The 57,262-nt window shown below is 69.0% G+C and carries 53 protein-coding genes, 2 tRNA genes and 1 other RNA gene (1 of these 56 cut by a window edge); 12 read left to right on the top strand and 44 right to left on the bottom strand.

Translation table 11 applies throughout. The features are described 5' to 3' along the window. The 3 genes in view from E0W80_RS04070 to E0W80_RS04060 are tightly spaced (at most 57 nt apart) and all read right to left on the bottom strand, a layout consistent with a single transcriptional unit that may run on beyond the window. On the bottom strand, window positions 1-22 hold the start of the coding sequence (locus E0W80_RS04070) for a DUF4244 domain-containing protein (RefSeq protein WP_047521780.1). 176 nt of this gene lie to the left of the window's left edge; 22 of the gene's 198 nt are visible here — the first part of the coding sequence; its start codon is at window positions 20-22; its stop codon lies off the left edge, out of view. Between the two features lie 57 nt (window positions 23-79). Next, the gene (locus E0W80_RS04065) at window positions 80-982 is read right to left on the bottom strand and encodes a type II secretion system F family protein (RefSeq protein WP_205802297.1); all 903 of its coding nucleotides are present in this window, start codon (window positions 980-982) and stop codon (window positions 80-82) included. After that, window positions 976-1,977, bottom strand: a complete 1,002-nt coding sequence (locus E0W80_RS04060; protein WP_131491407.1) for a TadA family conjugal transfer-associated ATPase — start codon at window positions 1,975-1,977, stop codon at window positions 976-978. Before E0W80_RS04060 ends, E0W80_RS04065 begins: the two co-directional genes overlap by 7 nt. 402 nt (window positions 1,978-2,379) lie before the next feature. On the opposite strand from E0W80_RS04060, the gene acs reads away from it, so the two are divergent. Further along, window positions 2,380-4,347 carry an acetate--CoA ligase gene (acs, locus tag E0W80_RS04055; RefSeq protein WP_131491406.1) on the top strand — a complete coding sequence of 656 codons (1,968 nt, stop codon included), beginning with the start codon at window positions 2,380-2,382 and terminating at the stop codon, window positions 4,345-4,347. Window positions 4,348-4,426: 79 nt separating this feature from the next. On the opposite strand, the gene E0W80_RS04050 is transcribed toward acs, so the two are convergent. Together E0W80_RS04050 and E0W80_RS04045 are read right to left on the bottom strand one after the other, a co-directional pair. Continuing rightward, window positions 4,427-4,885, bottom strand: coding sequence for a RidA family protein (locus E0W80_RS04050; protein WP_131491405.1), 459 nt, complete (start codon window positions 4,883-4,885; stop codon window positions 4,427-4,429). Then, window positions 4,882-5,106, bottom strand: a complete 225-nt coding sequence (locus E0W80_RS04045; RefSeq protein ID WP_131491404.1) for a hypothetical protein — start codon at window positions 5,104-5,106, stop codon at window positions 4,882-4,884. Before E0W80_RS04045 ends, E0W80_RS04050 begins: the two co-directional genes overlap by 4 nt. Before the next feature lie 89 nt (window positions 5,107-5,195). Here E0W80_RS04045 and E0W80_RS04040 point away from each other — a divergent pair, with 89 nt between their 5' ends. The 6 genes from E0W80_RS04040 to E0W80_RS04015 all read left to right on the top strand — a co-directional run bounded on the left by E0W80_RS04040 (window position 5,196) and on the right by E0W80_RS04015 (window position 11,013). Continuing rightward, complete coding sequence (locus E0W80_RS04040; RefSeq protein WP_227991768.1) at window positions 5,196-7,757, top strand: transglycosylase domain-containing protein; 2,562 nt, start codon at window positions 5,196-5,198, stop codon at window positions 7,755-7,757. After that, window positions 7,748-8,689 carry a metallophosphoesterase gene (locus tag E0W80_RS04035; protein WP_131491403.1) on the top strand — a complete coding sequence of 314 codons (942 nt, stop codon included), beginning with the start codon at window positions 7,748-7,750 and terminating at the stop codon, window positions 8,687-8,689. The genes E0W80_RS04040 and E0W80_RS04035 overlap by 10 nt, the downstream gene beginning before the upstream one ends. A 56-nt stretch (window positions 8,690-8,745) precedes the next feature. Further along, window positions 8,746-8,822, top strand: a tRNA-Pro gene (locus E0W80_RS04030). A gap of 66 nt (window positions 8,823-8,888) precedes the next feature. Continuing rightward, the gene (locus E0W80_RS04025) at window positions 8,889-9,365 is read left to right on the top strand and encodes a VanZ family protein (protein WP_131491402.1); all 477 of its coding nucleotides are present in this window, start codon (window positions 8,889-8,891) and stop codon (window positions 9,363-9,365) included. Then, entirely contained in the window at window positions 9,362-10,117 is a 756-nt protein-coding gene (locus tag E0W80_RS04020; RefSeq protein WP_131491401.1) for an HAD-IIB family hydrolase, read from the top strand. The genes E0W80_RS04025 and E0W80_RS04020 overlap by 4 nt, the downstream gene beginning before the upstream one ends. Window positions 10,118-10,170: 53 nt before the next feature. After that, window positions 10,171-11,013 (top strand): DUF1295 domain-containing protein, encoded by an 843-nt coding sequence (locus E0W80_RS04015; protein WP_131491400.1) that lies wholly within the window; start codon window positions 10,171-10,173, stop codon window positions 11,011-11,013. Between the two features lie 31 nt (window positions 11,014-11,044). On the opposite strand, the gene E0W80_RS04010 is transcribed toward E0W80_RS04015, so the two are convergent. The 16 genes from E0W80_RS04010 to ffs all read right to left on the bottom strand — a co-directional run bounded on the left by E0W80_RS04010 (window position 11,045) and on the right by ffs (window position 30,290). After that, window positions 11,045-12,310 carry an alpha-hydroxy acid oxidase gene (locus E0W80_RS04010; RefSeq protein WP_131491399.1) on the bottom strand — a complete coding sequence of 422 codons (1,266 nt, stop codon included), beginning with the start codon at window positions 12,308-12,310 and terminating at the stop codon, window positions 11,045-11,047. 10 nt (window positions 12,311-12,320) lie between these two features. After that, on the bottom strand, window positions 12,321-13,043 hold the full coding sequence (locus tag E0W80_RS04005) for an FCD domain-containing protein (RefSeq protein ID WP_131491398.1): 723 nt from the start codon (window positions 13,041-13,043) through the stop codon (window positions 12,321-12,323). 210 nt (window positions 13,044-13,253) lie between these two features. Further along, window positions 13,254-13,907 carry a thymidine kinase gene (locus E0W80_RS04000; protein WP_131491397.1) on the bottom strand — a complete coding sequence of 218 codons (654 nt, stop codon included), beginning with the start codon at window positions 13,905-13,907 and terminating at the stop codon, window positions 13,254-13,256. 9 nt (window positions 13,908-13,916) lie between these two features. Further along, complete coding sequence (locus E0W80_RS03995; protein ID WP_131491396.1) at window positions 13,917-15,389, bottom strand: malate:quinone oxidoreductase; 1,473 nt, start codon at window positions 15,387-15,389, stop codon at window positions 13,917-13,919. 63 nt (window positions 15,390-15,452) lie between these two features. Beyond that, a complete protein-coding gene (locus E0W80_RS03990) occupies window positions 15,453-16,523 on the bottom strand; it encodes an aspartate-semialdehyde dehydrogenase (RefSeq protein ID WP_047521803.1) in 1,071 nt (356 codons plus the stop codon). 180 nt (window positions 16,524-16,703) lie between these two features. Continuing rightward, window positions 16,704-17,984: an aspartate kinase gene (locus E0W80_RS03985; protein ID WP_047521813.1), complete on the bottom strand. Its 1,281-nt coding sequence runs from the start codon at window positions 17,982-17,984 to the stop codon at window positions 16,704-16,706. Between the two features lie 113 nt (window positions 17,985-18,097). Then, window positions 18,098-19,015, bottom strand: a complete 918-nt coding sequence (locus E0W80_RS03980) for a DMT family transporter (protein WP_131491395.1) — start codon at window positions 19,013-19,015, stop codon at window positions 18,098-18,100. Next, a complete protein-coding gene (recR, locus tag E0W80_RS03975) occupies window positions 19,012-19,605 on the bottom strand; it encodes a recombination mediator RecR (RefSeq protein ID WP_047521806.1) in 594 nt (197 codons plus the stop codon). The genes E0W80_RS03980 and recR overlap by 4 nt, the downstream gene beginning before the upstream one ends. Then, the gene (locus E0W80_RS03970) at window positions 19,605-21,878 is read right to left on the bottom strand and encodes a DNA polymerase III subunit gamma and tau (protein WP_131491394.1); all 2,274 of its coding nucleotides are present in this window, start codon (window positions 21,876-21,878) and stop codon (window positions 19,605-19,607) included. Before E0W80_RS03970 ends, recR begins: the two co-directional genes overlap by 1 nt. Window positions 21,879-22,065: 187 nt before the next feature. Continuing rightward, window positions 22,066-24,573: a glycosyl hydrolase family 65 protein gene (locus E0W80_RS03965; protein ID WP_131491393.1), complete on the bottom strand. Its 2,508-nt coding sequence runs from the start codon at window positions 24,571-24,573 to the stop codon at window positions 22,066-22,068. Beyond that, a complete protein-coding gene (locus tag E0W80_RS03960; protein WP_131491392.1) occupies window positions 24,570-25,328 on the bottom strand; it encodes a beta-phosphoglucomutase family hydrolase in 759 nt (252 codons plus the stop codon). Before E0W80_RS03960 ends, E0W80_RS03965 begins: the two co-directional genes overlap by 4 nt. A gap of 100 nt (window positions 25,329-25,428) precedes the next feature. Then, on the bottom strand, window positions 25,429-26,649 hold the full coding sequence (locus E0W80_RS03955; RefSeq protein WP_131491391.1) for an acetate kinase: 1,221 nt from the start codon (window positions 26,647-26,649) through the stop codon (window positions 25,429-25,431). Then, window positions 26,646-28,763 carry a phosphate acetyltransferase gene (gene pta / locus E0W80_RS03950; RefSeq protein WP_131491390.1) on the bottom strand — a complete coding sequence of 706 codons (2,118 nt, stop codon included), beginning with the start codon at window positions 28,761-28,763 and terminating at the stop codon, window positions 26,646-26,648. The genes E0W80_RS03955 and pta overlap by 4 nt, the downstream gene beginning before the upstream one ends. 64 nt (window positions 28,764-28,827) lie before the next feature. Continuing rightward, window positions 28,828-29,526: a hypothetical protein gene (locus tag E0W80_RS03945; protein WP_165875385.1), complete on the bottom strand. Its 699-nt coding sequence runs from the start codon at window positions 29,524-29,526 to the stop codon at window positions 28,828-28,830. Next, window positions 29,523-30,131, bottom strand: coding sequence for a rhomboid family intramembrane serine protease (locus E0W80_RS03940; protein ID WP_047522167.1), 609 nt, complete (start codon window positions 30,129-30,131; stop codon window positions 29,523-29,525). The genes E0W80_RS03945 and E0W80_RS03940 overlap by 4 nt, the downstream gene beginning before the upstream one ends. A gap of 62 nt (window positions 30,132-30,193) precedes the next feature. Beyond that, window positions 30,194-30,290, bottom strand: an RNA gene (gene ffs / locus E0W80_RS03935) — signal recognition particle sRNA small type. Window positions 30,291-30,493: 203 nt separating this feature from the next. On the opposite strand from ffs, the gene E0W80_RS03930 reads away from it, so the two are divergent. From E0W80_RS03930 to E0W80_RS03920, 3 genes are read left to right on the top strand one after another with little or no spacing between them, the layout of a single operon-like run. After that, entirely contained in the window at window positions 30,494-31,453 is a 960-nt protein-coding gene (locus E0W80_RS03930) for a MoxR family ATPase (RefSeq protein ID WP_227992028.1), read from the top strand. An 11-nt stretch (window positions 31,454-31,464) separates the two neighbouring features. Further along, on the top strand, window positions 31,465-32,655 hold the full coding sequence (locus tag E0W80_RS03925; RefSeq protein WP_131491389.1) for a DUF58 domain-containing protein: 1,191 nt from the start codon (window positions 31,465-31,467) through the stop codon (window positions 32,653-32,655). Further along, window positions 32,642-34,909 carry a DUF3488 and transglutaminase-like domain-containing protein gene (locus E0W80_RS03920; RefSeq protein WP_131491388.1) on the top strand — a complete coding sequence of 756 codons (2,268 nt, stop codon included), beginning with the start codon at window positions 32,642-32,644 and terminating at the stop codon, window positions 34,907-34,909. Before E0W80_RS03925 ends, E0W80_RS03920 begins: the two co-directional genes overlap by 14 nt. Window positions 34,910-34,942: 33 nt before the next feature. Here the strand turns inward: E0W80_RS03920 and E0W80_RS03915 are convergent, their stop codons facing one another. The 13 genes from E0W80_RS03915 to E0W80_RS03870 form a co-directional block, all read right to left on the bottom strand. Beyond that, entirely contained in the window at window positions 34,943-35,833 is an 891-nt protein-coding gene (locus E0W80_RS03915) for a rhodanese-related sulfurtransferase (RefSeq protein ID WP_131491387.1), read from the bottom strand. Window positions 35,834-35,891: 58 nt separating this feature from the next. Next, window positions 35,892-36,620 (bottom strand): hypothetical protein, encoded by a 729-nt coding sequence (locus E0W80_RS03910; protein ID WP_131491386.1) that lies wholly within the window; start codon window positions 36,618-36,620, stop codon window positions 35,892-35,894. Beyond that, window positions 36,617-37,345 (bottom strand): ABC transporter permease, encoded by a 729-nt coding sequence (locus tag E0W80_RS03905; protein ID WP_131491385.1) that lies wholly within the window; start codon window positions 37,343-37,345, stop codon window positions 36,617-36,619. The genes E0W80_RS03910 and E0W80_RS03905 overlap by 4 nt, the downstream gene beginning before the upstream one ends. After that, complete coding sequence (locus E0W80_RS03900; RefSeq protein ID WP_131491384.1) at window positions 37,342-38,058, bottom strand: ATP-binding cassette domain-containing protein; 717 nt, start codon at window positions 38,056-38,058, stop codon at window positions 37,342-37,344. The genes E0W80_RS03905 and E0W80_RS03900 overlap by 4 nt, the downstream gene beginning before the upstream one ends. Continuing rightward, the gene (gene mpaP / locus E0W80_RS03895) at window positions 38,051-39,700 is read right to left on the bottom strand and encodes a daptide biosynthesis intramembrane metalloprotease (RefSeq protein ID WP_131491383.1); all 1,650 of its coding nucleotides are present in this window, start codon (window positions 39,698-39,700) and stop codon (window positions 38,051-38,053) included. The genes E0W80_RS03900 and mpaP overlap by 8 nt, the downstream gene beginning before the upstream one ends. A 31-nt stretch (window positions 39,701-39,731) precedes the next feature. Beyond that, window positions 39,732-40,571 (bottom strand): daptide-type RiPP biosynthesis methyltransferase, encoded by an 840-nt coding sequence (gene mpaM / locus E0W80_RS03890; protein ID WP_131491382.1) that lies wholly within the window; start codon window positions 40,569-40,571, stop codon window positions 39,732-39,734. A 64-nt stretch (window positions 40,572-40,635) separates the two neighbouring features. Continuing rightward, on the bottom strand, window positions 40,636-40,755 hold the full coding sequence (gene mpaA3, locus E0W80_RS19535) for an MpaA3 family daptide-type RiPP (protein ID WP_308191516.1): 120 nt from the start codon (window positions 40,753-40,755) through the stop codon (window positions 40,636-40,638). Window positions 40,756-40,789: 34 nt separating this feature from the next. Next, entirely contained in the window at window positions 40,790-40,915 is a 126-nt protein-coding gene (mpaA2, locus tag E0W80_RS19475; RefSeq protein WP_261812218.1) for an MpaA2 family daptide-type RiPP, read from the bottom strand. A gap of 42 nt (window positions 40,916-40,957) precedes the next feature. Beyond that, window positions 40,958-41,092 carry an MpaA1 family daptide-type RiPP gene (gene mpaA1, locus E0W80_RS19470; RefSeq protein WP_261812217.1) on the bottom strand — a complete coding sequence of 45 codons (135 nt, stop codon included), beginning with the start codon at window positions 41,090-41,092 and terminating at the stop codon, window positions 40,958-40,960. Between the two features lie 4 nt (window positions 41,093-41,096). Beyond that, complete coding sequence (mpaC, locus tag E0W80_RS03885) at window positions 41,097-42,281, bottom strand: daptide-type RiPP biosynthesis dehydogenase (protein WP_131491381.1); 1,185 nt, start codon at window positions 42,279-42,281, stop codon at window positions 41,097-41,099. Further along, window positions 42,278-43,531 carry a daptide-type RiPP biosynthesis aminotransferase gene (gene mpaD / locus E0W80_RS03880; RefSeq protein WP_240740457.1) on the bottom strand — a complete coding sequence of 418 codons (1,254 nt, stop codon included), beginning with the start codon at window positions 43,529-43,531 and terminating at the stop codon, window positions 42,278-42,280. The genes mpaC and mpaD overlap by 4 nt, the downstream gene beginning before the upstream one ends. A 2-nt stretch (window positions 43,532-43,533) precedes the next feature. Continuing rightward, on the bottom strand, window positions 43,534-44,583 hold the full coding sequence (gene mpaB, locus E0W80_RS03875; protein ID WP_131491581.1) for a daptide biosynthesis RiPP recognition protein: 1,050 nt from the start codon (window positions 44,581-44,583) through the stop codon (window positions 43,534-43,536). Further along, entirely contained in the window at window positions 44,583-45,305 is a 723-nt protein-coding gene (locus E0W80_RS03870) for a hypothetical protein (RefSeq protein WP_131491379.1), read from the bottom strand. The genes mpaB and E0W80_RS03870 overlap by 1 nt, the downstream gene beginning before the upstream one ends. Window positions 45,306-45,497: 192 nt before the next feature. Between E0W80_RS03870 and E0W80_RS03865 the strand changes: the two genes are divergently transcribed. Further along, window positions 45,498-45,585: transfer RNA gene (locus tag E0W80_RS03865), tRNA-Ser, on the top strand. Window positions 45,586-45,703: 118 nt separating this feature from the next. On the opposite strand, the gene E0W80_RS03860 is transcribed toward E0W80_RS03865, so the two are convergent. From E0W80_RS03860 to E0W80_RS03825, 8 genes are all read right to left on the bottom strand, one after another. Then, the gene (locus E0W80_RS03860) at window positions 45,704-46,306 is read right to left on the bottom strand and encodes a GNAT family N-acetyltransferase (protein ID WP_131491378.1); all 603 of its coding nucleotides are present in this window, start codon (window positions 46,304-46,306) and stop codon (window positions 45,704-45,706) included. A 28-nt stretch (window positions 46,307-46,334) separates the two neighbouring features. Continuing rightward, the gene (locus E0W80_RS03855) at window positions 46,335-46,964 is read right to left on the bottom strand and encodes a phosphatase PAP2 family protein (RefSeq protein WP_240740452.1); all 630 of its coding nucleotides are present in this window, start codon (window positions 46,962-46,964) and stop codon (window positions 46,335-46,337) included. Between the two features lie 31 nt (window positions 46,965-46,995). Then, window positions 46,996-48,384 carry a multidrug effflux MFS transporter gene (locus tag E0W80_RS03850; protein ID WP_194239283.1) on the bottom strand — a complete coding sequence of 463 codons (1,389 nt, stop codon included), beginning with the start codon at window positions 48,382-48,384 and terminating at the stop codon, window positions 46,996-46,998. A gap of 130 nt (window positions 48,385-48,514) precedes the next feature. After that, window positions 48,515-49,681, bottom strand: coding sequence for a cystathionine gamma-synthase (locus E0W80_RS03845; RefSeq protein WP_131491377.1), 1,167 nt, complete (start codon window positions 49,679-49,681; stop codon window positions 48,515-48,517). A gap of 73 nt (window positions 49,682-49,754) precedes the next feature. Next, window positions 49,755-51,131, bottom strand: coding sequence for a cystathionine beta-synthase (locus E0W80_RS03840; RefSeq protein WP_131491376.1), 1,377 nt, complete (start codon window positions 51,129-51,131; stop codon window positions 49,755-49,757). Between the two features lie 98 nt (window positions 51,132-51,229). Continuing rightward, entirely contained in the window at window positions 51,230-52,192 is a 963-nt protein-coding gene (locus tag E0W80_RS03835; protein WP_047522133.1) for a carbohydrate ABC transporter permease, read from the bottom strand. After that, window positions 52,189-53,328, bottom strand: a complete 1,140-nt coding sequence (locus E0W80_RS03830) for a sugar ABC transporter permease (protein ID WP_131491375.1) — start codon at window positions 53,326-53,328, stop codon at window positions 52,189-52,191. Before E0W80_RS03830 ends, E0W80_RS03835 begins: the two co-directional genes overlap by 4 nt. Window positions 53,329-53,430: 102 nt before the next feature. After that, on the bottom strand, window positions 53,431-54,747 hold the full coding sequence (locus E0W80_RS03825) for an extracellular solute-binding protein (protein WP_047522129.1): 1,317 nt from the start codon (window positions 54,745-54,747) through the stop codon (window positions 53,431-53,433). A 285-nt stretch (window positions 54,748-55,032) separates the two neighbouring features. Between E0W80_RS03825 and E0W80_RS03820 the strand changes: the two genes are divergently transcribed. Further along, window positions 55,033-56,037, top strand: a complete 1,005-nt coding sequence (locus E0W80_RS03820) for a LacI family DNA-binding transcriptional regulator (protein ID WP_131491374.1) — start codon at window positions 55,033-55,035, stop codon at window positions 56,035-56,037. Between the two features lie 79 nt (window positions 56,038-56,116). Here the strand turns inward: E0W80_RS03820 and rplL are convergent, their stop codons facing one another. Continuing rightward, window positions 56,117-56,500, bottom strand: a complete 384-nt coding sequence (gene rplL, locus E0W80_RS03815; protein ID WP_017829128.1) for a 50S ribosomal protein L7/L12 — start codon at window positions 56,498-56,500, stop codon at window positions 56,117-56,119. A 48-nt stretch (window positions 56,501-56,548) separates the two neighbouring features. Further along, window positions 56,549-57,037 carry a 50S ribosomal protein L10 gene (rplJ, locus tag E0W80_RS03810; protein ID WP_017829129.1) on the bottom strand — a complete coding sequence of 163 codons (489 nt, stop codon included), beginning with the start codon at window positions 57,035-57,037 and terminating at the stop codon, window positions 56,549-56,551. Between the last annotated feature and the right edge of the window lie 225 nt (window positions 57,038-57,262).

Here is a 57,262-nt window from a genome sequence, read left to right as displayed (position 1 = left end):
CGAGTCGGGGAATGGTCGTCATGGTGTTCCTTCTTTCTCTGAGATGTTTCGCATGGAGGAGGGACCGCCACGCGGGCGATCACAACGGCAAGGGTGTCGATGACAGGACGCTCAGGAGCATCGGGGCCACACCGAGCAGGAGGAACGCGGGCAGGGTGCACACTCCGAGAGGGATCAGGAGTCGTGTCGAGAGCTTCGCCGCGCGGAGACGGCCTCCGACCCGAGCGGCATGGCGGTCCTGCGCCGCGGACGCACGGAGCAGTTCCACCGCGGGCACCCCTGCCGCTCGGGACAGATCGAGCACGGCGCGGATCCGCTCGTCACTCCCTCCGGAGGCAGAGCTGTCGTCCACGAGTGCAAGCGCTCGGTCGATGGACGCTCCTCCGGCGAGCGCGACGGCCACGAGTTCCGCGCGCATCCCTGGCGTGCCCGGCGCTGGCTTCGCCCGCCGCAGAAGTCCCTTCGTCCACTGTCGCGCCGCCAGCACCAGGAGCAGGCCCACGACCACGCTCCCGGCGCCGAGGGGGGTGCCGACGATGACGCCGAGGGTGTCGAAGCCGAGCGCGAATCCGAGAAGGAGCCCCGCGAGCGGCATCCAGAGCAGCAGACGGGCTGTTCCGGCGGGTTCCGCGAGGGCGATGCGGACGTCGTCGGCTGCCGAGGCGGCATCGCGCAGCGACTCCGCGATGATCCGGAGCACCTCCGCGAGAGGTGCGCCGACGGTCGTCGCGATCTCCCACGCGGCTGCGAGATCGGTCCACGCCCCCCGCTCGGCTTCGATCGCTGAGAGGAGAGGGACGCCCTCGTCGACCCGCCCGACCACGGCCACCGCATGCGGGTCGCCGGTGCCTGCGAGATGTCGCCACGCAGTGAGAGGAACCGCGCCCGCCTGCAACAGCACCGCCAGCGTCTGCACCGATGTCGCGGCTTCCGCGGCGCCTGCCGACTCATTGCGGTGCGCCTGCCTGAGTCGGATCACCACGGGGACACCTCCTCGATATCCAGGCGATCGGCCACGAGCACGAGGCGACCGGCCTGGCGTATCCGACGGACACCATCCGGGGTTCGATCGAGATGGAGAACCACGGAGAACGCGCTCACCGCCTGCCGTGCGAGCGCGGTGGCATCCATTCCCGAGAGCGCACCGAGCGCCTCGAGTCGGGCGGGCACGTCGCGCAGACCGCTGGCGTGCATCGTGCCCGCTCCCCCGTCGTGCCCGGTGTTGAGCGCGCTGAGCAACTCACGCACCTCCTCCCCTCGACACTCCCCGACCACCAGCCGATCGGGCCGCATACGCAGGGACTCCCGCACCAGGCGAGCAAGGGTGATCCCGCCCGCCCCCTCCAGATTCGCCTGGCGGGCTTCGAGCGCGACGTGGTGCGGGTGCCGGGGACGCAACTCCGCCACATCCTCGATCGTGACGATGCGCTCGGTCGGCGGGACCTCGGAGAGCAGCGCGGACAGCAACGTCGTCTTTCCCGTTCCGGTGCCCCCGGTGATGAGGATGTTCGCCCGGTCGGCGACGAGCCCGAGCAGCCAGGCCTGCTGGCGCGCGTCGAAGGCGCCGAGGGCGGCGAGCGCCGCGAGATCCGCCGCGCGCACCCTCGGGATGCGGATCGAGAGCGCCGTTCCCGTCGTCGAGACCGGCGCGAGCACGGCATGCACGCGGATGCCGGAAGCGAGACGGACGTCCACGCACGGCGCTTGATCATCGAGGTGTCGTCCGCCGAGACCGACGAGAGCGACCGCCAGATCCCTGACCTCTCGCTCGGAGGCCCGCCACTGCGTCGCCGGTTCCGCGCCGCTGCCGCGGTCGACGAACAGCCCGGCCGTGCCATTCACGAAGACATCGGTCACGGTGTCGTCGATGTGGGCGAGAAGGGGACCGAACGCGGGATCGAGGTGCAAAGGGTCGAGGAGGGAGTCCGTCCGGGCGGAGGCCGCTCCCCGGGGCTGGATGACGAACGAATCGGGCATACAGCGACGCTAGGCGGCACCCCCGGCACGAGAACGTGGTCGAGTACGGGCGGAGCGGGGCCTGTGTAGAAGTGCCATCCGGCAACGCCCGTGCAGGAGTCGATCGGGCATCGCGGGAGCCGTCACGCGGGAGCGCTCCCAAACGAAATGGGCGGCACCTCACGGGGGGAATGAGATGCCGCCCACGGTGGGCCACGATCGGGGGAATCGGGCGCACCAAGGCCGGAATGAGATCTCGGCTGTCGTCGAGTGTACGCAAGGCAACCGTCCTCACAAAACCGAAACCACTACCGACTTTCGGCAGTATTCGAGGGGAGTCCGCGGGGATAGATTCACCCTGACCTGGTCGTCCACCCCACGACCATGCTCGAACGACCGAATGCCGCAAAGGAGCGCCTGCCGATGAGCAGCCAGATCGACCACCTTCTCGATGAGACCCGGCGATTCCCGCCGTCGGAGGAATTCATCGCCCAGACCATCTCCTCGCCAGAGCTGTACGAGCGCGCCGCGGCTGATCGCGAGGCCTTCTGGGGAGAGCAGTCCCGCGAACTCGTGCACTGGCACAAGCCGTTCACGCAGGTGCTCGATTGGACGAATCCGCCGTTCGCGAAGTGGTTCGACGACGGCGAGCTGAATGTGGCGTACAACTGCCTCGACCGTCACGTCGAGGCCGGCAACGGCGACCGCGTCGCGCTGCACTGGGAAGGAGAGCCCGGCGACTCCCGCCGCATCACCTACGCCGAGCTGACCGACGAGGTCAAGCGTGTCGCCAACGTGCTCGAAGGGTTGGGAGTGGGGCAGGGCGACCGCGTCGCGATCTACCTGCCCATGATCCCCGAGGCGATCGCCTCGATGCTCGCGGTCGCGCGTCTCGGCGCCATCCACTCGGTCGTCTTCGGCGGATTCAGCGCCGACAGCCTGCGCTCACGCATCGACGACGCCGGAGCGAAGCTGGTGATCACGGCAGACGGCGGATACCGCAAGGGCCGTGTCTCGGCGCTCAAGCCCGCGGTCGACCAGGCACTGGCCGATCGGGGCGACGGTGAGCAGCAGACCGTCGAGCACGTGCTGGTCGTCAAGCGCGGCGAGAACGACGTCGACTGGGTCGAGGGCCGCGACGTCTGGTGGCACGACGTCGTCCCCGCAGCGTCGTCCGAGCACACCGCATCGGCGTTCCCGGCGGAGAACCCCCTCTTCATCCTGTACACCTCGGGGACCACCGGGAAGCCGAAGGGCATCCTGCACACCTCCGGCGGCTACCTCACCCAGGCGGCGTACTCGCACAAATACGTGTTCGACCTGCACCCCGAGACCGATGTCTTCTGGTGCACGGCTGACATCGGCTGGATCACCGGGCACAGCTACGTGGCCTACGGCCCGCTCGCGAACGGTGCGACCCAGGTGCTCTACGAAGGCACGCCGGACACCCCGCACCCCGGCCGCTGGTGGGAGATCATCGAGAAGTACAAGGTCTCCATCTTCTACACCGCGCCGACCGCGATCCGCTCCTTCATGAAGATCGGCCGCAGCGTCCCGCAGAAGTTCGACCTGTCGTCGCTGCGCCTGCTCGGCTCGGTCGGCGAACCCATCAACCCCGAGGCGTGGATGTGGTACCGCGACGTCATCGGCGCAGGCAAGACCCCGATCGTCGACACCTGGTGGCAGACCGAGACCGGAGCGATCATGGTCTCCGCCCTCCCCGGCGTCACCGAGACCAAGCCCGGGTCCGCCCAGGTGCCGCTGCCCGGGATCTCGATCGATGTGGTCGACGAGAGCGGTGTCGAAGTCGGCAACGGCAACGGCGGCCTGCTCGTCATCACGGAGCCCTGGCCGAGCATGCTGCGCGGAATCTGGGGCGACCCGGAGCGCTACCGCGAAACCTACTGGGAGAAGTTCGAGGACCAGGGCTACTACTTCGCCGGAGACGGGGCCCGCCTCGACGAGGACGGCGACCTGTGGCTGCTGGGGCGCGTCGACGACGTCATGAACGTGTCGGGCCACCGCCTGTCCACCGCCGAGATCGAATCGTCGCTGGTGGCGCACGAAGCCACCGCCGAGGCCGCCGTGGTCGGGGCATCGGATGAGACCACCGGGCAGGCCGTCGTGGCGTTCGTCATCATCAAGGAGAGCTACCTCGCGGCGCATGAGCCCGCCGGACTCGCCCAGCTGCTGCGGCTGTGGGTCGGCGAGCAGATCGGCGCCATCGCGCGTCCGCGTGACGTCTACATCGTCGGCGAACTCCCCAAGACGCGATCCGGCAAGATCATGCGCCGTCTGCTGCGCGATGTGGCCGAAGGCCGCGAGGTCGGTGACACGACGACCCTCGCCGACACCGCAGTGATGAGCATCATCTCGGCCCAGGTGAAGTAAGCCCCTGAAAGATCGAAAACGCGCCTCCCGGGCTTCCGGGAGGCGCGTTTTCGATCCCGCACGCGGGCGGGGCGGCGGGTCAAGCGAGGCGGAAGGCCACCTCGACCTCGACCGGACTGCCGAGGGGAAGCTCCGCGACGCCGACGGCTGCGCGGGCGTGGCGTCCGGCGTCCCCGAAGATCTCGCCGAGCACATCGCTGGCACCGTTGATGACCCCGGGCTGCCCGGTGAAGCCTTCGGCGGAGGCGACGAATCCGCCCACGCGCAGCACACCGGCGATGCGGTCGAGTCCACCCGCGGCATCCGCTGCCGCGGCGAGGGCGTTCAGCGCACAGGTCCGCGCGTAGGTCTTCGCATCCTCGGCGGAGACCTCCGCACCGACCTTGCCCACGGCGGGGAGCGCGCCTTCGACGAACGGCAGCTGGCCCGAGGTGTACACGAGCCCGCCGTGCACGACCGCGGGCACGTAGGCGGCCACCGGTGCGGCGACCGCGGGCAGCTCGATGCCGAGCTCGGCCAGGCGGGAAGCGACGGTCATGCCTGCTCCCCCTCGAACTGGCGGGCGGCCTGTTGCGCCGCAGCGAGGCCGGCGTTGGCAGAAGCCTCGGCTGTGACAGGGCGCTTGAGGTAGGCGACGAGCCCACCCTCGGGGCCCTGCACGACCTGGACGAGCTCCCAGCCCTGCTTGCCCCAGTTGTTGAGGATCGCGGCGGTGTTGTGGATGAGCAGCGGCGTGGTGAGGTACTCCCACGTGGTCATGGCACTCCTGTCGATCGGGGCGCGACGCCGTGATTCCGCGTCGGGCTCGTCAAAGGCGGTATTCAGGGAACTCCCCTACGATCAAGCGTATGCCCCAAAAGAATCGCACGGTGAGAGGCGTGCTCGGCGGACTCGTCGGGCTCGTCGGGCTGAGTGCCGTCGCCGGACTCCTGGTCGCAGCGAGCGTCACGCCCGTCCTCACGATGACCGGCCTCGCCGGCACCCAGGCCCTCACGCTCTTCGACCAGCTCCCCGAGAACCTCAACCCGGGCACGCCGATGGAGCAGTCCACGATCTACGCCACGACGCCCGACGGCAAGAACGTCGCCCTCGCGTCGTTCTACGAGCAGAATCGTGTGCCCGTGACCTACGAGCAGGTCTCCCCGGTGCTCTACGACGCGATCCTGTCCAGTGAGGACAAGAGCTTCTACAGCCACGGCGGCGTCAACGTCGGCGCGACGGTGAAGGCGCTGATCGACAACGTCCGCGGCACCTCCAGCCGCGGTGCATCGACCATCAGCCAGCAGTACGTGAAGAACGTGCTGATCCAGGAGTGCGAGCAGAAGGTCGACACGACCTCGGAGACGCACAACGAGGATCTGCAGCAGTGCTGGAAGGACGCGACGAACGCGACGGGCGCCGACGGCATCGAGCGCAAGCTCCAGGAGATGCGCTACGCGATCCAGATCGAGAAGGAGTTCTCGAAGAACGATATCCTCCTCGGCTACCTGAACATCGCGAACTTCGGCGGAACGGTCTACGGCATCGAGGCCGCGGCCAACTACTACTTCAACACGACCTCGGCGAAGCTCACGGTCGCGCAGGCGGCGACGCTGGCGGGCATCGTGCAGAACCCCAACACGTACCGCATCGACAAGCCCGAGGGCACCATCACGAATTCGAAGGGTGAGGCGCTCAACACCGCCGAGAGCGGCTACGCCCTCACGAAGGATCGGCGTCACTACGTGCTCGGCCGCATGCTCGCGGACGGCAAGATCACCCAAGCGCAGTACGACGAGGCCGACGCCTCCGAGATCACTCCCTCGCTCAACCCGCCCACGCAGGGTTGTGCCTCCGCGGGCGCCAACGCCTACTTCTGCCAGTACGTGAAGTCGATCGTGCTGAACGACGAGGCATTCGGCAAGGAGCCGCAGGACCGGGCGGACCTGCTCCGTCGCGGGGGCCTCAAGATCTACACCTCGCTGGACTACCGCATCCAGGACCCCGCCGCGCAGGCGATGAAGGACATCGTGCCGGCCAACTACGACAACGACTACTTCGGTGCTGCCGGAGTATCGATCGAGGTGGGCACCGGACGCATCCTGTCGATCACGCAGAACACGCAGTTCGATGAGACCACGACGGACGACCTGGCGAAGAGCTCGCTGGTCTTCGCCGGAGACACGACGCACGGCAACTCGGGCGGGTTCCAGGTCGGATCGGTCTACAAGCTCTTCACCCTGATCGACTGGCTCGAGAAGGGCCACTCCGTCAACGAGGTCCTCAACGGCCGGGTGCAGACGAACCTGAAGATCCCCGTGTGCGAGAGCCCACAGACCACCAACACCAAGGAGATCGGCAACTTCGGCGGCGGCGGCGGCTACACCGCGAGCGTCATGGACTTCACCCGACAGTCCCTGAACAGCGGCTACTTCGCGATGGCCTCGAAGCTGGACATCTGCGAGATCAACCAGGTCGCCGACCGCATGGGCGTCACCCTCGCGAGCGGCAAGAAGGTCACGGACGAGAACGTGCCGTACGACGTGCTCGGCCCGAAGAACATCTCCCCGATCGCCATGGCCAACGCCTACGCCACGGTCGCCAGCGGCGGCAAGTACTGCACACCGCGTGCGATCGACCGCGTGGTCGGCCCCGACGGCAAGGACCGCGAGCTCCCGAAGTCGTCCTGCACCGACGGCGTCATCTCGAAGGAGGTCGCGGCGACCGCCGCCTACGCGCTTCAGGGTGTGATGTCCGGCGGCGGCACCGGTGCCCGCGCCAACCCGTTCGACGGAACCCCGCTCATCGGCAAGACCGGAACCCACGACCGTTGGTCGACCATGATGATCGAGTCCAGCACCAAGGTCACGACCGCGGTGTGGGCCGGGCGCTGGAAGGGCCAGTCCGACATCTACCAGAAGCGAGCCGGTGACCACCTGCTCAACAACATGCGGTACCCGCTGGCGAAGGCAGCGCAGGCTGCGGCCAACGGCGCCTACGGCGGAGACGCTTTCCCCCGCCCCGACAACAACCTGACCCGTCGGGTGCTCACCGAGGTGCCGAACGTCGTCGGGATGACGATGGACGAAGCGCGGTCGACGCTGGAGAGCCGGGGCTTCTCGGTCGCCGACGGGCCGGCTGTCGATAGCGACCAGCCGACGAACATCGTCGTCGCCCAGGATCCCTCCGGGCAGGCTGCAGGAGGCACGACCGTGACGATCTCCCCCAGCAACGGGCAGGGGACCACGGTTCCGGGGAACCTGGCCGGGATGTCCCGTGCGGACGCGGCGGCCGCGCTGGGTGCCGCCGGCTTCACGTCGATCGACTTCGACAACTCGTGCAACCCGCCGAACGCTGTCGTGAGCTCCACGGATCCGGCACCCGGCACCGCCACGAGCAAGTCCACCGCCGTGCGAGTGACGTGCGAGTAGCCTCGCGGCGCACGGCCCACCCGGCCCTCATCGCGCTCGGCGCGGTGGGGGTCGTCGGTGCTGCTGCCGCCGTCTGGGGCATCGGCATCGAGCGCTACCTGTTCACGGTGCGCGAGGTCACCGCCCCCGCCCTCCCCGCCGGTTCAGCTCCGATCCGCATCCTGCACCTTTCGGATGCGCACATGGCGCCGTGGCAGCATCGGAAGCAGGATTGGCTGGCATCGCTCGCGGAGTTGAAGCCCGATCTGATCGTCAACACCGGCGACAACCTCGGCCACCTCGACGGCCTCGCCGGCATCCGCCGGGCGTTCGATCCGCTCGCCGGTATCCCCGGCGTCTTCGTGCACGGGTCGAACGACGTCACCGCTCCCTCCCCGCGCAACCCGCTGCGTTACTTCCTCGGTCCGTCGAAGAAGCATCATGAGCCGACGCCGCTGGACACTGCGGCGATGGACCGGTACTTCACCGACGAGCTGGGGTGGACCGACCTCAACAACTCCGCAGCGCGCCTCACGGTCGCCGGCACGGTGGTCGACGCCTTCGGCGTGAATGACGCGCACCGGGACTGGGACCGCCTCGATGTGCTCCCCGACGCGATCGGTGCCCTCGGTCCGCGCGACGCATCGACACCGTTGCTGGGCGTCACCCACGCCCCCTACCAGCGCGTGCTCAACGGATTCACCGACCTCGGCGCGGATGCGATCCTCGGCGGCCACACACACGGCGGTCAGGTCTGCCTGCCCGGATACGGTGCGCTCGTTGCGAACTGCGATATCCCGCTCAAACAGGCCAAGGGCCTCAGCACCTGGTCGCACGGCGGGCGCACGGTCCCGCTCAACGTCAGCGCGGGGTGCGGTCACTCGATCTACGCCCCGGTCCGCTTCGCGTGCCGCCCCGAGGCGACGCTGCTCACCCTCACGGCCCGGAACTGATCCCGGTCTCGATTCGGCGCACGGAGCTTTTCCCTGTAGACTCGGAGGGTTGCAAACGGGGTGTGGCGCAGCTTGGTAGCGCGCTTCGTTCGGGACGAAGAGGTCGCAGGTTCAAATCCTGTCACCCCGACCAGTGACACCGGAAGGCCGCCCTCAGGGGCGGCCTTCTCTGTATCGGCTTCGCGCACGAAGGGAACGCATGGGGTCTCTGCTCCCGCCGCCGCGCCGGTTCACCCGCGCCTGGGCTCTCGCCCTCGGCATCCCGTTCCTCCTCGTCCTCGCGGCGCTCACGCTGACGCCCTCCCGCGTCGAACACACGATGCCCAATCTGCTCGACGTGATCCTCGGCATGGCCCATCGCCTCGGCTGGGTGTCGCTCGACTTCACCCGCCTCGAGGTCCTGGCGAACATCCTCGTCTTCATCCCGGTCGGCATCCTCGCCTTCGTGCTGCTCCCCCGCCGTGTCTGGCCTCTCGCACTGCTGGTCGGACCGGCACTCTCCCTGGCGATCGAGACAGTTCAGCGCCTCGCACTCCCTCATCGTGCAGCGACCCTCACCGATGTCCTGGCGAACTCCACGGGCGCCGTGTTCGGCGTGGCCCTCGCCGTCATGTGCACACTGCTGTTCGCCCCGCGCGCCTCCCCGCGCCCATCTTCTAGGCTGGAGACACCATGACCACGCCTGTCCTCGTCGCCTTCGATCTCGACGACACGCTCGCGCCGTCCAAGGGAGTGATCGACCCGCGCATCGCCGAACAGCTGCGGGCTCTGCTGCGCACCGTGGACGTCGCGATCATCTCGGGCGGCAACGAGGCGCAGTTCCGCTCGCAGGTCGTCGCCCGCCTCGGTGACGCGGACCCTGCTGCGCTCGCACGACTCCATCTGCTGCCCACCTGCGGCACGCGGTATCTGCGCCACGACGGGGCGGACTTCGTGCCCGTCTACGCGCACGACCTCAGCGACGAGGAGAAGCAGGCGGCCCTGACCGCTCTGCGCGAAGAGGCCGAGCGTCTCGGGCTCTGGGAAGCGGACCCCTGGGGCGAGATCCTCGAGGACCGCGGATCGCAGATCACCTTCTCCGCGCTGGGCCAGCGCGCCCCGCGCGAAGCCAAGCACGACTGGGATCCGACCGGGGCGAAGCGTGCGGATCTGCGGGATGCGGTCGCCGCTCGCCTCCCCGGCCTCGAGGTGCGCTCCGGCGGATCGACCTCGATCGACATCACCCGCGCCGGCATCGACAAGGCCTTCGGGATGACGCAGCTCGCCGCTCACACCGGGATCCCGCTCACGGACATGCTGTTCTACGGCGACCGGCTCGACGAGGGCGGGAACGACTACCCGGTGCTGGCCATCGGCGTGCCGTCGGTCGCCGTCGACGGCTGGGAAGACACCGCCGACAAGCTCGACGAGCTCCTGCGCTCGCTCTGAGCCGCCGCGGTGTCGCACGGCACGACGTCACCGCGTGGCCCTAGCATGGCGACATGGACGCCTTGCTGATCGTGATCATCGTCGCCGCGGCCACCAGCGCGGCCTGCTGGATCCTGTCCCTGGCCACCCGCGACACCTCGTGGGTCGACCGTGCCTGGTCGATCGTGCCCGTGGCCTACGTGTGGATCTTCGTCGCCGGTGCCTTCGCGCAGGGCGAAGGATCGGCGCGCGTCGTGCTGATGGGGGTGCTCGTGACCGCCTGGGGAGCCCGCCTGACCTTCAACTTCGCGCGCAAGGGCGGCTACACGGGCATGGAGGACTACCGCTGGGCGATTCTTCGCGCACGCATGCGGCCCTGGCAGTTCCAGATCTTCAACCTGCTGTTCATCATCGGCTATCAGATGACACTGCTCGTCCTCATCACCTTGCCGGCCCTCGTCGCCGCGCAGAACCCCTCGGCGCTCACGGGGTGGGACGCGCTCTTCATCGCGGCGTTCCTGGCCTTCCTGGTCGGCGAGACCATCGCCGACCAGCAGCAGTGGGCCTTCCATCAGCGCAAGAAGCAGGCGGGCGGCTCCCTCTCCCCCGGCTTCGCGACCACCGGGCTGTTCCGCTACAGCCGACACCCGAACTTCTTCTTCGAGCAGGCACAGTGGTGGGCCCTCTACGCGATCGGTGCGACGGCCGCCACTGCGGCGGGCGCGGGTGTGCTCGGTGGCGTCCTGAATCCGACGATCATCGGCCCTGCCCTGCTGACGGTGCTCTTCATCGGCTCGACGGTCTTCACCGAGTCGATCACCGCGTCGAAGTATCCGGCCTACGCCGAGTATCGCCGGACGACGTCGATGCTGGTGCCGTGGCCGCCGCGCCGCAGGGCCGTCGCCCCGCAGGCCTGAGCCTGTCCGGGGGTCGCCCCGCCACTCCCGCTCAGCGCGTGCGCGTGCGCGCGTCCGCAGCCGCCCTCGCCACGGGCACCAGGCGCGTGAGCTGAGTGACGTGTCCCGGTTCGAGCTCCGCAAGTGAGGAGACCCCCAGCAGACGCATCGTGCGCTCGATCTCACTGCGCAGGATCGCGATCGTCCGGTCGACCCCCTGGCGCCCGCCGGCCATCAAGCCGTAGAGGTACGCGCGCCCGATCAGGGTGAAGTCCGCCCCGAGCGCCACGGCGGCGACGATGTCGGCACCGTTCATGATGCCGGTGTCGATCATGACCGTGAAGTCGTCGCCGACGGCCCGTCGCACCTCGGGCAGGAGATGGAACGGAATCGGCGCACGATCGAGCTGTCGTCCGCCGTGGTTCGAGAGCACGATGCCGTCGACTCCCGCATCACGCAGGCGCACCGAGTCCTCGACGTTCTGCACGCCCTTGATCACGATCTTCCCTGGCCAGATGTCACGGATCACGTCGAGATCGTCGTAGCTGATCGTCGGGTCCATCGCGGCGTCCAGCAGCTCACCGACCGTTCCGCCCGTGGTGCTCAAGGAGGCGAACTCCAGCTTCGGAGTCGTCAGGAAGTCGAACCACCACCACGGCCGCGGGATCGCGTTGATGATCGTGCCGAGCGTGAGCTGCGGCGGGATGCTGAAGCCGTTCCGCTTGTCCCGCAGACGGGCACCCGCGACCGGGGTGTCCACTGTGAACTGGAGGGTGTCGAAGCCGGACGCGGCGGCGCGGCGGGTGAGCTCGTACGAGATCTCCCGGTCGCGCATGACGTAGAGCTGGAACCAGTTGCGCCCATGCGGGTTGGCGGCCGTGACGCCCTCGATCGACGTGGTGCCGAGGGTGGACAGCGTGAACGGGATGCCCGCAGCGCCGGCGGCTCCGGCACCGGCGACCTCGCCCTCGGTCTGCATCAACCGGGTGAAGCCCGTGGGCGCGATCCCGAAGGGCAGCGCGGAGGGGCCGCCGAGGATCTCGACGCTCGTGTCGACGTCGGGAGCGGGCCGCAGGATGCCCGGGTGGAACTCCACGTCCTGGAACGCCTGCCGGGCGCGCGAGAGCGAGAGTTCGCCCTCGGCGGCGCCATCGGTGTAGTCGAAAGCCGCCTTGGGCGTGCGGCGCTTGGCGATCAGACGAAGATCGTCGATCGTGAGTGCGGCATCAAGACGGCGCTTGCGACCGTCGAGCTCCGGCTTCTTGAACTTCATGAGGTCGAGGAGTTCGACGGGATTCGGGAGCTGGCGCTGCACCATGGTGTGCCTCTCAGTTCAGGGGATGGAGGTCGCGGGTCAGCCCCGCGGACGTGTAGTAGCCGGTGATGTGCGAATGGACGAGAGTGCGAGCGGCATCGCCATCGCCCTCGTCGATCGCGGTGACCAGGGCCCGGTGTTCGGTGCGCAGCCGCTCCGCCATCGCGTCCCAGTCGGGGATCGCGGCGACGCCCGCCTGCACGTAGGACTCGATGGATGAACGCAGGCCCGCCATCATCGCGGCGATGACCGTGTTGCCACTGGCTTCGGCGAGGGAGAGATGCAATTGGGCGTCGAGGGCGAGGAACTCCGTGGGAGCGAGACCTGACGCGTCCATCGCCTCGAGCAGCTGGTGCGCGCGTGTCGTGTCGCGATCTGCGGATGCGGCGAGAGCCGTCACCACCGCGTCTTCGAGCACCAGGCGCGTGCGCACCACGTCGTCCAACGGGAAGCCCTGCGCGGCGACCTGCAGCCGGAGGAGCACGGACATCCCTCCGGTCGGGGTCGCGATGACGATGGCGCCGGACTGCGGACCCGAGCCTGTCGCGGTGCGGATGAGACCCATCACCTCGAGCACACGGAACGCCTCACGGACGCTGGAGCGCCCGACACCGAGCTCGTTCGCGAGGTCACGCTCCGAAGGGAGCCTGTCCCCCGGGCCCAGACGAGCGTCGAGGAGGTCGCGCTCGATGTGTTCGAGCACGAGCTGCCAGGCGCGCGCCGGCTGTTCACTCATCGATCCTCCTGTGGTCTGACCACAGCGTATCTTCCTGTGGTCAGACCACGCAACACAGGCAGCCTCGGGTTCGTTCAGGCGCACAACTCCGCAAAGAATTCACGGAGCACCCTGCGGAGCGGCGTCACCGCAGGATCCGGTCGAGGATCTGCGGAGTTGTGAACGCAAAGGGGCGGCGAAACCACCGCGGGAGCAGGCCCGGGGAGGGGCTCAGCCCAGGCGCCCACCGGATTCGTCGAGGTAGCACGTCCCGCACAGCGACTCGTAGGTCGTCAGCTCGGGGGAAGCCGTTCCGACCGCGCCCTCGTCGATCGCGACCTGATCGCCGTCGAAGACGAAGCGCCCGCCGACCACCCGACCGTTGAACACGGCCTTCCGCCCGCACCGGCAGATGGTCTTGAGCTCCTCGAGCGAGTGCGCGATCGCGAGCAGCCGCGCGGATCCGGGGAAAGCGTGCGTGAGGAAGTCGTTCCGGATGCCGTATGCCATCACCGGCACCCCGTCCTCCACAGCGATCCGGAAGAGATCGTCGACCTGCGTCGGAGTGAGGAACTGCGCCTCGTCGACGAGGAGGCATGCCACATCCACGGGCCCGCCGGGGAGCAGTTCTTCATCTGTGGAACGACGGAGGCGGTCACGATGCTGGGTGAACAGCTCGCGGGCGTCGTCAGCCTGCCCGACGAGGAAGTCGACCTGACGGGTGACGCCGAGCCGACTCTCGATCTCGGCCGCACCCTTGGTGTCGATCTCCGGCTTCGCGAGCAGCACGTGCTGTCCGCGCTCCTCGTAGTTGTACGCGGCTTGGAGCAGGGCGGTCGACTTGCCGGAGTTCATCGCGCCGTAGCGGAAGTAGAGCTTCGCCACGGGTCGGACTCAGGCGTTGATGCCGAGGGTGGCGGCGGTCGCCTCCGTGGATTCCTCCGCGAGTTCCGGATCCGTGTTCAGCTTCTGGCCGAACGTGGGGATCAGGGCGCGAAGCTCAGGCTCCCAACCGGGGTACTCCGACGGGAAGCAGGTCTTCAACAGACCCAGCATGATCGGGACCGCCGTGGACGCGCCGGGCGAGGCACCGAGGAGCCCGGCGATCGAGCCATCCGCAGACGAAACCACTTCCGTGCCGAACTGCAGGATGCCGCCCTTCTGCGGGTCCTTCTTCATGACCTGCGCACGCTGCCCGGCGTCGATGAGGGTCCAGTCCTCATCCTTCGCCGTCGGCATGAAGGTCCGCAGACTGTCGACCTTCTTGGCATGGTTCTTCAGCAGCTCGCCCACCAGGTAGGTGATGAGGTCGGGGTTCTTCACGGCCACCTGCAGCATCGGGAGCAGGTTGTGCGCCCGCACCTGCGACACGATGTCGAGCATCGATCCGTTCTTCAGGAACTTCGGACTGAAGGTCGCGAACGGCCCGAACATGAGCGAGGACTCCCCATCGACGACGCGGGTGTCGAGGTGCGGGACCGACATCGGCGGCGCACCGACCGAGGCCTGCGAATACACCTTCGCCTTGTGCTGCGCCACGATCTTCGGGTTCGTGGTCTTGAGGAACTGTCCGCCGATCGGGAAGACACCGTATCCCTTGATCTCGGGGATACCGGAGTTCTGCAGGAGCTTGAGGGCCCAGCCACCGGCGCCGACGAACACGAAGCGCGCCTTGACCTCGTTCGGCGTGTGGCCGATGCTGTTGCGGTACTTGACCAGCCAGGTCCCGTCCTTCTGCTTCTTCAGGCTGCGCACCTCATGGTTGGTGCGCAGCGTGACGCCCGACTCGGTGAGGTGGTCGAAGAGCTGGTGGGTGAGCGCGCCGAAGTCGACGTCGGTTCCTGCGGGAACGCGGGTCGCGGCGAACGGCTCGCCCTTGCGGCGCTGCTGCATCAGCAGAGGCGCCCAGGTGTTGATGACGCGCGAGTCCTCGCTGTACTCGATGCCCGCGAACAGCGGCTGCTCCTTGAGCACCTCGTAGCGTGCCTTGAGGTAGGCGACATCCTTCTCACCGCGGACGAACGTCATGTGCGGAGTCGCGTTGATGAACGTCGACGGCGCATCGAGCACACCACGGTCCACGAGCGACGACCAGAACTGGCGACTCTGCTGGAACTGCTCGTTGATCGACACCGCCTTGGCGGGGTCCAGCGGGGCATCCCCCTGCTGCGGCATGTAGTTCAGCTCACACAGGGCGGCGTGACCCGTGCCGGCGTTGTTCCACGGGTTCGAGCTCTCCTGGGCCACATCGGAGAGTCGCTCGAAGGCGACGATCTTCCACTCCGGCTGCAATTCGTGCAGCAGAGTACCCAGGGTGGCGCTCATGATGCCACCGCCGATCAGGACGACATCGACGTTTTCAGTCACCGAACCAGTCTAGTTCGCGGGCACGCCACCGCGGACCATGCGACGGTGTCCGCGGCGAAGAGATCAGCGCACGACGGCGAGACGCTCCGCGAGGACCTCGGCGATCTGCACCGCGTTCAGTGCGGCTCCCTTGCGGAGGTTGTCGTTGCTGAGGAACAGCACGAGGCCCTTGCCCTCAGGCGCGGACTGATCGGCCCGGATGCGACCGACGAAACTGGGGTCCTTGCCGGCAGCCTGCAGCGGCGTGGGGACCTCGTCGAGGACCACGCCGGGAGCCGCGCTCAAGACCTCGCGCGCGCGCTCGGGCGAGATGGCACGGGCGAACTCGACGTTGATCGAGAGGGAGTGACCGGTGAAGACCGGGACACGCACGCAGGTGCCCGCGACCCGGAGATCGGGGAGTTCGAGGATCTTGCGGCTCTCGTTGCGGAGCTTCTTCTCCTCGTCCGTCTCGTTGTCCCCGTCTTCGACCAGATTGCCGGCGAACGGGATCACGTCGAAGGCGATCGGAGCGATGTACTTCTCGGGCTCCGGGAAATCGACGGACGAACCGTCGTGCACGAGGCGGAGGGTGTCGCCCTGCGCGAGCACTCCCTCGACCTGGCCGAGGAGCTCCTGGGCGCCGGCGAGTCCGGAGCCGGAGACCGCCTGGTAGGTCGACACGATGAGCCGCTCGAGGCCGGCCTCGGCGTCGAGGGCCTTCAGCACCGGCATGGCCGCCATGGTGGTGCAGTTCGGGTTCGCGATGATGCCCTTGGGGCGATCGTCGATCGCGTGCGGGTTGACCTCGCTGACCACGAGGGGAACCTCGGGGTCCATCCGCCAGGCGCTGGAGTTGTCGACGACCACAGCGCCGGCGGCGGCGAAACGCGGCGCATAGGCACGGCTCGCGGTGGCTCCTGCCGAGAACAGGGCGATGTCGATGCCCGAGGCATCCGCCGTCTCGACGTCTTCGACGATGACGGTCGCGCCGCCGAACTCGATGGCCGTGCCCGCGGAGCGTGCGGATGAGAACAGCCGCAGGTCGCGGATCGGGAACGACCGCTCGGCGAGAATCTCGCGCATCACGGTGCCCACCTGGCCGGTGGCGCCGACGATGGCGACGGAGAGTCCTGATTCGGAGATGCGGGTCATGATGTTCCTTGGCGTCGTGCGGTACTGCGTACGAGGCTTCGGGCGCGGCGTCGGGATGTGGATGCTGCGCCTGGCGCCGGTGTCAGGGTTTCGGTGAGTCTACCGTGCCGCGACGGACCGTCGGCTCTGCGCTCCGCGACCACTCACCTGTGTCAGGAAAACGGCGACGATCGGCAGAGATCAGCGGCCGGTGCCGGCGTGGACCGTGGCTTCGGCGTCGCCGTCGAGTCCATAGGCGGTGTGCACCGTCCGCGCTGCCTCGGTCAGGTCGGTGTCGCGCAGCACCACCGAGATGCGGATCTCCGAGGTGGAGATCATCTCGATGTTGATGCCGCCGGCCGACAGCGCCTCGAAGAGGGTCGCCGAGACCCCCGAGTGCGTGCGCATTCCCGCGCCGACGACCGAGAGCTTGCCGATCTGATCGTCGTGGATCAGGTTCTGGAACCCGACTTCGGTCTGATCGCCGGCGAGCGCCTTGAGCGCAGCCGCCGCATCCGCCTTGGGAACCGTGAAGGAGATGTCGGTGCGTCCGGTCGCAGAGACGTTCTGCACGATCATGTCGACGTTCGCGCCCGACTTCGCGACGATCTTGAAGATCTCCGCGGCCTTGCCCGGCACGTCGGGCACGCCCGCGACCGTGATCTTGGCCTGGCTGAAGTCGGTGGCGACACCGGCGACGATCGGTTCTTCCATGACTGCTCCCTCGGCTTCGCGCGGGTTCTTCATGCCCTCGCCCAGAACGTATGTGCCCTCGGCCGACGAGAAGGTCGACCGAGCATGAATGAGGACGCCGTGACGGCGTGCGTACTCGACGGCGCGGATGTACAGCACCTTGGCGCCGTTGGCGGCCAGCTCGAGCATCTCCTCGCTGGAGACGTGATCGAGCTTCTGCGCCTTCGGGATGACGCGCGGGTCCGCGGTGAAGATGCCGTCCACGTCACTGTAGATCTCGCACACGTCGGCGTCGAGCGCGGCGGCGAGAGCGACGGCCGTGGTGTCGGAGCCTCCACGGCCGAGCGTCGTGATGTCCCTGGTGTCGCGGTTGAAGCCCTGGAACCCGGCGACGATCACGATCGCCCCCTCATCGAGGGCTTCGCGCAGACGAATCGGCGTCACGTCGACGATGCGTGCGGCACCGTGCTGGGAGTCCGTGATCATGCCCGCCTGACTTCCGGTGAACGACCGCGCCTCGAATCCCATCGAGTGGATCGCCATGGCCAACAGTGCCATCGAGATGCGTTCTCCGCTGGAGAGCAGCATGTCGAGCTCACGCGGTGCGGGGATCGGGGCGACCTCGTCCGCGAGCTCCAACAGCTCATCGGTCGTGTCGCCCATGGCGCTGACCGCCACGACCACGTCATGCCCGGCACGACGCGTATCGACGATGCGCTTGGCGACGCGCTTGATGCTCTCTGCGTCGGCGACGGACGAGCCGCCGTACTTCTGCACGATGAGGGCCACGATCACTCCCTGGGATGTCGGGCGGATCCGCCCACGCTCATTCTATGATCGGCGCGTATGCCCTGCTGCGCATGTGTCATCGCTTCCGACGGCGAGGAACGGTGCCTCGGCGATCAGAGCGTCGGTGGGAGCGCCTGCGCAGACACCGGGCGCAGGCGACCGCCCGTGGCGGCGAACCAGCACCCGATGATGATCAGCGGGAAGCCGAGGAGCAGACCCGGCGTCAACGGTTCGGCGAGGACGATCGCCCCGAGGACGATCGCGACCACCGGGTTGACGTACGTGAACAGCGGAGCACGTACCGGCCCCACCTCGCGGATGAGCGCGAAGAACGCGAGGAACGCCACCGCCGTGCAGATCACGGCCAGCGCGAGCAGCGCCCCGATCGACGGCAGCGTGGGCACCTGATGCTGCGTGAGCAGGCCGATCGGGAGGTAGAAGATCCCGATCATGAGCAGCGACAGCGTGATGGTGCCCAGAGACGGGACGGCGTTGAGCTTGCGAGCGACGATGAAGGGAGCCGTCGCGTACAGCACGGCCACCAGGAGCACCTCCCCCGCAGCGAGAAGGCTCACTTCGCCCCCGAAGAGTCCCGGGCCTGCGACCACGACGGCGACACCGAGGAATCCGACGAGCAGGCCGATTGCGCGGGCGGGCCGGAGCACCCCGCGGTCGCCCCCGCCGAGGGCGATCAGAGCGGCGAACAACGGCACCGTTGCCACCAGCAGCCCGGTCATCCCGGAGGTCAGCGTCATCTCGGCATGGCCCAGCAGGAGGAAGGGACCGGCCATCTCGACCGCGCCGAAGGCGAGGACCCAGGGCCAGTGCTTCAGAGCGGCCCGCAGCGCGCCGCTCCGGATCGCGAACGGCAGCAGCAGCACCGCGGCGATCAGCGTGCGTCCGGCCACGATCGCCGGCGGGGAGATCGACTCGACCGCGACACTGATGAACAGGTACGGCACGCCCCACAGCAGGGCCATGGCCCCGAAGAGCAGCCAGCCGCGACGCGAGAAACCCGCGCTGGGCGTCACAGGACGCGCCGGCCCTCGAACGCGCGCCCGAGCGTGACCTCGTCGGCGTACTCCAGGTCGCCGCCGACGGGCAGACCGGAGGCGAGACGGGACACGGTGATCTGCATGGTGGTCAGCAGTCGGCTCAGGTAGCTCGCCGTCGCCTCCCCCTCGAGGTTCGGGTTGGTGGCGAGGATCACCTCCTGCACCGTGCCATCGGCGAGACGCGTCATGAGCTGCGCGATACGGAGGTCGTCGGGACCGATGCCGGCGATGGGGCTGATGGCCCCGCCGAGGACGTGATAGAGCCCGCGGAACTCCCTGGTGCGCTCGATCGCGGCGACATCCTTCGCGTCTTCGACCACGCAGATCAGCGCCTGGCTGCGACGCGGATCACGGCAGATCCCGCATCGCTCCTGCTCGGCCACGTTGCCGCAGATCTCACAGAACCGCACGCGGAGTCGGATCTCGCTCAACAGCTCGGCGAGACGCGCGACGTCGAACGTCGGCGTCTGGAGGATGTGGAACGCGATCCGCTGTGCGGACTTCGGGCCGATGCCGGGGAGCCGACCGAACTCGTCGATCAGCTCCTGAACGATGCCGTCATACATCAGGAGAACCTCGTCGGGGGCTCGTAGGGCTCTTCACGCAGGAACGTCGCGCCGAGCACCTGGCGGATCACGGCCTCACCGTAGCGCTGCACTCCCCCGGCAGTGGGAGCGCGCTCGATGACGACCGGAGGGGCTGTCGCCGTGCGCTGCGCCGGTGCCGACCGTTCGGGCGGAGCCTGACGCGCCACCGGCGGTTCGTACGACGGGTCGTAGGGCGGCTCATCGTCATATGCCGGGGCCTCGTCATCACCGGGAAGCGGCGGTGCGTCGCGATCGACAGCACCATCGGACGGCGGCAGGGGTGCGGCTGCCGCCGCTTCGACCTCTTCGGGCTCGTCGTCGACCGGAAGCGGAGCGGCGGCTGCGGGCGGCACGCTCGGCTGCTCCACGGCGGACGGGATCGGCGCGACGGCCCACTCCGTCACGGTGGAGGCCGACGCGCTGCGGACCTGCGGACGGGAGGAACCCGCTGACGCAGGCTCCGATGCGGGAGCAGGATCGGCGGGTGCCGACGGGCCGGACGCCGCGGACTGCCGCGGAGCTCCACCGGTGGGCATCGGTGCGGGCAGGTACTTGACCCGCACGCCCAGCTCGCTCTCGATCGCCGACCGCAGATGGTCCGAGGGTCCGGAGCCCGGAGTGGTGCCCTTGAACTTCGCGACATCATGCTGGCTCGTGAAGCCGAGCGTCAGGACCTCGGTGTCGGTGGCGTAGGCGAGCGGTTGCACCGCGGTCGCCAGCAACCATGACGTGCGGCTGATGCTCTCGAGCCGGGTCAGCACGGCGGGCCACGAGGCGGTGATGCGTTCGAGGGTGACGGGACCCTGCGCGACGGCGGGCTCCGGTGCGGGTGCCGCCTCGGGTGCGGGTGCGGGTGCCGCCTCGGGTACCGGTGCGGGGCTCGGCGCTTCGTTCTCGGTGCGCGCGGCGGGCTCCTCGGCGGGGGCGGTCTGCGCAGCAGCGGGGGCAGCGGAGGCAGCGGCCGGCGTCGCCACCGGGGCAGCAGCCGGGGAGCCCGTGGCGGGTGCCGGGGGCGAGACGGCGGCAGGAGTCGCGACAGCTGCAGGAGTCGAGACAGCCGCAGGAGTCGAGACAGCCGGTGCGGCCGCACGCTCGGGCGCGGCCGCGGGTGTCGGTTCCGAGGTCGACGCGTCCGATGCAGCGGCGAGTACGCGAGCCACCATGAGTTCGAGGTGAAGGCGCGGAGAGGTCGCACCCGACATGTCGTCGAGGGCGGCGCTGACCACATCGGCCGTGCGCGAGAGCCGCGCCGACCCGAAGGTGGCCGCCTGGGCACGCATGCGCTCCAGGTCGTCTTCGGCGATGCCGCGGAGGACCGCCGAGGCACCGGCTCCGACCGCCGCGATGACGATGAGGTCTCGCAGGCGTTCGAGCAGGTCGTCGACGAAGCGGCGCGGATCCTGACCCGTCTGCACCACACGGTCGATCGCCGGGAAGGCGGCGGCCGCGTCTCCTGCGGCGAGCGCGTCGACGATCTCGTCGAGGAGGGCGGCATGTGTATAGCCGAGCAGCGACACGGCACGCGCGTATCCCACCGTCACCGTCTCGGAGTCGGCCGGGGCGTCGGATCCGGCGATCAGCTGGTCGAGCAGCGACAGCGTGTCTCGAGGCGAGCCACCACCGGCGCGGACCACGAGCGGGAGGACGCCCTGTTCGACGATCACGCCCTCTTCGGCGCACAGCTTGGCCACGTATTCGAGCATGGCGGCGGGCGGTACGAGCCGGAAAGGGTAGTGGTGCGTGCGGGAGCGGATCGTGCCGAGGACCTTCTCGGGCTCGGTGGTCGCGAAGATGAACTTGACGTGCTCCGGCGGTTCTTCGACGAGCTTGAGCAGCGCGTTGAAGCCCTGCGGCGTCACCATGTGCGCCTCGTCGAGGATGAAGATCTTGTACCGGTCGCGGCTGGGGGCGAACGTCGCCCGTTCACGCAGGTCTCGTGCGTCGTCGACACCGTTGTGGCTCGCCGCGTCGATCTCGACGACGTCGAGGGATCCTCCGCCGGCACGCGACAGCTCGACGCAGCTCGGGCACACGCCGCAGGGAACGTCGGTCGGCCCCTCAGCGCAGTTCAGGCAGCGCGCGAGGATGCGGGCGGAGGTCGTCTTGCCACAGCCGCGAGGACCGGAGAACAGGTACGCATGGCCGACTCGATCGCCGCGCAGAGCCGTCATCAGCGGATCGGTCACCTGGGACTGCCCGATCATCTCGCCGAAGGTCTCGGGTCGGTAGCGGCGGTAGAGGGCTGTGGTCACCTCAACAGCCTACGGCGTGCCACCGACCTTCGCTTCGGGAGACCGGCATCCTGGCCCGATCCGTCCACACACGCCGCCGAGACCCCCGCTGGTCGTCCGCGCCCCCTCGCTTCGGCGTACGCCAGCGGGGGCGCCGACGACCAGCGGGGGTCTCGGCACAAAAGAGAAAAGAGAGGAGGAGGGAGGGTCAGTCGATCGGTTCGATCACCGGGACCGCGGTCGTGATCACCGGAACGGATGCCGACATGCGCGTGCCGTCCTCGCGTCGTGCATCGGCGAACTGTCTCAGGGTCGGACGCCCCGGGAGCATCGGCCCCTGATCAGCGAGGGGCACGACGGCCGCATCCTCCGCGGTGGCGAAGTAGGCGGTGTCGCGCACGCTGAACGGTACCGGCGGACCACTGCGCACCTCCACGCGGAGCTCGTCCCTGGTCACGGTCACCTGCATCGTGGACCCCTGCCACTGCAGCGGGAACGAGAGGGAGGGCCAGTCCACCGGAAGCCGCGGATCGAAGCTGAGGTCGCCCGCGTAGTCGCGCATGCCGCCGAAGCCGCACACCAGCGCGGTCCACACCCCACCGGCGGAGGCCACGTGCACACCATCCGCGGCGTTGTGGTGCAGGTCGTGCAGGTCGACGAACAGCGACTGCTCGAAGTACTTCCTGGCGAGGTCCTGGTAGCCCACCTCGGCGGCCATGATCGACTGCACGACCGCCGACAGGGTGGAGTCGCCCGTGGTCAGCGGGTCGTAGTAGTCGAAGTCGGCCTTCTTCTCCTCGGGCGTGAAGTGGTTGCCCTGCAGGAACAGCGCGAGCACGACGTCCGCCTGCTTGAGCACCTGGAACCGGTAGATCACCAGGGGGTGGAAGTGCAACAGCAGCGGCCGCTGCTCGGAGGGGGTGTTGGCGAGATCCCAGACCTCGCGCTCGAGGAAGAGCGAGTCCTGCGGATGGATGCCGAGACCCTCGCTGTACGGGATGAACATCGCCGACGCCGCCCGCTCCCACGCCTCGGCCTCACCGGGACCGAGCCCCGTGCGATCGACGAGCTTGACGTAGTCCTCCGGGTGGCTCTCCTTGATCTCGCGCACCACCTTGGCCGCATAGCGGAGGTTGTAGCGCGCCATCACGTTCGTGTACAGGTTGTCGTTGACGACCGTCGTGTATTCGTCCGGGCCTGTGACGCCGTGGATGTGGAAGGTCTCGATGCCGTCCCCGGTGTCCACCTCGTCCACCAGACGCGAGGCGCGCCAGAACCCGAGGGTCGCCCACAGCCGTGCGGTCTCGATCGCGATGTCGGCGCCCTCACGCCGCAGGAACTCCTCGTCCCCCGTGGCCCGCACGTACTTGCCCAGCGCGAAGCTGATGTCGGCGTTGATGTGGTACTGCGCGGTGCCTGCGGCGTAGTAGGCGGAGGCTTCCTCGCCGTTGATGGTGCGCCAGGGGAAGAGCGCTCCCGCCTCGTTGAGCTGTGCCGCACGACGACGCGCAGCGGGGAGCATGCCCGCGCGGGCGCGGAGCGCGTTGTACGCCCACCGCGGCGTCGTGTAGGTCAGGAACGGGAGCACGTAGATCTCCGTGTCCCAGAAGTAGTGGCCGCTGTACCCCGACCCGGAGACGCCCTTGGCGGGGACCCCGGCGCCGTCGGCGCGCGCCGATGCCTGCGCGAGTTGGAACAGGCACCAGCGAGTGGCCTGCTGCAGGTCGTCGCGCCCGCCGATCTGCACGTCGCTGCGCTCCCAGAACGCGTCGAGCCACTCCCGCTGACGCCGGAACACCGTCTCGACGCCCTCATCCGCCGCACGGTCGAGCGAACGACGGCAGCGGTCGACGAGTTCACGCGGCGGCACCCCGCGTGAGGTGTGGTAGCTGACGAGCTTCGTGACCGTGATCGGGACGCCGGCCTTGGCCTGCACGCGGAACACGTTCTTCGCGATGTCGGGCTCCACGAGCGTGCGTGCGTTGTACTCGTTCTCGGTCTCGACGATGTGGTCGGCGACCACGGCGACGGTCATCCCGGAGTCTGCGACCCGGTACGACAGCGCCGAGCGCAGTCCGTCCTGCCAGTGCTCGGCCGGCTCCAGCACGCGGTCGGCGATCTTCTCGGCCTTGCGCGGGTCGAAAGCGGCCGCCTTCGTGCCGATCGGCGTCCCGGCGTACACACCGGCTCCGTCCTGGCGGTTCAGCAGCTGGCAGCTGATCGTGACCGGGGCATCGGCGTTCTCGACGACGACCTCGAGCCGGAGGACGGCGAGGTGGCGCTCCTCGAAACTCACGATGCGCTCGTCACGCATGCGCACGCGCTTGCCCGACGGGGTCTCCCACACCACCAGGCGCTCCAGGACACCGGTGCGCATGTCGAGGGTGCGCCGGTACTCGCGCACGTCGGCGTCGTCGAGCGAGATCGGCTCGTCGTCGACGTACACACGCATGACCTTCGCGTCGGGGGCGTTGACGATCGTCTGCCCGACCTCCGCGAATCCATAGGCCTGCTCGGCGTGCCGGATCGTCCAGGTCTCGTGCAGTCCGTTGATGAAGGTCCCGTGCTCCTGGGCACCCCGACCTTCGATGTGGTTGCCGCGAAGGCCGAGGTAGCCGTTGCCCACGGAGAACAGCGTCTCGCTGACGCCTTCCTCCGAGTAGTGCGTGTCGATCAGACGCCACGCGTCGACGGGGAAGCGGTCGCGGTCGATCATGCGGTCTCCGGGATGTCGGTGCGGGTGGCGGGGACGAAGACGGCGAGGTCGTCGACGACGATCGTGGCGCCGGCGGCTCGCAGGGCGTCGGCACCGGCCCCGCGATCGACGCCGATCACGGTGCGGTAGCCGGCTGCGGAGGCGGAGGCGGCACCGGAGGTGGCATCCTCGACGGCGACGGAGCGGCTCGGGTCGACCCCGAGGGCCGCGGCGCCGGCGGCGAACATGTCGGCGGCCGGCTTGGACGCGAGACCATCGCGCTCCGCCACGACGCCGTCGACCACGACCCGGAAGAGGGAGCGGATGCCGGCGGCGGCCAGCACCTCCTCGGCGTTCTTCGAGCTCGACACGACGCCGAGCGGGATTCCGGCGGCACGCAGGCTCTCGACGAGCGCGAGCGACCCCGGGTACGCAACGATGCCCTGCGCGCGCAGAGACGCTGCGAAGGCGGCGTTCTTGCGGTTGCCGATGCCGCAGATCGTCTCGGCGGACGGGTCGTCATCGACGTGTCCCCAGGGGACTTCGATGTTGCGGCTGCGCAGCAGACTCGCGACGCCGTCGTAGCGCTTCTTGCCGTCGACGTAGTCGTAGTAATCGGCATCCGTGTACGGCGGGGTGATGCTCCACCGGGCGAACACATCGTCGAACACGGCCTGCCAGGCGCGCATGTGGACCTCGGCGGTCGGGGTGAGGACGCCGTCGAGGTCGAAGAGCACGCCGTCGGCGTGGAACAGGTCGGGCAGTGCGTCTGGCACAGAGCCTCCAGGAGAAGGGCGATCAGGGGGCCGGCACCTCTCCGTGCCACCGCTCAAGCGTAATGCGGCATCGCGTCACGGGGTAACCCCCGCGAGCGGATCAGAGGAGCTCGGCCGTCTGCCTGGCGATCTGCAGTTCCTCATCGGTCGGCACGACGAGCACCGTCACCGCGGAGGCGTCCGTGGAGATCCGGCGGATGCCGCGCTCACGAGCGTCGTTCCTCGCCGGATCGATCTCGACGCCCGCGAAACCGAGCGTCGCCAGCGCAGCGGCCCGCACTGGCGCGGCGTTCTCGCCCACACCGGCCGTGAACGAGATGACGTCCACTCCGCCGAGCTGTGCGATGTACGCCCCAGCGTAAGCCCGCAGGCGGTGCACGTATACGTCGAAGGCGAGCACGGCGGACTCGTCTCCGGCATCCACACCGGCGAGGATGTCGCGCATGTCGCTGCGGCCGGCGAGTCCGGCGAGACCGCTGCGGGTGTTGAGCAGCGAGTCGAGGTCGTCGATCGAGTACCCGGCACGGCGGGAGAGGTGGACGAGGGCCGCCGGATCGATGTCTCCCGACCGCGTGCCCATCACCAGGCCCTCGAGCGGGGTGAGCCCCATCGACGTCTCCACCGAGCGCCCGCCCTCGATCGCGGTCACGGAGGCGCCGTTGCCGAGGTGGAAGACGAGCTGCCGGAGCTCGGCGAGGTCGCGCCCGAGGAATGCCGCCGCCGCCTCGCTCACGTACTGATGGCTCGTGCCGTGGAAGCCGTATCGCCGCACCCGATGCTCGGCGGCGAGCGCTGCGTCGATCGCATAGGTGTACGCGGCGGGCGGAAGCGTCTGATGGAACGCGGTGTCGAACACGGCCACGTGCGGAACCTGATCGAACACGGCGCGTGCGGCCTGGATCCCGGCGAGGTTCGCGGGGTTGTGCAGGGGGGCGAGCACCGCGAGCTCGTCGATCTGACGCTCCACGTCGGCGTCGATCAGGGTCGGGGCGTAGAAGCGCGCACCGCCGTGGACCACGCGGTGTCCGACCGCGACAGGGCGACGCTCGTCGAGCGAGGGCCCGTGCGCGGCGAACTGCTCCCGCATCACCTCGAAGGCGGCGGCGTGGTCGGCGATCGGCTGCTCGCTGCGGTACGTCGCGTCGAGCATCGTCGGCACGGCGGCGGCGTCCACGGCGGGGCGGACGGTGTGCGCCACGGGACTGGACTCCTGCCCGATGCGCTCGATCAGTCCGCTCGCGAGCAGGTCCTCCTGTTCGATGTCGATCAGGCTGTACTTCAGCGACGACGACCCGCTGTTGATCACCAGGATCGCGCTCATGCCTCATCTCCCTGCGCCTGGATCGCCGTGATCGCGACCGTGTTGACGATGTCATCGACGAGCGCGCCGCGGGACAGGTCGTTGATGGGCTTGTTGAGCCCCTGGAGCACCGGTCCGATGGCGACGGCTCCTGCTGAGCGCTGCACGGCCTTGTACGTGTTGTTACCGGTGTTGAGGTCGGGGAACACGAACACGGTCGCCCGGCCGGCGACCGCCGAGTCCGGGAGCTTGGCCTTGGCCACCGCCGCATCCGCCGCCGCGTCGTACTGGATCGGCCCTTCGACCGGGAGCTCGGGGGCACGCTCGCGGACGAGCGCGGTCGCGGCGCGCACCTTGTCGACGTCGGCCCCGGAGCCGGACTCCCCGGTCGAGTACGACAGCATGGCCACGCGCGGATCGATGCCGAACTGGCGGGCGGTCTCGGCGGAGGAGATCGCGATGTCGGCGAGCTGCGCGCTCGTCGGATCGGGGATCACCGCGCAGTCTCCGTAGACGAGCACACGATCGGCGAGCGCCATGAGGAAGACGCTGGAGACCACGTTCACGCCCGGCTTGGTCTTGATGATCTCGAACGACGGACGGATCGTGTGCGCCGTGGTGTGCGCCGCGCCGGAGACCATGCCGTCGGCCAGACCGAGATGCACCATCATCGTGCCGAAGTACGACACGTCGGTCACCGTGTCCGCCGCTTGGGCGAGGGTGATGCCCTTGTGCGCCCGCAGCCGTGCGTACTCGGCGGCGAACCTCTCGACCAGTTCAGGGTCGGTGGGGCTCAGCACCTGGGCCGCCGCGATGTCGATGCCCAGCTCGACGGCGCGGGCCCGGACGGCCGCCTCGTCGCCGAGGATCGTCAGATCCGCGACCTCCCTCGCGAGAAGCGTCGCCGCGGCCCGCAGGATGCGGTCGTCGTCGCCCTCGGGGAGGACGATGCGACGCCGATGTGCGCGTGCACGCTCGATGAGGCCGTACTGGAACATCAGCGGGGTCACCACGTGTGCCTCGGCGAGCCCGAGCTGCTCGGTCAGCTCCACGATGTCGATGTGCGCCTGGAACAGGCCGAGCGCGCGGTCGTAGCGGCTGCGCGAATCCACGGAGAGGCGCCCGCGGGTGCTCATCACACGCACGGCGGTGTCGTAGGTGCCCAGATCAGTCGTGATGATCGGCACCGACGACGCGAAGCCGTCGAGCAGGCGCACGATCTGCTCGGGAAGAGGGAACGGGCCGTTCAGGATGATGCCGGCGATGCGGGGGAAGGTGCCGGACGCATCGGCGAGCAGGGCGGCCAGCAGCACCTCGGTGCGGTCGGCCGGGATCACCACGACCGCCTCCTCGGTGAGCCGGGGCAGCACGTTGACCATCGACATGCCGGCGACGACGATCGTCAGCGCCTCCCTGGTCAACCGGTCCTCGTCGCCCGTGAACAGCGTGCCGTCGACGGCGGTGAGGATGTCACGGATCGACGGGGCCACGAGCGCACGGTCCTCGGGGATCGCCCACACCGGCGTGCGGTCCTCGGGGAGCACGGCGTGGACCGCGTCGATGACGGCATCCAGCGCATCGGGGTCGGCACGGTTCACCGCGACGGCGAACAACTCCGCACGCTCCTCGGAGAGCTCGGACAGCGCGAGTGCGGCGATCTGTCCGATCGCCGCGGCCTCACGGGCGGTCGTGGTGCCGAGCTGTTCGGCCTGGCGCTGCTGATCGCGACCGCTGAGCACGAGCAGCACGGGGACACCGAGGTTGGCGGCGATCCGCGCGTTGAACCCGAGCTCGGCGGGGCTCGCGACATCCGTGTAATCGCTGCCGATGACGACGACGGAATCGCACTGCGCCTCGACGGACTTGAACCGCGCGACGATCGTCGACAGCGCGCTCTCCGGGTCGGAGCGCACATCGTCGTACGTCACGCCGATGCAGTCCTCGTAATCGAGGTGTACGCCGTCGTGGGCGAGCAACAGTTCGAGGATCTCGTCGCGCTCGGTCGTGGATCGCGCGATCGGGCGGAACACCCCCACCCGCGGCGAGACGCGCATCAGGGCGTCGAGCGCCCCGAGGGCGATCGTCGACTTGCCGGTATGACCTTCGGCCGAGGTGATGTAGATGCTCCGCGCCACGAGCCCAGCTTAGGCGCGGCGTTCGGGAAGCCGCCGGGGAAACCACCGGGAGAAACGCAGGGTCTCACTCGCACGGACCGGATAGTGCGTCGACGACGGCGGCGGCATCTTCCTGGAAGCGCGCGTAGTAGTCGCGATCGGTGTTGATCTGCACCCGGTGGATCGCGTGCGAGGGCTCCAGCTCCTGCCATCCGGGCAGGCGGCCCAGCCGGTCGTAGAACAGCGTCGCGGCGGTCTGCGGATCCATGCGCTGCTCGACGCTCCCCCACCACTCCTGCTGCTGGAAGAGTCCGATGCTGGTCGTGCGCGATCCGTCGGGGTTGGTGAACCCGCTCGTCTCCCAGTCGCCGTAGTCGATGTTGCGCAGGCTGCTCTCGCCCATCGCCGTCATCACCCCGAGGATCTGCCCGTCGCGGCGGAACCCGAGGTCGCCCGCCGTCCGGATGATCGTCGCGGCATTGTCGAGCTGTTCCCCGCTCCAGCCGCGGATGCCCGCCTCCGGGAACGTCCGGGGTTCGTCGAGGCAGAACGGGGCGGGATCGCGGGCGAGTCCCAGCGGGATCAGCGCGAGCAGTCCCCCGAGGACGACGACCGCCGCCGCGGAGAGCAGCACCCGTTGCAGGATCTTCCTCCGGCGCGCCCGGATCGCGGCACGTCTGCGCGCGCCGGTCTTGCGTCGCCGCGTCGCGCTTCTGCGGCTCTTCGCGGTCTTCTTCGTCGCCGCTCGACCTTTCGGCCGGGAGGCCGTGCGCCCCGGGGTCATGTCGCCACGCTGCCGCGCGCCGTGCGGGGGCGACCGGCGAACGCAGCCACACCCCCGCCGATCGCGCCGAACAGGTGCCCCTGCCAGGAGATGCCCTCTGCGGCACCGAACACTCCTGCCACCATCGAGCCGCCGTACAGCGCGATCACGACCAGAGCGATCACGGCGTAGAGGATGCGGTGGGCGACGCGTCCGGGGGCGAACACCCGCATCACGACGTATCCGAAGTAGCCGAACACGAGCCCGGAGGCGCCGACCGTCAGCGTCCCCGGAGCGTTCACGACCCAGGTCCCGATGCCGCCCACGATCGCGACGATGGCTGTGACGGCCCAGAACCTACGGGCACCTTCGACGGCGACCAGGCATCCGAGCACCAGGAAGGGTACGGAGTTCGCGATGAGGTGCTGCCAGTTCGCATGCAGGAGCGGACCGAGCACGATGCCGCCCAGACCCGAGACATCCCAGGACCTCAGGCCGAAACCGGTGAACGACCCCGGAAGGACCGCATCGGCGAACTGCACGATCCACATCGCGACGAGGAGGAGCACCGGCGAGGCGAATCGGCCGAGCGGATGCTGCGCCTTCGGAGGCGGGGAGACGGTCACCGGACGATTGTCTCAGGTGCCGCTGACGTTCGAGTGGGCGTCACGACGGGGCACCCGCACATGAAAAAGACTCTCCGCGCACCCAGCAGAGCCCGGTTACCCTTGCTGCGTTTCCGCCCTGGGGGAATTGGCCTGGATGCTGTCACGCGGAGAGCCGTCAACCATCCTAACCCGAGCACGCGGGGTGCGACGACACCGCTCGAGCGCTCGACGGACCGGGTGGGTACGGACGCCGCCGACCGCCCTCTCAGGGGAAGCTTCCAGAGCGGGGACCGCGCCGCCGGGTTACGATCGAGTAACGCGCACCGCAGCGCCGATGTGAGAGGGAACGCATGCCAGAGAACGCCCCCCTGATCCCGGTGATGATCGATGCCGAACGGTTCGCCGCGCAGACCTCTGCGATCCTCGGCTCCATCGGACGGGTCATCGACGGGAAGCCGGACGCCGTGCGCAGCGCCCTCGTCTGCCTCCTCGCCGAAGGGCACCTGCTCATCGAAGACGTCCCCGGTGTGGGCAAGACGATGCTCGCCCGTGCCCTCGCCGCGAGCGTGGACGCGACCGTGCGCCGCATCCAGTTCACGCCCGACCTGCTGCCCGGCGACGTCACGGGTGTCTCGGTCTACAACCCGGTCGACCAGGAGTTCGAGTTCAAGCGCGGCGCGGTCTTCGCGCACATCGTGATCGCTGATGAGATCAACCGCTCCTCCCCCAAGACGCAGTCGGCCCTGCTCGAAGCGATGGAGGAGGGGCAGGTCACCGTCGACGGGTCGACCCACATGCTGCCGACACCGTTCCTGGTGGTGGCGACCCAGAACCCGCTCGAGATGGAGGGGACGTACGCGCTCCCCGAGGCGCAGCGCGACCGCTTCATGATGCGCATCTCGATGGGGTACCCGGACGCGGAGGCCGAGACGCTCATGCTCCGTCAGCGCGATGTGGTGAACCCGCTCGCCGCGGTGTCACCCGTCGCCGACGCGACCGCCATCTCCCAGCTCATCGCCTGGGCGCGCTCGGTGCACGTCGCCCCCGCGCTGGAGGAGTACACGGTCGCCCTCGCACAGGCGACCCGCTCCGACCCGAACCTGCACCTCGGCGCCAGTCCGCGGGCGACCCTGCAGCTGATCCGCGCCGCGAAGGTGTGGGCGGCATTGGACGGCCGCGACTATGTCATCCCCGACGACATCACGGCCCTGCTCATCCCGGTCCTCGCCCACCGGCTGCTGCCGGCGCGTGGTGCCCACCGTGCGGGCGCACAGCCCGTCGAGGCCGCACTCACCCAGATCGTCGAGCGGGTGCGCGTCCCCGTCGCGACGCGTTCCTGATCGGGTCGGTCATGCGAAGACGCCGACCTCTCACCGGCCGTGGAGCCGGCGCGCTCGTCGCCGCCCTGTGCTGCGTGATCGCCGCCAACGTCTTCGGCACCCGCATCCTGCTCTACATCGGGCTGCTCCTGGCCGCCCTCACGCTCTTCTCGCTCCTCGCCGTCCGCCTGCCCCGCCGCTCGGGGACGGTCACGCGTCAGATCTCCACCGATCTGCTCACCGTGTCGGAGACGTCGCGCGTGACGGTGCGGATCTCACTCCGCGCACTGCGGGTGCCGCACGGGCTCTGGCACGACATCCTCCCCGCGGCGGTCGCCGGCGATTCCGGCGGTGAGTATCCCCCCGAGTCCGGTCAGCTGACGTACCCGATCACCGGTGTGCGACGGGGTGTCTGGCCGCTCGGCCCGCTGATGCTGCGCACCGTCGATCCGTTCGGCCTCGCACAGCGCGAGCAAGCGTTCGGCGAGACCCGCAGCATCACCGTCGTCCCCGAGGTCTTCGCCCTCGCCCCGCTGGCCGTGCGCGTCGGAGCCGCCGGCGGAACCGCCCACACCTCATCGACGCGCCTCGGGCAGGGCAGCGACAACCTCTCGCCGCGGGGGTACATCCCCGGAGACTCGATGCGCCGCATCCACTGGCGTGCGACCGCCCACCGCGGACAGCTCATGGTGCGCCAGGAGGAGGAGGAATCCAGCCCCGACGCGGTCGTCGTCCTCGATCGCAGTGCGGGCCGCTGGGATGCGCCCGGCGCCGATGCCGACCCGGCCTTCGAAACCGCCGTGTCGCTCTGCGCCTCCGCGGCCGTGCACCTCGCCTCCGAGGGGTACAGCGTCGACGTGATCGACAGCGCCGGCACGCTGCTCGGTGCGCTCCGCGGGCACGAGGACGATCGCGACGGACTGCTGGTGGCGCTCGCGATGGTCGCCCCCCGGGGTGAGGGCCGTGATCTGGCGGCACTCATCGGCGGCACCCCGCCCGGGCCTCTGGTCTTCATCACCGGTCGGCTCGATGAGGAGGATGCCGCCCGGCTGCGTCCGGCCGGAGCCGCCGCGCCGATGCTGTTCAGCACGGAGCTTCTCCCCGGCGCCGCGGAGGCGGCCACTCCACACGGCTGGACGGTGGCGACGCTCGGGCCCGTCATCGCGGACGCGTGGGAGGACGCCGTCTCGGCGCGGATCGGAGTCGGCGATGTTCCGCGCTGAGCAGCGCCCGAAGGCGACCGCGCCCCCCGCGCACACGGCGCCGACGTGGCACCGCGACGAGGAGGAGCCGACCGGTGTCGTCGGTCCCGGTGTGCTGGCCGCGACGGCGACGATCGTGGCGATGTGGCCGTACACCTCGGTGATCTCCCCTGGAGCGTGGTCGTCTTCGGTCCTCATCGTGATCCTCGCCGTAGCGGGTGGGGGCATGCTCCTGCGGCGACTGCTGCGCCGACGGACAGCCTGGCTCCGGGACGCCGGGACGTTCCTCGGTCAGATCATCGTCGCGGTCGCGATGGTCACGCTGCTGGTGGCCGGCGATACCGCGCTCTTCGGCGTGTTTCCGACACCGACGACCGTCGCCGTGTTCGGCACCCTCGGCGCTGCGGCCCTCGAAGCGATCGTGTTCGGCTCCGCGCCGTTGGATGCCTCGCCGGCTCTCACCGCCGCCATGGCCTCCGGCTTCGCGGGCGTCGCGCTCCTGGTCGATCACCTGGTGGCGCATCGCTCCGCGGTGCTGGCGACCCTGCTGACAGGGATCGTCGGCGCCGTGCCGATGATCATCACCCTCGGCGACACGAACGTCGTGTGGTTCGTGCTGTTCGCCCTCGTCGCACTCTTCCTCTTCCGGTACACCGCGAGGCGGCATCCGGAATCCCCCCGCAGGTCCTCGCTCTCGGTCGCCGTCGGTGTCGGAGCCGCCGCTCTGGTGACGACCCTGGTGATCGCTCCCGCACTACCGGTCGCGACGAGCATGGCGGGCACCGGCGTCGGGGTCACGGTCGATGCCTCGTTGCGTCTGGGCGATGATCTGCGTCAGCCCAATCCGGTCGAAGTGCTGACCATCGCGGCGAAGACCGACGTGGCCCCCTATCTGCGGCTGACGACACTCTCGCGATTCGACGGCCGGGTGTGGCAGCCGGACCGGGGCGATCTGCAGTCGCAGGACGACGGGTTCGGCACTCCGGAGTGGGGACCGGAGATCGCGACGGAGGAGGAGAACACGTCCATCCGCGTGCTCCGCATGTCGAGTTCGTGGCTGCCGGTCCCGTACCCGGCGACCGACGTGCAGGGGCTCAGCGGCTCGTGGCGGGTGTCCCCGCTCAACCGCACCCTCTTCTCGCGCAGCGCCGACGCGGTGGGGAACGACTACACCGTCACCTCCTCCCGCCTCGTTCCGACGCTCGAGCAGATCCGTGCGATCGATGCGGCATCGCCCGTGGTCGATCCCGACGCCGAGCCGGTGGAGCTGCCCGAGATCATCGCGGAGCGTGCCGCCGAGGTGACGGCCGCCGCGAGCACCGACTACGACCGGCTGATCGCCCTGCAGAACTGGTTCCGCTCGCAGTTCGCGTACTCGCTGGAGACGCCGGTGGAGGAAGGCTTCGACGGCACCGGCGCCGAAGCCGTGGCGCAGTTCCTCGACGTGCGATCGGGGTACTGCGTGCACTTCGCAGGGGCGTTCGCGCTCATGGCGGAGAGCCTGGGGATGCAGGTGCGCATCGTCGTCGGCTATCTTCCCGGCTCGCTCACCGACGAGAAGCGCGGCAGCGAATCGGTCTTCTCCGTGACCAGCGATCAGCTGCATTCCTGGCCGGAGGTGCTCTTCCCCGGTATCGGCTGGGTGCCGTTCGAGCCGACCGCATCCTTGGGCGTGCCCACCGCGTTCCGTGCGGGAGTGACGCAGGGCGGCGAGTCCGGATCACCCGCCACCCCCGCACCGACCACGGCCCCGCAGAGCGAGGAGACCTCGGGACCGGAGATCGACCGTGCGGACGCCGGGGGCGACTCGGCCGACGGCGCCGCGCAGCGTCGTCTCGATCCGACGCCGGTCGTGCTCATCGCTTTCGGCGCCGTGGCACTGCTCCTGGTACCGGCACTGATCCGCATCATCGAGCGTCGCAGACGATTCACGCAGGCGAGGCGCGGCGATCCCGCGGCAGCCTGGGCCGAGCTCCGCGACACCCTGATCGACCTGCAGCTGCCGGTCTCCGACGCCGACACCCCGCGGGTCCGTGCTGCCGGCCTGGTGCGCGACCGTCATGTGGACGCGGAGACGATGCGACGGCTGACGGATGCGGTCGAGCAGACGAACTACGCGCGATCGGCCGAGCTGCAGACGGATCTCACCGAACCGCTCAGCGAGGTGCTGCAGGCATTGCGCCGGAGTGTGGATGGGCCGACGCGTGTGCGGGCGACGCTGCTGCCCCGGTCACTGTACGCTCCCCGCGCCGCGGAACCCGAGGTCGCCGTCTGAGCATGCCCGCACGCGGGCGCGTCTCCTGCGCGGTCACGCGGCGTGGGCCGTGCAGGGCACGGCCACGCAGGTCTCGCACACCACGAACTGCGAGCGGCACGACAGGTCGGGGCAGTTCGCGGTGCGCTTGGTCGGCACCCCGCACCCGACGCACTCCCCGATGACGCGCGCATGGTCCGAGAAGTCGACCGAACCACGGCCGTCGAACACGTAGAGCGATCCGTCCCACAGCCCGTCGTCGCCGTACTTCTCGCCGTAGCGGACGATGCCACCCTCGAGCTGGTACACCTCGCCGAAGCCGCGCGCCGTCATCAGGCTCGACAGCACTTCACAGCGTATGCCGCCGGTGCAGTAGGTGACGACGGGTTTGCCCTTGAGATCGTCGTAGGCGCCGGAGTCGAGCAGTCTCACGAAGTCCCTGGTGGTCTCGGTGTCGGGCACGACCGCGCCGCGGAACCTCCCGATCTGCGCCTCGAGGGCGTTCCGGCCGTCGAAGAAGACCACCTCGTCTCCGCGCTCGTCGATCAGCCCGTGCAGCTCTTCGGGCGTCAGTCGCGTGCCTCCGCCGACGACCCCGTGCTCATCGACGCGCAGTTCACCGGGCGCACCGAATGAGACGATCTCGTCGCGCACCTTCACGCTGAGCTTGGGGAAATCGAGGCTGCGCCCGTCCGCATCCAGCCCCGTCCCCTCACTCCACTTGATGTCCGCATCGGCGAACGGGCCGTACGAGCGGAACGATCGCAGCCACTTCTTCAACACGCCGATATCGCCGCCGAGGGTGCCGTTGATCCCGTCCTTCGAGATGAGCAGGCGCCCACGCAGGCCGAGTGCCTCGCCGAGGTCGCGTTGCCAGACACGGACGGCCTCGGGATCGGCGAGGGGCGTGAACGCGTAGAAGAGGACGATCTTGGGGGTTGCCACCTAGGGATCCTACGTCGTCACCCCGAGCGGTTCCGAACCCCGGTGCGGCTCGAGACCGCTACGTCACATCGCGTTTCACGAAGGTGACTCCCCCCGCGACGAGAGCCGCCAGCATCCATCCGACGGCGACCGGCACAGAGCCACCGGATCCGTCGGCTGGCGACACCCCCACAGCCGTGACGTCGAACCCGAAAGCGTCGAGCAGCGCGATCAGCGGGAAGCCGTGGGCAGCGGCGCTCCAGAACATCGCGACGAGGACGGCGCTGCCCAGAGACATGGACGCGACGAAGAGTGCCACGAGATGGTTCTGGACGACGATGCCCACCCCCAGCCCCCAGAGGCCGGCGCCTGCGCCGACGGCCAGTGCGGATCCCACCGATGCCCAGCCCACCGGGACACCGCCCATCGCGACGGCCAGCGCGATGTGGCCACCGGCGAGTCCCGCGAGAGCGACGACGGCGCCGCCGAGAGCAGACCCGAGTGTCCGGCTGAGCAGCGTCAGCCACCGGGGTTGCAGCATCAGCCGCTGCGCGATGACGCCATCCCGCCGGTCGACGGTGTAGCGGAAGGAACCGTAGACCGCCGCGAGCACCGCACCATAGGTCGCGAGCACCGCGCTGAACGGCGCACTGAGTGCGGCGCGAACCCCGGCCGGTGCCTCGGCGAGCTCCGCAGGAACGCTCGTCGCCATCGAAGTCGACAACACGACGGCGGCCGCGACCACCCAGAGGAGGACGATGTCGCCGGTCACACCGCGCGCGTGGGCTCGGAGCGCGCGGACGATCATCCCGCCCTCCTGCGACCACCGGTCCACGCCACCGCGACCAGCCCCGCGGTCCACGCGAGTGCGACGACGAGCGCCGGGCCGAACTCGAGCAGGCGGCCCTGATACCCGGGCACACCCAAGGCCGCGAGCGCCAACCCGGGCGAGAACTTCGCCACCTCCGGCACCGTGCGCAGCAGTGCGAGTTCCCCCACCATCGGCAGGACGAGGACGAGGAAGGCCGTCGCGTAATAGTTGCGGGTGATCCAGCCGATGGAGCCCCCGATGAGCGCACCGAGCACGCCGCCGACCAGAGCTCCCGCGCAGAGGCGCCACCCGTCCGGCGTCAGAGCGAGCGAGAGACCGCTCCGGCCCAAGAAGACGGCGACACCCGCGGTCCACACGACGAAGAGGCCGACGGACAGGGCGAGCGCGACGAGGACGCCCGCGACGAGCTTTCCGGCGAACGCACGCCGGAATCCGACGCTGGTGAGGGTCCGGTCCATCGAGCCGTAGTAGTACTCACGAGTGACGCCGTACGCGCCGACGAACGCCGCGGAGACCGCCGACCAGGCGAGAGGCTCCAGGAGACGAGTGGTCGCCGCGGCGGGATCGAGGCCGGCCACGTCGAGGCGCGATCCGTCGGAGAACAGCACGAAGGCGGGCAGGAGGAACGCGACGAGGTAGACGGCGAGGAGGGAGAGCCCGCTCACGGAGCGCAGGGCCTCGCTCTGGATCGCGCCCCTCATACCGGCACTTCCTCGACCAGTTCGAAGTACTTGCTCTCCAGGGAGTCGCCGTTGCTCGTGACCAGGTCGCCGAGTCGTCCGGCGAAGAGTGCTCGCCGTTTGATGACCACGACCTCATCCACGATGTGTTCGAGCTCTGACAGCTGATGACTGGCGACCAGCACGGTGCCGCCGCGTTCGGCGAAGCGGCGGAGGAACCTGCGCAGCCAGCGGATCCCGTCGGGGTCCAGGCCGTTCGCCGGTTCGTCGAGGATGAGCGTGGGCGGCGCCCCGATGAGGGCGGCGGCCAGGCCGAGCCGCTGAGCCATCCCCGTCGAGAACGTCTTCACGCGACGACGCGCGTCGGCGGTGAGCCCGACCTCCTCGAGGACCTCGTCGGTCCGGCCGCGCGGCGCACCGGCCGCGAGCCGACAGATCTCCAGGTGCCGCCGTGCAGTGATGCCCGCCTCGAAACCGAAGCCGTCCATGTGCACACCGACGTGCGATGCGGGGTTGTCGAGCGCCGAGAACGGAACACCGTCGATGAGGCTCTCGCCGCTCGTCGGCCGGAGCAAGCCGACGATCGTGCGCAGCGTCGTCGATTTGCCCGCGCCGTTCGGCCCCAGGAGCCCGACGATCGTCCCGCGCGGCACGACGAAGGACAGGTCTTCCACGGCGGTCCGGCGGCCGTACCTCTTCGTGAGGCCTCGGACCTCGATCGCGTGTTCAGTCATCTTCCTGCCTCTCGTGCTTCTGGTCCAGAAGGGCGGACAGCGGCGACACCACGCCGGTCGCCCAGAGCGTCTGCCACAGACTCCTCGTGCCGAGCGCGACCTGCGCCCGTCCGGTCGGCGGCGTGCTCCCGCCGCCGTCGTCCACGTCCACGCCGGCGATGACCGTTGCGGGGACGTCCACGCCGTCCGCCGCGACGGGGACGAGCACCGCCCAGGGGACCTCCGTCGGCATCGGCGGCTCCGGCCTGATGGTCCCCCCGCCGACCCGCGCGCTCGCGAGGAGCCCGGCGCTCATCAGCTCGACCGGGGCGCCGTCCGGCACCTCCGCCTCGGCGGCGGTGCCCGGCTGCACGAGGAGCACACGGTCACCGCGGGTGACGAAACCGTACGTCGCCGTCACCGGCAGCGGGATCACGGCGCCCACGACCACGATGCTCGCGATCAGCGTCGCACCGACGGCGACGAAGCGGAGCCGGGAGACGCCTGACCGAAGGACGCGGCGCAGCGCCGTCGAGAGGATCACGATGCCGACGAGCACCACGGCAGCTTCCAGGACGACGACGAGGACCCCCAGCACCGGTCCGCCTCCGGCGAGCGCTCGCACCACGCGGGAGACCGCGAACAGCACGAGCGCGATCGGGGCGACGAGACAGGCGAGACCGAACGGCACGCTCCACCACCGATCGAGGCTCCGTGCGGTCCGCGGACCGCCGAACAGGATCCGGGTCAGGAAGTCCACTCCGTCGTGAATCGTCCGGTCCCGGAGGTTCGGTTCGTCGAGCGCACTCATGAACGCGATGTAGCCGTCGAATCGCACGAACGGAATCAGGTTGACCAGCACGATCGCGACGCAGGACACGGCGAGGAGCAACAGCGCCTGGTGGATCAGAGGGTCCGGAAGGGCGAGCGCGGCGAGGAGGGCGACCGCGGCGGCGACGGCGTGCACGGCCGGCCCGGCGAGCGCGACCGCGACACGTTGCCACCGGTCGGAGAGGCGCCAGCCGTCGGTCACATCGACGAAGAAGGCGGGGGTGAGGTAGTAGAGCATGAAACCCGCGCGGCGCGGTTCGCCGCCGAAGCGTGTGAGCGCGAGCCCATGAGCGCTCTCGTGGAGCAGCGTCATGACGGACAACGCGATGACGACGCCCACGAGTCCGGGCAACGACACCGGCATGGTCAGGACGTCCCACACCTCACCTGTCTGCAGGGCCGCAGCGCCGAGGCCGAGGCAGAGCACCACCAGAAGGGATGCCAGAACCCCTCGGCGTGAGAGCGGGACGATCAGGCGATTCCCGCGGTCGAAGAACGCGGGTGCACGCAGCGTCGCGAACTGCAGCGTGAACGGGGGCCGGTAGGTCACTCTGCCGGGCGGGGGCTTCGTGTCACCGGCCAGGAGCCCGCTGGCGCGGAAGCGCTGGATGAGCAGGAGGAAGTCGTCCCGCGGCTCGGATGCGGCGAAGCGCGTGTGCAGGTCGCGGAGCGTGGTCTCGCCGTCCATCGCCGTCAGCAGATCGACGACGGCCCGCGAGACCCTCGACGAGGGCACCCCCTGCAGCAGCGCGATCCACACCCCGGCCTCCCCCACTTCCTCGAACACGACACCGGGGGCGAGAAGCGGACGATCCTCGGCCGTGAGCGGCACCGGGGCGCGAGAGTCTCGCCGCCGAGCGAAACTAGGCGGTGTCATCGTCACGCGCCCGGTCCCGGGTTCCGACCCACGTCGTCGTGAGGAGAAGGATGTCCGCTCCGGGGTGCGTCCGCACGGGCGAGACGGCAGGTTCAGCGAAACCGGCGTCCACGAGCTCGCTGGAGAGGAGCTCGTGGCTGAGCACACGCAGCCGACTCGTGAGCACGCGCACGTCGCCGCCCGCCACGATGTCGGCGAGGCGCACCCAGTTGACCAGGCGAGCCGCGCCGTCCTCCTCCACCTGCTGCGAGAACAGATAGGTCTCCTCGCCGCCGGGTCCGGGACCGGGCCCGGGGACACGGATCTCCTGCTCGCTCGGCACCGTCAGGCTCTCCGCTGCGGCGCCTCCCGCGACGGAGAAGGCGAAGACCCCTCCCGGCGCGAGGTGGCGTCGCACACTCGCGTACAGGCGCGCCCTCCCCTCCCTGTCCAACAAGGTGATGGAGGTCGCACCGAGGACCACGAGGTCGTACGGACGCGGCAGGCTGAAGTCGCGCATATCGGCGATCACACAGTCGAGCCTCGGATGGTCGGGCAGGGCACGACGAAGGTGCGAGAGCATGTCGTCGGAGAGATCGAGCGCGGTCACCGATCGGCCGGAGCGCACCAGCGGGATGGTCAGCCTTCCGCTGCCGGCGGCCACATCGAGGACCGGACCCGCGGCTTCTCTCGCGAGCGCCAGCACCTCTCGGATCTCCGCGGCATCGGCGCCGACCAGTCGCTCGTAGAAGTCGGTCCCCTCGCCCGTGTACAGGTCCTGTTCCCGAGGGACCGCACCCGCCCGGTCGAGTCGCGCCGCGATGGCTTCGGTTATCGTTCCTGACATTCACCACACCTCTCCGCGGGAGTGAGGGGGTGCGGGCGCGCGGAACCGCCCGCACCCCGACCGGTCACGTCGCGATCGCCGCGGCACCGCCGACGATGGCGATGATGTAGCTGACGTGCTCCCACCACTCGAGTGGCGCGTCGATTCGTTCGAGTTCCTGGAACTCCAGCAGATCAGTCTGCATTTCGTACCTCCTTCATCACGTGGCGATGCGCTTCCTAGGTCAGCGCGAGAATTCCGATGATGACGCCGACGGCGAAGCCCCGCACGAAATCATCGGTGTTGTTCAGAGCGTCCATCGCCTCGAGCTCAGTGAATTCGAGCCTCTGCACTTCGGTGTTCATACCTCTCTCCTTCCTCGTCTCGATCTCCGTCGGGCGACGGGATCACGTCGCAGCGGCAGCGCCGATCCCGATGAGGATCAGCGCACTGATGGCGCCCTGATAGAAGCTCTCCCAGCTGGGAGCCTCCATGTCGTCCAGCTCCTGGAACCGGAGTCGCTCTTCCACGTCCTTGATCATCTCTTCACCTCCTCTGCACGGCAGTCGGGGGCCGGCGTTGATCGCCGGCACACGGATCGCTCCACCGGGAACCGCGGAGGACCTCACGGATGTCGTCGGCGACGAGGCCGGTGAGCATCGGGCGGCGATCTCCCCACGACGCCTCGGTGGACATCGAGATGCGGCCGACCTCCCGCGTGGTCGGTCGCGACGGAAGCGGGATATCCCAGCGCTCGAGGAGGGCGGCGATACCCGCGGCCGGTTCGAGAGGCAATGCCACCCCGCTCGCGACCCGCGACCAGAAGTCCTCAAGACTCTGCCGATCTCCCCAGCGGGTGTCACCCGCGCAGATACGACGCCAGACCGCGGCGATCACCGCTGCCGTGGCGACCATCTTGCGAGTCCTGAGCACGAAGGCCACTTCGTTCGCGACATACCAATGGCGAGCGCTGTAGGGATCCTGTCCGCGCAGAGCCGCACCGCGTTGGGTGGCTGCGCTCAACCGTGCGAGGCGCAACCGCCCCGCAGGCGAGCCGGCGTCCTGGGTGGCGGTCTCGAGGAGGGCTCTCCCGAGGATGACGGCCTCGCTGTTCCCCCGGGCGCTTCGCCGCGAACTCGTCGACGTACCGGCAAGACGCAGGAACGCCTCCAGCGCTCCCTCACGGACGGCGCCGTACGTGAGGGACGCCAGGTTGCGTGGATCGATGACGGCATGACGGGGTCTGAGCGAGCGTCCGACGATGAGTCGATAGCCGCTCCCGTTCTTGAGGATGCCGACGCTGTTCGTCTCCGACGAAGTGCCCAGAGTCGTCGGCACGGCGATGATCTCCACGGGCGGCGGCGCATCCGGCAGCACGGTCAGCGCGGACTTCTCCGCATGACCGATGGCATAGTCGAAGACCTTCCCCGGAGCGAGCGCGAGCGCGGCGATCTTGCTGGCGTCGAGCACGCTGCCCCCACCGACGGCCACGATGACCTCGGGCGACCGACGAACGATGTGCCGCGCGATCCTGGAGACCGACGTGACATCCACCGACGGCGCGTCCACCGTGATGGTCCTCACCGCAGACCCGGCCGGGAAGGGAACCGTGACCGCCGAGTCCGCGATCACGAGGACCTCTCGTCCCGCGGTGAGGTGCGCCATCACGTGATGCGCGACGCCGGGGCCGTGCCACAGGGTCGGGACGCGTCCGGTGAAGTGCGCGGTCATGCTGCCGCTTCCTGCACTCGCGCGAGACCCGAGCGCACGGCCGCATCCACCGTGCGGAGCTCCTCCGAGGTGAATCCGTAGGCCGGGATCAGCTCGATGGAGCTGGGGCCGGGCTGCACCAGGACGCCGTGGTCGGCGATGGCGGAGACCACACGGAGAACCTCGGAGGAGGACAGCCGGCGCTCATCGTGGTGGCGGAGCCCCATCCCCACGAAGCAGCCCCGCCCCGTGACCTCCGTGATCAATCCGTCGGACTTCAGCGCCGTCGCCAGACGGAACAGCTCGGCCCCGAGTGCCTTCGTCGTCGTCTCCACGTCGATCCGACGCAGCTCTTCCATCACTGCGGTGATGGCCGCCGCGCACACCGGCGTTCCCGCCTGCGTCTCCCCGTGGACGAAGGTCCACCCGCCTCGCGCGAACTCGGAGGCGACACGGGGACCCACGAGGATCGCGGCTGCACCCGTCGCGCCGTTCGTCAGTGCTTTCGAGAGGAGGAGGACGTCGGGAGCGGCCGGCCACTCGTCGGTGGCGAGCATCGCGCCGGTGCGCCCGAATCCCGTCGCGACCTCGTCGGCCACGAGCAGGAACCCGTATTCCTCACGCAGCAGCACGAGGCGATCGATGAACGCCTCGGTCAGCGCATATGCGCCACTGCCCAGGACGGGCTCCACGACGACCGAGGCGACTCGGGACCCTTCCCGCTTCAACAGGGTGGCGAGCTCTTCACCCTCATCGCTGGACGAAACGTGGCGCACCGACCTGCGATCGACGGAGTAGACGGACTGCAGGAGGTCGTCTCCGCTGAGCGCGTGGCTGCCGTACATCGTGCCGTGGTAGCTGCCTTTCAGCCCGACGATGAGGGATCGGGATCCTGCGCCCTTCTGCGCCCAGTACTGTCGTGCGAGCTTCATGGCGGCATCGTTCGCAGCGCCGCCCGAGGTGGAGAAGATGACGCGGCTGTACCTGGTCGGGTCCGCGAGGTCGAGAAGACCTTCCGCGGCGGCTTCGGCATACCGATGCGACGCGCGGAACAGGGTCAGGTACGACGCATCGTGTGTGGCTCTGGCCACGGCCTCGCCGACGACCGGATTCCCGTACCCGAGCGGAACGTTCCAGAGCCCGCTCGTCGCGCACAGGCGTGTGGATCCGTCGGCGAACTCGATGCGATGTCCCGCGGCGCGGACGGCGACGCGATCAGGAGGGAAGGTCGCATCCGCGGGGAGCATCGAGCTCCACACGGCGTTCGGCACGCTCAACGCCGGATACCGTTCGCCGGGCGAGCGAGGCCCGCTCGGGTACCGAAGCGGATGTTGAGGATGGTGACGGCCTCGAGGCACAGGGCTCGCGCGTCGGCCACGGAGCCGCCCAGCCGCCGAGCCACGCGCTCCGCCGCGACCTCCGGCGTCGTGGACGTCTGCGTGACGGCGACCACCTGCGCGGCCACCGGGGACAGCAGCTGTCGACGCAACGTCCGCGTGTCTGCCAGGACGAAGCCGTCCGCGGTCTCGATCAGGAACGGATCCGCGGCCCAGGGGTCGGCATCCGCGAGGCCGTCGTCGACGAGCGCCCACCCGAACCCCGAGATGCGGGCGTCGCCGTTGGCCAGGCGGAGCATCTTCACGAGGTCCGTCGCGCAGAGGTATCGCGTCGTCCCCTCGCGCAGCGTCCGATCGGTGACGAACGCCTCTCGAGGCACCGACCCTCCCAAGGCCACGGCCCGGGGTCGCGGCACGGCGAGCACGGCGGGCAGCTCGTCGACGGTTCCGAGGGGATCGCCCTGGACCCCGACGCTGACGGCGCCGTCCGCCCGCACTCTGATCGCGCTCGGGGTCGCGAGCTCGCCCGGTTCCGTGAGTGCGCCGCGGTCCGCCAGGAGGACTCGCGGATCGATCAGCGCCGAGGGAAACACGCCCGTCCGTCGCGCGAGCTCGGCATCGTCGAGGAGAGCCTGCCAGCTGACCGCGTCGAAGAGGCTGAGAGCGGTCGGCCCGGTGAACTGCAGGAATGCCGCAGCGACGTAGTCCTGGAGTTCGACGCCGCGCTCACCGAAGAACAACTCATCCCCGATGTCCTGCAGCGCGCCGGTGTACGGGACGACGCGGGCCGGTCCGGCACAGGGCCCGCTCCCCTCGGGCAGAAGAATCACGTCGTCTCGCCCTGCTGCGCCTGCGACACGATCCGCCTGCGCGCCGCTTTCGACCAGGAACACCCGCGCGTACCGGTCCGGCACCCCGGTGATCCACTCCCGGAGCGCCCGGGCTCCGACCAGGTCCGCCCCGGGCCCGCGGTGTGCGTCGCGCATCAGACGCGGTCCCGTCGACTCGCCGTCACGAGCGACACGTACAACTCGATCCACGGCCGATCGTCGAGATCCGCCTCGAGGACCCGGGGGTCCACGATGCGCGCGAATGCTCGACCACGACCGGCGTTCTCGGTGGCCACGGCCTCGATGTCTGCGCGCCCGTCGCCCACCCGTCCGAGCAGGAGTCCGTCAGGGCCGTCCCGGTACTCGCCGTCCGCGGTCACATGCACGCGCACCAGAGAATCCGGTACCGGATACGCGCGGGTGAACGACGCGGCGGAATCCAGCAGCAGAGCACCGTCGAGGAGCCGTTCGGCGAAGATGCCGGTCGACCGGGCCGTGTCGGCATCACGGAGGAATGCAGCGAGTCCTTCCGCCGACCCCTGTCGGACGACCGTGAGCCCGTCGCGGAAGCGGAAGCGGCCGGCGAGGTAGTCCTGCAGCTGGAACGCGTGGCGCCCGCCGAAGCTCATCTCGTCGCCGGGCGCGTGAAGCGCCCCGGCGAACGGGACGACCCGAGGATCCACTTTCGGGAGGGACCCCGCGGGGACGAAGGTCACATCGTCGCGTTCGGCGAGCGCCCGCACCTCGTCGAGCTGCACCGCGGACTCGAGGAAGAACACCGCGCACCCCGGAATCGCGCGCTCCGCGGTCACGTACTGCTCGAAGGCCGCCACCGTGCGGTGACTGTCCGGTCGTGCCGTGGTCGAGCTGGCGCGCATGGTCTCCCCCAGTAGCGTCGGATGCGGTACGGCGTTGATCCGTCCTCATCTGAGGCTATTGAGCACTCACCCAACTAGCAATATATTCCATACGCGTCATATTGGTCATGACAGGATCGCATGCTGGGCTTCGCCACAGCGCCCTGTCACGTCGCGCTCCGCCGATCGGATAGGATGGACAGGTTGTTCCTTGGTGACGTGTCCGAGCGGCCGAAGGAGCACGCTTGGAAAGCGTGTGTTGTGCAAGCAACCGCGGGTTCGAATCCCGCCGTCACCGCCAAACACGAAAGAGCCTCCGCGCCAGCGGGGGCTCTTTCGTGTTTAACCGGCACCGGGGATTCGGGGAGGAGCGAGCGCAGTGAGCACCGGTGTCCCGCCGTCACCGCGGGATGCGGTGTTCAGGCGTCGAAGCGCACGCCGTAGGTCTGTCCGCCCGGTTCCGCCGGGAGTCGCGTCATTCCGAGGCGTTCGTAGAACGCGGCGGCCCCCGCGTTGTTCGGGTCGATGCCCAGATGCAAGCCCCGGATGCCCCGACGCGTCAGCTCGGCGAACAGGGTCTCGATGAGGGCACGGCCGAGCCCTTGTCCCTGCGTCTCCGGAAGAAGGTCGATGTGCAGGTGGGCCGGGTGGTCTGCGGCATTCGGCTCGATGCCGGGCGCGCGACTGTAGCCGTAGTCGACCATCCGATCCTCGCGGGTGACCACCTCGGCCGGCCGGGGGTACCGCTCCTGACGCGTCGGCCACCACTCCTCGCGGAACCAGGTGTAGAAGGCGTCGGTGTCGTCGGTCGCCACGATGTAGCCGATCGTGCGCCCGTCGTCGCTCTCGACCACCCAGGAGAGGTCCGGATGCCGCTCGGCGTAGGGGACCGCGAACAGGTCTCCCCAGAGCGCATCGTCGGAGAGCACCCCGGTCGCATCGACGCCGGCGTCAGCCGTCTTCACGCAGATCTCGTACAGCGCGGCGCGGTCGGTGGGGCGGTAGGGACGGATGCGCGACACGAAGGACTCCTCTGGACGACGGGCCCGTTCAGCCTATCGGCGCCGCGACCTCGGAGCTCGGTTGCCGCACCCACGGGAGCAGCCACGCGGCCAGGACCAGGACCACCCCGGCGCCGACGAGCGCGCCGCCGAGCGTGTCGCTGGCCCAGTGCACCGACAGGAAGGTGCGCGAGAGTGCCATCGCGAGCACCCACAGCACGCCGAGAATCGCCGTCCAGACCCGCGGGAACAGCACCCAGACCACGAGCGCGATCGTCGCGGCGTTCGCCGTGTGGCCCGAGGGGAAGGAGCCGTAGTCGCTCACCACCAGCATGTCGTCGGGGCGGGCCCGCCCGAAGAGCAGCTTGAGCAGTTGCACCGCACCGGCACTCGCGGCGAAGCAGAGGGCGGCGAACGCCGCAGCCCGCCATCGGCGAGCGAGCACGAGAGCGATGATGGTCAGCAGCGGCACCGCGAAGATCGCCACCCAGCCGCCGCCGATCCAGTTCAGGACGAGGGCGAAGTCGACCATGCCGTCGGCACGGGCTGCGGCGATCATCACGTTCCACCACCGGTCGAACCCCGGCGTCTCCGGATACGCGAACACGACCAGCGCACCGAGCGCCGTTGCGAGCGCGAGGAGGCCCACTCCCCACCACAGCAGCATCCGCCTGTCCATCGTCCTATTCTGTCGGACGATACCTGGGCACTCAGGGAGTGAGCATCCCCACGGTGCGCGGACGCACGACGAACCACAGCGACAGCACGCCGATCGCGGCACAACCGACCATCACGGAGGCCATGGTCGTCGCCGTGATCCCGGCGTCGTGCGAGAGCCAGCCCGCGAGCGGCGAGATGAGCCCCGCCACGCCGAAGTTCGTCGCCCCGATGATGGATGCCGCCGTCCCCGCAGCCTTGCCGTGCCGATCGAGCGCCAGCACCTGCACATTGGGGAACGTGAAGCCGCACGCCGTCATGAAGACGAACAACGGGATCACCGTGCCCCACAGTCCGAGTCCGAGCTGGTCGGTGACGATGATCGCGACACCCGCCAGGAGCAGCACAGCGGTCGAGTAGGCCATGACCCACTGCGGTCCGAAGCGGGCGGCGAGCCGTGAGGCCGTCTGCACCCCGGCGACGACACCGAGCGAGTTCACGGCGAACAGCAGACCGTACTGCTGGGCATCCAGCCCGTGGGTCACCTGGAAGAGGAACGGCGACGCGGAGAGGTACGAGAACAATCCGGAGAAGGTCATGCCGCCGATCACGAGCACGCCGAGGAAGACGCGATCAGAGAGCACCGAGCGGTAGCGCTGCGCCATCGTGGCGCCGCCGCCCTGCCGACGCGCGACCGGAAGCGTCTCCGGGATGAACAGGAGCGTGGACAGCAGCATCACGACGCCGTAGGCCGCGAGCACGCCGAAGATCCCCCGCCAGGGCATCAGGGTCAGCAACCAGGAGCCGATCAACGGTGCGATGACCGGTGCGACGCCCGACACCAGCGCGAGACGCGAGAGCATGATGACCAGTCGCCGCCCGCCGAACAGGTCGCGCACGATCGCCATGGCCACCACTCCACCGGCGGCCGCTCCCACCCCCATCAGCACCCGAGCCGCGCTGAGCAGGCCGAGGTCCGGCGCGAGGGCCGCCCCCACGCTCGCGAGGACGTGCAGGGCGGTGACCACGATCAGCGGCACCCGGCGCCCGACCTTGTCACTGAGGGGCCCGACGACGAGCTGACCCAGGGCGAAGCCGATCATCGTTCCGGTCAGGGTCAGCTGGATCGCGGCAGCCGTGGTCTGGAAGTCTTCCTCCAGCACCGGGAAGGCCGGGAGATAGAGGTCGATCGTGAACGGACCGAGCGCGGTCAGAGCTCCGAGCAGGACGATGTAGAGCGTCCGCCTGCCGAGGGAGATCGCATCTCCCGGGTGCAGCATGATCGGTGCCGTCGCGGGATTCGCGCCGAGGGTGCGGATCGCCCCGGTCGCCGTGGAGGTGCGGATGCTCCCGGTCGCGGTGCGCGCGGGCTGCGGAGTCTCTTCGGTCTGCTGCTCCGACGGTGCGACGGGGATGGAGTCAGTGCGGGGCGCGTCGGACACGACGTCCTTCCAGCGTTCGAGGGGGTGGTCTTGTCGAATCGTTTCGCCAAGGGGGAAGCCCCCATGCTAGCGCGTCCGTCTCCCCCGTCGCGGGATCAAATACGTCCCTCGCGACCACCCCGCAGGCACGTTATTGCTCCCGCACGCGCCTCACGCGCGCCAGCGCCTCGTCCAGATCGGCGATCAGATCTCCGAGGTCTTCGATGCCGACGGAGAGCCGCACGACGTTCTCCGGGACGGCGAGCTCCGTTCCGCGCACCGACGCATGCGTCATGTCCGATGGATAGCCGATGAGCGACTCCACGCCGCCGAGCGACTCGGCGAGCTGGAACACCGAGGTGCTCTCGGCGAAGGCACGGGCAGCGTCGGCGCCGGCTGCGAGGCCGAGCGACAGCATGCCGCCAAAACCGCTCATCTGCGCGGCGGCGATCTCATGCCCGGGGTGCGAGGCGAGTCCCGGGAAGTACACCTGCGAGAACTCCGGCCTCGCCACCGCCCACTCGGCGATCGCCTGCGCGTTCTCGGAATGCTGCCGCATGCGCAGCGCGAGTGTCTTGATGCCGCGGGTCGTCAGCCACGCATCCATCGGAGCGGACACCGCACCGACGGCGAACTGCTGGAACTTGACCTGCTCGACGTAGCGGTCATCGCCGAACACGACCGCACCGCCGAGCACGTCGGAGTGCCCGCCCAGGTACTTCGTCGTGGAGTGCACGACCAGATCGGCACCGAGCGCGAGGGGCTGCTGCAGCGCAGGAGAGGCGAAGGTGTTGTCCACGACCACGATCGCACCGGCCGCATGCGCGAGCTCGGTGATCACGGCGATGTCGACGATCTTCAGCAGAGGGTTGCTCGGCGTCTCCAGCCACACGACCTTCGTCTCCGGACGGATCGCGGCACGGAGCAGGTCCACGTCCGAGAGCTCGACCGTCGTCGTCTCCACACCCCAGGGAGCCAGCACCCGGCTGAGCAGCCGGTAGGTGCCGCCGTACACGTCGTTCCCGAGCAGGACGTGGTCCCCCGGCTTCAGGATTCCCCGCAGCAGCGCGTCCTCCGCCGCGAGCCCCGAGGCGAAGGAGAGCGCGCGCACTCCGCCTTCGAGAGCCGCGAGCTGGGTCTCCAGGGAGGAACGCGTGGGGTTGCCCGCACGGTTGTACTCGTAACCCTCGCGGAAGCCGCCGATACCGTCCTGCACGTGCGTGGAGGACTGGTAGATCGGCGGGATGATCGCCCCCGTCGTGGGGTCGGCAGCTTGTCCTGCGTGGATGGCGCGGGTGGCGAAGGCGTGGTCGGACATGACCTCAGCCTACGTCCGCGCCCGGCGCCGCGGACGTCCCGTTACGCCACGGGTCGCCGCTCCGCGGAAGACGTCAACGGGACAGGTACGCGAGCAGGTCCTGGCGGGTCAGCACCGTGTGCGGCTTGCCGTCCTCCGTCACCAGCAGCGCGTCGGCCTCGGCGAGCGCGGCCCGCGCCTGTGCGACCGAGGCGTGGATGCCGACGAGCGGAAGCCGCTCCCCCACGTGTGCCCCCACGGCGTCGGTCGCGTTCGCCTCGCCGCGGAACAGCAGGTCGAGCAGCCCCTTCTCGTCGACCGTGCCGAGCACCTCGCCCATCATGACGGGCGGTTCGGCGCTGAGCACGACCAACTGCGAGACGTCGTACTCGGTCATCATGCCGATCGCCTCGAGCACGGTGTCGGTCGGGTGGGCGTGCACGAGGTCCGGGATCCCCGCTCCCCGTCTGTGCGGACGTGCCGCGAGCACGTCGGCGACGGTTTCCCCGTCCTCCACATCGCTGAACCCGTAGGAGCGCATCCATCCATCGTTGAAGATCTTGCCCAGGTAGCCGCGGCCTCCGTCGGGAAGCAGCACGACCATGACGGCATCCGCCGGGAGGTCCCGTGCGACGCGCAGCGCACCGACCACCGCCATCCCGCTGGATCCGCCGACGAGGATGCCCTCCTCGCGGGCGAGGCGCCGCGTCATCGCGAAGGCGTCGGCGTCGCCCACCGCGACGATCTCGTGCGGCACGGTGGGGTCGTAGGCGCCCGGCCAGATGTCCTCCCCCACGCCCTCGACGAGGTACGGCCGTCCGGTACCCCCGCTGTACACGCTGCCCTCCGGGTCGACACCGACGATCCGCACCCGGCCCTCCGAGATCTCCCGCAGGTAGCGACCGGTGCCCGTGATCGTGCCGCCCGTGCCGACCCCGGCGACGAAGTGCGTGACCCCGCCGTCGGTGTCGCGCCAGATCTCCGGACCCGTGGTCTCGTAGTGGCTGCGCGGGCCGTTCGGGTTCTCGTACTGGTTCGGTTTGAACGCGCCGGGGATCTCCCGCGCCAGCCGATCGCTCACGCTGTAATACGACTCCGGGCTGTCGGGCGCGACCGAGGTCGGCGTCACCACGACCTCCGCCCCGTACGCGCGCAGCACGTCGATCTTGTCCTCGCCCACCTTGTCGGGCAGCACGAACACGCACTTATAGCCGCGCTGCTGGGCCACGAGCGCCAGACCCACACCGGTGTTGCCGCTGGTCGGTTCGACGATCGTCCCGCCCGGCTTCAGGTCGCCGGCGGCTTCGGCGGCGTCGATGATCCGCGCGGCGATCCGATCCTTCGACGAGCCACCCGGGTTCAGGTACTCGAGCTTCACGAGGACCGTGCACGCGACGCCCTCGGTGACGTGACGGAGCTTCACGAGGGGCGTGTCGCCGACGAGGTCGACGATGGAGTCTGCGTACTTCATGCCTTCAGGGTAGACGCGCGGATGCCGCGGGCGGGGTTGTGTTTCTCCCGACCGCGGCATCCGTTCTCACGAAAGGCCCCTCTGTCTTCCGAAGTGTGTCAGCCCTTCGTCGATCCGGCCAGCAGGCCGCGGACGAAGTAGCGCTGGAGGGCGAAGAACACGATCAGCGGCACGATGATCGAGACGAAGGCGCCTGCCGTGAGCAGGTACCAGTCGTTTCCTCGCGTGCCCGTGATCTCGGCCAACAGCTTCGTGATCGGCGCCGCGGCTCCGTCGGCGAACACCAGCGCCACGAGCAGGTCGTTCCAGACCCAGAGGAACTGGAAGATCGCGACCGAGGCGATCGCCGGCATCGTCAGCGGAAGCACCACACGGAAGAAGATCTGCCCGCGGGATGCACCGTCGACGCGTGCGGCCTCGATGATCTCGCCGGGGATCTCCGACATGAAGTTGTGCAGCAGGTAGATCGCCAGCGGAAGCGCGAACATCGAGTGCGCGATCCACACCTGCGCGTAGCCCTGGGACGCATCGAGCGGCAGTGTGACCTGCAGCCCGAAGAGGTTGAGCCCGCGGGAGAACGAACTCAGCAACGGCACCAGGGCCATCTGGATCGGCACGATCTGCAGCGCGAACACGAAGATGAACAGCGCGTTGCGGCCCTTGAAGTCGATCCAGGCGAACGCGTAGGCCGCCATGGAAGCGATCATCAGCGGCACGATGGTCGCCGGGATCGTGATCGCGATCGAGTTGACGAACGACTCCAGGATGGTGAGCTGCGTCGTGCCGGACTGCAGCACGTCGACGTAGTTCTCGATCGTCACCTGCGGATCGGCGAAGAACGTCCACCATCCCGTGGTCTGGATCTGATCCCGCGGCCGGAACGACGAGATGAACAGTCCGAGCGTCGGGATCGTCCACATGAACGCGATGACGATGGACGCCACCGATGCCCACGGCCGGGACAGCTTCTTGCGAGTGCGGCCTGCGGCGCCCTCGAACCCGCCGCCGGTGGTGATCGCGCGCGTGCTGAGGGCGGCGTCTGACTTCACGGTGTCGGTCATCGGATCTCCCGCTGCTTCTTGATCTGGCGTGCGTTGTAGATCACGATCGGCAGCACCAGGATGAACAGGATGACGGAGAGCGCGGCACTGCGCCCCGCCTCGAACTTCGAGAACTGCGTGTACATCTCGTTCGCGAGAGTCGAGGTGCCGTAGTTACCGGCGGTCATCGTCCGCACGATGTCGAACACCTTCAGCGATGCGATCGAGATGGTCGTGAGGACCACGATGAGCGCGGGGCGGATCGCGGGGACGGTCACCGACACGAACCGCTGCCAGGCGTTCGCGCCGTCCAGCTCCGCCGCCTCCAGCAGTTCCGCCGGCACTCCCTTGATCGATGCCGACAGCACGACCATCGCGAAACCGGTCTGCACCCAGATGAGCACGACGATCAGGAACAGGTTGTTCCACGGCTCATTGAGCAGCCATTGCTGCGGCGTGCCCCCGAGCCACACGAGGATCTGGTTGAGGAGACCGATCTGCTCGTACTGCGGCCCGCGGTACTCGTAGATGAATCGCCAGATGATGCTCGCCCCGACGAAGGAGATCGCCATCGGCATGAAGACCAGGACCTTGTAGATCTTCTCGCCGCGGGTGCGGTCGATGAACACCGCGTAGGCGAGGCCGACGATCGTGGAGACCGTCGGCACCAGGAGCACCCAGACGATCGTGTTGATCACGGCCGTGATGCCGTCGGACTGCGTGAAGATCCACAGGTAGTTGTTCAGACCGACGAACTCGTTGCCCGAGGAGTTCATGAACGACGAGAACATCGTCTGGATCGACGGCAGGACGAGGCCGACGAGCAGCAGCAGCAGCGCCGGAGCCATGAAGGCCACGAGCTGGATCAGATACCCCGCGCCATCGCGGGAGCGATAGTCGAGCCAGAAGAACAGAGCGCCGACGGCGACGGCCACTCCCATCGCCCAGTAATAGGAGTTGAAGAAGAACATCACCACGAGGGGGATGAGCAGGCACATCGCCAATCGGACGAAGGTGTAGAGCTTTCCCCTGCGCGGAGCGATGTCCACCAGGAGCAGGATGATCGCCACGACCACCGCGAAAGCGATGACCACGGCGACGGCCTGCAGGACCGGCGGGAGCGAGCCGATCCAACGGAAGAAATTAGTCGCGTTCACGGATTCCCCTTCATCACGCGGACCGGATCACCGGCGCGCACGTCGGTGTGCGCGCCGCGGGGGCTGAGGGGCCGCCCCGTGCGGGACGACCCCTCCCCCGGATCAGCTGCTCGGCCAGCCGGTCTCGATCTGCGTGAGCACCTCATCGGTCGAGGTGCCGTTGACCCACGCGACCATACCCTTCCAGAAGGTCCCGGCGCCGACGGCACCAGGCATCAGGTCGGACGCGTCGAAGCGGAAGGTCGTGTCCGGGTCCTGCAGGATCTTGATGGTCTCCTGGAGGATCGGGTCCTTCGCGTTCGCAGGGTCGAGTCCGTTGTTGGCGGACGTGACGCCACCGAGGCTGACGCGGCTGTTCGCCCACTCGGGGCTGGACAGGTACGCGAGCACCTTCTGGGTCGCCTCGGAGTCGCTGAACCCGCCGACGATCTCACCGGCACCGGTCACGGCCGTGTCACCCTCGGACTCACCCGGGAGCATGAACGCCCAGATGTCGCCGTCCTCAGCGATCTCCGTGCCCTCCGGGAAGAAGCCGGAGAGGAAGGACGCCTGGTGGGTCAGTGCGCACGTGCCCTCGGCGAGGGCAGGAGCGACGTCACCGAATGCGGTCGAGTTGATCGAGCGCACGTCACCGAAACCGGCGTTCACGTTCGCCGGGTTCAGCAGGATCTCGCCGACCGAGTCGAACGCCGACTTGATCTGCGGGTCGGTGAACTTGACGTCGTTGGTGACCCACTGGTCGTAGACGTCCGGGCCGGACTGACGCAGCACGTAGTCCTCGACCCAGTCCGTTCCCGGCCAGCCGGTCGCCGTTCCGGACTCGAAACCGGCGCACCACGCGGGAGTGCCGGTCGCCGTCTGGATCGTCTCGGTCAGCGCGGACATCTCGTCGAGCGTCTTCGGAACCTCGACGCCCCACTCCGCGAACTTCGCCGGCGAGTACCAGATCCAGCCCTTGACGTTGGCCATCAGCGGCGCCCCGTAGAAGGTGCCGTCGACGGTCCCGTAGTTCACCCAGTCCTCGGTCCAGTACTCGTTGGCGTTCTTCTCGACCTCTTCGGGAGCAGGCTTGAGGAAGTCGCGCTTGGCGAAGTCGGCGAACAGACCGGGCTGCGGGAAGATCGCGATGTCCGGCGGGTTCCCGCCCTGTGCGCGGGTACCGAGCTGCGTCTCGAAGTCCTGGCTGCCCTCGTACTTGATGGTGATGCCGTTCTCGTCGGCCCAGTCCTTCCAGGACTCCTGGAGGAGCTCCGCCTCCGAGTCGACGATCGTGCCGTAGATCGTGACAGTGGCGTCGCCACCATCACCACCGTCTGTGCCCGGCGCACCGCCGGGAGCCCCGCAGCCTGCGAGCGCGATGCCCGCGACCCCCAGCAGGGCGATCGGCGCGTAACGCCGGGAACGCTGTGACAGAGCCATGTGAATTCTCCTCTTCGAGTACAGGTTCCCTCCTGGTGCGACGCCACCCCGCGGCATCGTTAGGGAACCGATTCCAGGCCAACCTACTGTCCCTGTGCGCCCCCGCACAACACGCAAGGGTCACAAGCTCGCAACCATTCGGCGCGCGGAACCTCCGGGCTTGGGAGCGCTCCCTCACTCCGAGCCTGGAACCGGTTCCTTTTTCCCCGTCCGCGGGCTACGCTGACACCCGGCGCGCGCTACGCCGCCGCCCACGAAACCGCGTGATCAGGTCGAGGAGGACCGATGAGCACGATCGCGGATGTCGCGTCGCGTGCCGGGGTGTCGAAGGCCACGGCGAGCCGCGCCCTGAGCGGACGGGGCTATGTCTCGGACGAGACGCGGACGCGCGTCGAGGTCGCCGCCCGCGAACTCGCCTACGTCGCCCACTCCTCCGCGACGAGTCTCGCGACGGGGCGGACGCAGACGGTCGGGATCGTCATGCCGCCCGTCGACCGCTGGTTCTTCGCCGAACTCCTCGCCGGGATCCAGGAGTCGCTGTTCGCCCTCGACTACGACCTCTCCCTCTACGGGGTGCCTGAGGGGTCGCAGACCAGGGAACGGCTGTTCGAGAGCGTGCTGCCCGGCCGTCGTTTCGACGGGATCATCGCCGTCGGCATCCAGCCGAGCGCGCATGAGCTCGAGCGCCTGCAGCGCACGGGAAGGCCGCTGGTGAGCGTCGGGCCCTACGGCGAGGGCTCGAGCGCGGTCTCGATCGATGATGCGGCGGCCGCACGCATCGCGACCGAGCATCTGATCGAGCTCGGCCACACCGAGATCGCCTTCGTCGGCGGCCCGACAGACGCGATGGGACGGAGCTTCGGTGACACGCGGCGGCTCGACGGCTACCGCGACGCGCTGAGCGCCGCGGGACTCGCTTCGCACGCCCGGGTCGCGGGCACGGCCCCGACCATGCCCGGGGGCTACACCGCGGCGGCGGGGCTGCTCGGCGATCGGCGAAACCGACCGACCGCGATCGTGGGCGTGTGCGACGAGGCCGCCATCGGGGCGATCATCGCCGCCCGCCGTCTGGGCATCGCCGTACCCACCGAGCTCAGCGTCGTGGGTATCGATGACCACGAGCACGCGGACATGTTCGCCCTCACCACGATCGGGCAGTCCCCGAGAGAACAGGGTCACGAAGCCGTTCGCCTGCTGATGCAGCGGATCGACCGGCCGGACGCTCCGCAGGAGCATGTGGCTGCCGCCTCCGCCCTCGTGGTGCGCAACTCGACCGCTCCCCCGCGCTGACGGCGGCCACGCGCACGGCCCGGAACGCACGAAGGCCCCGGGCGAACCCGGGGCCTTCGCAGAAAACGCTGAAGCGTGATTACTTGAGGGTAACCGTCGCGCCGGCCTCTTCGAGAGCAGCCTTGGCCTTCTCGGCGGTCTCCTTGTTGGCGCCCTCGAGGACGGCCTTCGGGGCACCGTCGACGACGGCCTTGGCCTCGCCGAGACCCAGCGAGGTGAGCTCGCGGACGGTCTTGATGACCTGGATCTTCTTGTCGCCAGCGGCCTCGAGGATGACGTCGAAGGAGTCCTTCTCTTCCTCAGCCTCTGCAGCGCCTGCGCCACCCGCAGCGCCGGCAACGGCGACGGGAGCAGCAGCGGTGACCTCGAACTTCTCCTCGAACGCCTTCACGAACTCGTTGAGCTCGATGAGGGTCAGGCCGGCGAACTGCTCGAGCAGTTCCTCGGTGGAAAGCTTCGCCATGATGTATCTCCTAGATAGATGGGGTTTGTAGACGAGATCGCAGGTCGCTTACGCGGCCTCTGCGGTCTCCAGCTTTTCGCGAAGAGCGTCGATGGTGGCGGCAGCCTTGCCCATCGTCGCCTTCATCATGCCCGCAGCCTTCGCCAGCAGAACCTCACGGCTCTCGAGCGCGGCGTACTTGTTGACCTCGTCCGCGGTGAGGGCGTTGCCCTCGAAGATGCCGGACTTGATCACGAGAAGCGGGTTGGCCTTGGCGAAGTCACGCAGAGCCTTGGCGGTGGCGACGAAGTCACCGTGCACGAACGCGACAGCCGACGGACCCTTGAGGTCGTCGTCCAGCGCGGAGATGCCAGCCTTGTTGGCGGCGATCTTGGTCAGCGTGTTCTTCACCACGGCGTACTCAGCGTCCTGACGGATGCTGTTGCGCAGCTCCTTGAGCTGGGCAACCGTCAGACCGCGGTACTCGGTCAGCAGAACGGCAGTCGAGTTCTCGAATGACTTCGTGAGCTCGGCGACCGATGCATCCTTCTGCGCCATGGTCACTCCTTGGTGTGTACGAGGCGCCGCACGGTGGTGGGGCGCCGACCTGGACCACCTGCATAGAAAAAGCTCCGGCGCAAGCGCACGGAGCTTTGGAAAGTTCGTGTCCTGCGCGGGCCCCTGCTGTGCAGAGCTTCGATCGTTGTGCGCATGTGCTCACGACGATGACCAGCGGTCTTCGGTTACGACAACTGTACCCGACGCATCCCCCTCCCCCAAATC

The sequence above is a fragment of the Microbacterium sp. PI-1 genome (genome assembly GCF_004337555.1).
Classification (GTDB): domain Bacteria; phylum Actinomycetota; class Actinomycetes; order Actinomycetales; family Microbacteriaceae; genus Microbacterium; species Microbacterium aurugineum.
The sequence above is the reverse complement of the archived record's forward strand: the minus strand, read 5'-3'. Positions and strand labels throughout refer to the sequence as shown.

Coding starts and splice junctions, on each gene's coding strand:
- E0W80_RS04060 (WP_131491407.1), bottom strand. CDS start 1,977: ATGCCCGATTCGTTCGTCATCCAGCCCCGGGGAGCGGCCTCCGCCCGG.
- acs (WP_131491406.1), top strand. CDS start 2,380: ATGAGCAGCCAGATCGACCACCTTCTCGATGAGACCCGGCGATTCCCG.
- E0W80_RS04050 (WP_131491405.1), bottom strand. CDS start 4,885: ATGACCGTCGCTTCCCGCCTGGCCGAGCTCGGCATCGAGCTGCCCGCG.
- E0W80_RS04045 (WP_131491404.1), bottom strand. CDS start 5,106: ATGACCACGTGGGAGTACCTCACCACGCCGCTGCTCATCCACAACACC.
- E0W80_RS04040 (WP_227991768.1), top strand. CDS start 5,196: ATGCCCCAAAAGAATCGCACGGTGAGAGGCGTGCTCGGCGGACTCGTC.
- E0W80_RS04025 (WP_131491402.1), top strand. CDS start 8,889: ATGGGGTCTCTGCTCCCGCCGCCGCGCCGGTTCACCCGCGCCTGGGCT.
- E0W80_RS04020 (WP_131491401.1), top strand. CDS start 9,362: ATGACCACGCCTGTCCTCGTCGCCTTCGATCTCGACGACACGCTCGCG.
- E0W80_RS04015 (WP_131491400.1), top strand. CDS start 10,171: ATGGACGCCTTGCTGATCGTGATCATCGTCGCCGCGGCCACCAGCGCG.
- E0W80_RS04010 (WP_131491399.1), bottom strand. CDS start 12,310: ATGGTGCAGCGCCAGCTCCCGAATCCCGTCGAACTCCTCGACCTCATG.
- E0W80_RS04005 (WP_131491398.1), bottom strand. CDS start 13,043: ATGAGTGAACAGCCGGCGCGCGCCTGGCAGCTCGTGCTCGAACACATC.
- E0W80_RS03990 (WP_047521803.1), bottom strand. CDS start 16,523: ATGACCCGCATCTCCGAATCAGGACTCTCCGTCGCCATCGTCGGCGCC.
- recR (WP_047521806.1), bottom strand. CDS start 19,605: ATGTATGACGGCATCGTTCAGGAGCTGATCGACGAGTTCGGTCGGCTC.
- E0W80_RS03965 (WP_131491393.1), bottom strand. CDS start 24,573: ATGATCGACCGCGACCGCTTCCCCGTCGACGCGTGGCGTCTGATCGAC.
- E0W80_RS03955 (WP_131491391.1), bottom strand. CDS start 26,649: ATGAGCGCGATCCTGGTGATCAACAGCGGGTCGTCGTCGCTGAAGTAC.
- E0W80_RS03945 (WP_165875385.1), bottom strand. CDS start 29,526: ATGACCCCGGGGCGCACGGCCTCCCGGCCGAAAGGTCGAGCGGCGACG.
- E0W80_RS03930 (WP_227992028.1), top strand. CDS start 30,494: ATGATCGATGCCGAACGGTTCGCCGCGCAGACCTCTGCGATCCTCGGC.
- E0W80_RS03925 (WP_131491389.1), top strand. CDS start 31,465: ATGCGAAGACGCCGACCTCTCACCGGCCGTGGAGCCGGCGCGCTCGTC.
- E0W80_RS03920 (WP_131491388.1), top strand. CDS start 32,642: ATGTTCCGCGCTGAGCAGCGCCCGAAGGCGACCGCGCCCCCCGCGCAC.
- E0W80_RS03910 (WP_131491386.1), bottom strand. CDS start 36,620: ATGATCGTCCGCGCGCTCCGAGCCCACGCGCGCGGTGTGACCGGCGAC.
- E0W80_RS03905 (WP_131491385.1), bottom strand. CDS start 37,345: ATGAGGGGCGCGATCCAGAGCGAGGCCCTGCGCTCCGTGAGCGGGCTC.
- E0W80_RS03900 (WP_131491384.1), bottom strand. CDS start 38,058: ATGACTGAACACGCGATCGAGGTCCGAGGCCTCACGAAGAGGTACGGC.
- mpaM (WP_131491382.1), bottom strand. CDS start 40,571: ATGTCAGGAACGATAACCGAAGCCATCGCGGCGCGACTCGACCGGGCG.
- mpaA3 (WP_308191516.1), bottom strand. CDS start 40,755: ATGCAGACTGATCTGCTGGAGTTCCAGGAACTCGAACGAATCGACGCG.
- mpaA2 (WP_261812218.1), bottom strand. CDS start 40,915: ATGAACACCGAAGTGCAGAGGCTCGAATTCACTGAGCTCGAGGCGATG.
- mpaA1 (WP_261812217.1), bottom strand. CDS start 41,092: ATGATCAAGGACGTGGAAGAGCGACTCCGGTTCCAGGAGCTGGACGAC.
- mpaC (WP_131491381.1), bottom strand. CDS start 42,281: ATGACCGCGCACTTCACCGGACGCGTCCCGACCCTGTGGCACGGCCCC.
- mpaB (WP_131491581.1), bottom strand. CDS start 44,583: ATGCGCGACGCACACCGCGGGCCCGGGGCGGACCTGGTCGGAGCCCGG.
- E0W80_RS03870 (WP_131491379.1), bottom strand. CDS start 45,305: ATGCGCGCCAGCTCGACCACGGCACGACCGGACAGTCACCGCACGGTG.
- E0W80_RS03855 (WP_240740452.1), bottom strand. CDS start 46,964: ATGGACAGGCGGATGCTGCTGTGGTGGGGAGTGGGCCTCCTCGCGCTC.
- E0W80_RS03845 (WP_131491377.1), bottom strand. CDS start 49,681: ATGTCCGACCACGCCTTCGCCACCCGCGCCATCCACGCAGGACAAGCT.
- E0W80_RS03840 (WP_131491376.1), bottom strand. CDS start 51,131: ATGAAGTACGCAGACTCCATCGTCGACCTCGTCGGCGACACGCCCCTC.
- E0W80_RS03835 (WP_047522133.1), bottom strand. CDS start 52,192: ATGACCGACACCGTGAAGTCAGACGCCGCCCTCAGCACGCGCGCGATC.
- E0W80_RS03825 (WP_047522129.1), bottom strand. CDS start 54,747: ATGGCTCTGTCACAGCGTTCCCGGCGTTACGCGCCGATCGCCCTGCTG.
- E0W80_RS03820 (WP_131491374.1), top strand. CDS start 55,033: ATGAGCACGATCGCGGATGTCGCGTCGCGTGCCGGGGTGTCGAAGGCC.
- rplL (WP_017829128.1), bottom strand. CDS start 56,500: ATGGCGAAGCTTTCCACCGAGGAACTGCTCGAGCAGTTCGCCGGCCTG.
- rplJ (WP_017829129.1), bottom strand. CDS start 57,037: ATGGCGCAGAAGGATGCATCGGTCGCCGAGCTCACGAAGTCATTCGAG.